Genomic DNA, 43,100 nt, shown 5'->3' with positions numbered 1-43,100 from the left:
CCCGCCTGACCAGCGGGACCCCCTGACGGACGGGAGGCGCGGTGCCAGCCGGCACCGCGCCTCCCGTCCGTCGTCCGGTCCCGCCCACCGCGCGCCGGCTCGTCCCCGGTCCCTCCCCCGTGCCCTGGGTCGCGAAAGCGACAGATCGTGCTGAACCATCAGCGGCGATCTGTCGCTTCCGCGGACAGGACGGGCGCGCGGTCCCGCGATCTGTCGCTTTCGCGGGACGGGCCCGGGCCGGGCCGGGCCCGGCCGGGCCGGGCCCGGCCCGGCCGCGCGCTACCCCAGGTCGGGCGAGTCGAGCAGCTCGGTCACGAGCGCCGCGATCGCCGAGCGCTCCGACCGCGTCAGCGTGACGTGGGCGAACAGCGGGTGTCCCTTCAGCCGCTCGATCACCGAGGCGACGCCGTCGTGCCGGCCCACCCGCAGGTTGTCGCGCTGGGCGACGTCGTGGGTGAGCACGACGCGGGAGTTCTGCCCGATGCGCGACAGCATCGTGAGCAGGACGTTCCGCTCGAGCGACTGCGCCTCGTCGACGATCACGAACGCGTCGTGCAGGGACCGACCGCGGATGTGCGTCAGGGGCAACACCTCGAGCATCCCGCGCTCGACGACCTCCTCGAGCACGTTCTCCGACACCAGCGCACCGAGCGTGTCGTACACGGCCTGTGCCCACGGGTTCATCTTCTCGCCGGCGTCACCGGGCAGGAACCCGAGTTCCTGGCCGCCCACCGCGTACAGCGGGCGGAACACCATGATCTTCTTGTGCTGCTGCCGCTCGAGGACGGCCTCGAGCCCGGCGCACAGCGCGAGCGCCGACTTCCCGGTGCCGGCCGAGCCGCCGAGCGACACGATGCCGATCTCCGGGTCGAGCAGCGCGTCGATGGCGAGCCGCTGCTCGGCCGACCGACCGCGGAGGCCGAAGACCTCGCGGTCGCCGCGCACGAGCGCCACCGACCCGGCGGTGTGCACGCGGCCGAGGGCGGAGCCGCGCTCGGAGTGGATGACGACACCCGTGTTCACGGGCACGTCCGCGAGCTGCGCCGAGGCGATCTCCTCGCGCTCGTACAGGTCGCTCATCTGCTCGCCGGAGACCTGCAGGTCGGTGATGCCGGTGTAGCCCGAGTCGACCGCGAGCTCGGCGCGGTACTCCTCGGCGGCCATGCCGATCGACGACGCCTTGACCCGCAGCGGCAGGTCCTTCGACACGACGACCACGTCGAGCCCGTCGTTCGCCAGGTTCGACGCGACGGCGAGGATCCGGGAGTCGTTGTCGCCGAGCTGGAGTCCCGAGGGCAGCACCGACTGGTTCGAGTGGTTCAGCTCGACCCGGAACGACCCGCCGTCGGCGAGGGCGATCGGGAAGTCGAGGCGTTCGTGCTCGATGCGCATCTCGTCGAGCAGCCGGAGGGCCTGTCGCGCGAAGTACCCGATCTCCGGGTCGTTCCGCTTGGCCTCCAGTTCGCTGACGACCACGACGGGCAGGACCACGGCGTGCTCGGCGAAGCGGAACAAGGCCCGCGGATCGCTGAGGAGCACCGATGTGTCGAGCACGTACGTGCGTTGGGCGACCGAGGTGGACGAGTCCGCGGTGGGGTGCTGCTGGGTTCCGCGCGAGACGTTCTGAGAGGTCACGACCACTCCATCCCCGGGCCGCGAGCAGCCCGGTCCATGTCCTCGACGCGGCCGTGGAGCGGGTCTCGAAGCACCGACCGTGGCCGCCTCGACCGGGCGCTGTGCCCGATGTGGCGACCGTACGTCCGGCCCGTGGCGTCCGACCCGCGACACGCTGCGCCCCAGGTTACGGTCGCGTGAACGGGACGGTGCGGGGTGCTACTGCATCGTGGCGTAGGACAGGCAGGCGTCCCGGAACATGTCGAGCGTCTCGTCCGTGGTGGACGCGAACACCGACACCCGGGCGACCCCGAGCCGCGTCGTCGCGGTCACGCCGTGGTTGTGGAACGCGGCGGACAGCGCGGTGAGCCGGCCCTGCGGCGGGCGGAGCGTGACGATCCCGGCACGCTCGCGCGGGTCGCGGCTCGACTCGATGACCAGGCCGAACTCGTCGGCGATGTCGAAGACACGCTCGACACGGTCGGCGACGACCCGCTCCACCTCGGCGACCCCGACGGCGACGAGCCGCTCGAGCGACACCGCGAGGCGCGCCTGCGCCACCGGGTCGACGCGGGTCATCTGGTAGCCGGCGGCGCCCGGCTTCACCGCGGGCACCTCGGTCGGCCACCCGGTGGTGCCGTGCGGGCCGGACAGCGCCGGACGCAGCCGGTTCAGGGCGCGGTCGCTGAAGGACACGAACCCGGTGCCCCACCCGGCGTGCAGCCACTTCTGTCCACCGGTCGCGACGACGTCGGCGGCCTCGTAGGGCGCGTCCACGACGCCGAAGCCCTGGATGGCGTCGACGACGAGCAGGCGGTCGCCGATGACCTCGCGGATGCCGGCGAGGTCGGCCAGGTACCCGGTCTGCCAGTCGACGAGCGAGACGGCCACGGCGGTGACGTCGTCGGTCAGGCGCGAGGCGATCAGCTCGGGTGTCATCCAGCCGGCGCCGGCCTCGACGACGACGGGCTGCACGCGGCCGCCCGTGGCCGACGCGGCGCTCGCGAGGGCGAGGGGCAGCGACGGGTACTCGTCCGCGGCCACGAGCACGCCGCCGGTCATGCCGAACGCGGCGTGCAGCAGGCCCGGGGTGGTCGCGGTCTGCGACACGACCTGGTCCTCGCGGCGGCCGACGAGCCGTGCGGCGACGGTGCGGACACGGGCGTCCTGCTCGTCGAGCGTCTCCATGGCGCCGAAGCGCATGTGCTCCTGGATGGTGCCGAGCACGCGCTGTTCCTCGAGGACGGCTGTCTGCACGGGACCGAACGCGGCGTGGTCGAGGTAGCCGGGCTCCTCGGCGAAGCCGGCCGCGTACTCGGTGGTGTTCACAGGGGCAACCTTCCGTGGGACGAAAACCCTGTGAGTCTACTGGGATGGACCGGTCCGACCGAACGCAGGCCACCAGGCGCACATCGGTCGCGCCGGGGCGGGTGCCCGCCGGCAGCCCGAGCACCGCCGGGCAACCGCCCGCCGGCCGCCCGAGCACCGCCGGGCAACCGCCCGCCGGCCGCCCGAGCACCGCCCGGCAACCGCTCGTCAGCCGCCGAAGCGCCGCGACCGCCGTCCGAAGTCGCGGACCGCGCGGAGGAAGTCGACCTGCCGCAGGTCGGGGTAGAACGCCTCGACGAAGTAGAACTCGCTGTGCGCGCTCTGCCACAGCATGAAGTCGGAGAGCCGCTGCTCGCCCGAGGTCCGGATCACCAGGTCGGGGTCGGGCTGCCCCTGCGTGTAGAGGTGGTCGCCGATGAGCTCGGGGGTGAGGACCTCGGCCAGGGTGTCGAGCGTGCCGCCGCCCTCGCCGTGGGCCCGGACGATGCTCCGCATGGCGTCGGCGATCTCCCGCCGTCCGCCGTAGCCGACCGCGAGGTTGACGTGCAGCCCGGTGTGGTCCTTCGTGCGTTCCTCGGCGGACTCGAGCGCGGCGACGAGGTTCTCCGGCAGGCCCTCGTTCGCACCGACGTGCTGCACCCGCCAGTCGCGGTGCTCGGCGAGCGTGCCCGCGAGGTCGGCGATGATGCCGACGAGCTCCTCGAGCTCCGCGCCGCCGCGCCCGGTCAGGTTGTCGGCGGACAGCAGGTAGAGCGTCACGACCTGCACGTCGACGTCGTCGCACCAGTCGAGGAACTCGGGGATCTTCGCGGCGCCGGCCCGGTGGCCGTGGGCCGCGGACTCCAGCCCGAGCTGCTTCGCCCAGCGCCGGTTGCCGTCGACGATCATGCCCACGTGCTTCGGCATCGCCTGGCCGTCGATCTGGCGGCGGATGCGTCGCTGGTAGGCGCGGTAGAGGATCCCGCTGCCTGCCCACTGCACCTTGCCCGCCACGGCACGACTGTAGTGCACCGTCGTGCCCTCCGTGCGATGCTCGGCTGCCGTTCGGCCAGCGCCCCTACTGTGTCGTCCCATGCAGGACGAGACCGCGACCCTCCCCCACGTCCCGTTCACCGAGGAGGCCTCCGCCGCGCAGGAGGCACCCCGGCCGGCCTGGCGTGGGTGGATCCACCTCGGCACGTTCCCCGTCGCGGTCGCGATGGGCGTCGTGCTCGTCACCCTGGCCGACAGCGCGGCGGCGAAGGCCGGCAGCGCCGTGTTCATGGCGACGTCCCTGCTGATGTTCGGCGTCTCCGCGACCTACCACCGGTTCCCCTGGGGACCGCGGGTGAAGGCCGTCCTCAAGCGGATCGACCACACGAACATCCTGCTGCTCATCGCGGGCACCTACACGCCGATCGCGATCTGCGCCCTGCCCCACCAGCTCATGGTGGTCGTGCTCTGGGTGATGTGGACGGGGGCCGCGCTCGGCATCGCGTTCCGGGTCCTGTGGATCGGTGCCCCGCGCTGGCTCTACGTGCCGATCTACCTGGTCCTCGGGTGCGCGGCGCTCGGGCTCCTGCCGCAGTTCTTCGCCGCGAGCGTCCCGATGACCGTGCTCGTGCTGTCCGGCGGCCTCGCGTACGTCGTCGGTGCGCTCGTGTACGGCTTCAAGCGTCCCGACCCGGCGCCGACCGTGTTCGGGTTCCACGAGGTCTTCCACGCGCTGACCGTGGTCGCGTTCGCCGCCCAGTGGGTCGGCGTGCTCATCGTGGCGCTGCACCCGGTGCGCTGACCCGGACCACCGTTCCGACGGTCCTCACGGACCGGGCCGTCCCCGGGGCGCCACCGGTCACGACCGCTCGGGACCACGTGACGGACGGGAGGCGCGTGGCGGGCCCGCCACGCGCCTCCCGTCCGTCACCGGGTCGCGACTAGCCGCGTTCGGTGTCGTCGCCGACGTCGGCCCGGCCGTCCTCGGCCGCACGCCGCTCCGGCTCGTCCGTCACGGCACCGGTGTCGCCGGCCTCGAGCCGCTCGCGCACCTCGGCGCGGTAGCGGGTGCGACGGATGCGTCGCGTCATGTCGACGACGAGGAAGATCGTCACGACGGCGACCACCGCGATCGCGATGAAGCCGACGACCCCGGGGGTGACGTCGACGTCGGGGACGACCGACGGGCTCGGGCTCGGTGCGGCGGCGGCGAGGGCCGTCAGGATGGTGCTCACGCGGCGTGCTCCTGGTCTGCCGGGATCCCGGCGAAGAGGTCGGACTCGGGCAACTCGGTGGGCACGCGGGCCTCGACGAGCTGGTAGTCCTCGGTCGGCCAGACGGTCGCGAGGAGGTCGTTCGGCCAGTAGAAGAACGCGCTGTCCGGCGGCACCTGGCTCGCGTGCGCGCGCAGGGCGGCGTCACGGGCGTCGAAGTACTCGTGCACGTCGACGTGGGTCGTCGCGAGGTCGGGCCGGTCGGCGAACCGCTCCACCCACTCGCGAAGTTCACCGAGCGCCGGGCTGTCGGGCTCGCGTTCCTGCAGGGCCTCGAAGATCGTGCGGAAGCGGCGGGGGTTCATCGTGCGCTCGTAGTAGAGCTTCGCGACCTCCCACGGCTCCCCCGCGTCCGGGTACTTCGCCGGGTCGGCGGCGTCGCGCCAGGCGGCCACGGAGACCTCGTGCGTGCGGATGTGGTCGGGGTGCGGGTACCCGCCGTTCTCGTCGTACGTGACGAGCACGTGCGGACGGAATCGACGGACCACGCGGACGAGCGCCTCGGTCGAGTACTCGAGCGGGACGGTCGAGAAGGTCCCGGGTCGCACCGTCTCACCCTTCTCGGCGTCGGGCAGCCCGGAGTCGTGGTAGCCGAGCCAGAGGTGGTCGATGCCGAGCGCGGCCTGCGCGGCGGCCATCTCGGTCCGCCGGTAGCCCGCCATGTCGCGGTGCGCGCGCGTGGTCGCCGGCTCGCCGAGCCGCTCGTTGAGGACGTCGCCGGCCTCGCCGCCGGTGCACGACACGACGAGGACCTGGTGGCCCTCGGCGACGTACCGGGCCGCGGTCGCCGCCCCCTTGCTCGACTCGTCGTCGGGGTGGGCGTGGACGGCCAGCAGGCGGTACGGCACGGTGATCCTCACGGGTGGCGAGCGGGACGGTGGTGGGGTGTCGGGCGGCGTCGTACGGGCGGCACCACCGGGACGTGACGCACACCGACGGTGTCCGGGGACCCGGGCGGCACACAGCGGGGCGTGAACTACCCTGGGATCAGGATAATCACCCCAGGAGCCCCGAACTGTCCGAACCGCTTGCACCCGACGCATCCACGACCGCGCGTCCCACCGGCACCGCCGCACTGGACGACCGGTACGGACGCACCCCGGACCGCCGCAAGCGCTCCCGACTGTTCGGCGTGGTCGCGGCGGCCGCCATCGTCGTCGTGTTCGCCGCATGGGTGATCTGGGCCGGTCTCGACCAGAGCTCGCACGGCCTCGACAACACCGAGGTCGGGTACACCGTCGTCTCCGAGCACCAGACCGTCGTGCACTCGCAGGTCTCGGTCGACCCCGGGACCGAGGCGAAGTGCGCCGTGCAGGTGCTCGACAAGGGGTACGCGATCGTCGGGTGGAAGGTCATCACCCTGCCGCCGTCGGACCAGCGCACCCGCACCGTCACGACCGAGGTCAACACGGCGACTCGCGGCGTGACCGGCTTGATCCACGACTGCTGGGTTCCCTAGACTCGTCTGATTCGCGAGCGAGACCGGCCACACCGGCCGGTCTCGTTCTCTGTCGAAGGGAACCCACATGAGCAACGACCCCCAGGTCACCTGGCTGACCCAGGAGGCGCACGACCGTCTGACGGCCGAGCTCGAGCAGCTCTCCGGCCCGGCCCGCAAGGAGATCGCGGACCGCATCGAGGCGGCTCGCGAGGAGGGCGACCTCAAGGAGAACGGCGGCTACCACGCCGCCAAGGACGAGCAGGGCAAGATCGAGGCGCGCATCCGCCAGCTCACCGAACTCCTCAAGCACGCGACCGTGGGCGAGGCCGACTTCGACGGCACCGTCGAGCCGGGCACCGTCGTCACCGCGGTGATCGCCGGCGACGAGTCGACCTTCCTCGTCGGCAACCGCGAGATCGTGGCCGACGGCTCGGACCTCACGGTGTACAGCCCGGTCAGCCCGGTCGGCGCCGCGATCGTCGGCCTGCGCGCCGGCGAGAAGACGACGTACACGGCACCGAACGGCAAGGAGATCGCCGTCGAGGTGACGAAGGTCGAGCGCTACGAGCCGTAGGCTCCGCCGCAGCACCTGACGACGCGCTCCGCTCCGGCGGGGCGCGTCGTCGTTCGTGGGCGGGGCGCGTCGTCGTTGGTGGGCGGGGCGCGTCGATCTCGGGCGGCACGCGTCAGTGCTCCTCCGGCGGGGCGCGTCGATCTCGGGCGGCACGGGTCAGTGTTGCTCGGGCGGCACGCGTCAGTGCTCCCCGGGCGGCACGCGTCAGTGCTCGAGCAGCTCCGGCTGGAACCCGACCTCGTGCAGGCGCTGCATGACCTCCTGCGCGTGCTCGGGACCGCGGGCCTCGATCGACAGGTCGAGGGCGACCTCGTTGATGACGAGCCCCTGGCCGTGCCGGGTGTGCAGGACCTCGACCACGTTCGCCCCCGCGTCGGAGATGACCTGGGCGACGCGGGCGAGCTGGCCCGGACGGTCCGGCAGCATGATCCGGATGCCGATGTAGCGCGACGCGGCGACGAGTCCGCGCGTGATCACACGCTCCATCATCAGCGGGTCGATGTTGCCGCCGCTGAGGAGCACCACGGTGCGCCCGGTGTCGCGGACCGCGCCCGACATGATCGCGGCGACGCCGACCGCACCAGCGGCCTCGACGACGAGCTTCGCCCGTTCGAGCAGGACCAGGAGCGCCCGTGCGGTGTCGTCGTCGGAGACGGTGACGATCTCGTCGACGTGGTCGCGGATGATCGGGAAGTTCATGTCACCCGGTCGGGCGACCGCGATGCCGTCGGCGATGGTCGGTCGGGTGGTCACGGTGACCGGCTCGCCCGCGCTGATCGAGGACGGGTAGGCCGCGGCGTTCTCGGCCTGGACCCCGATCACCCGGATCTCGCGACCGAGGCGCTCGGCGGTGCCCTTGACCGCGAGCGCGATCCCGGAGATGACCCCGCCGCCACCGATCGGCACGACGACCGTGTCGACGTCCGGCACCTGGTCGAGGATCTCGAGCCCGAGGGTGCCCTGCCCTGCGATCACCGCGGGGTGGTCGAACGGCGGGATGAAGACCGCGCCGGTGCGGTTCGAGAACTCCTTGGCGGCGCTCAGGGCTTCCTCGACGGAGTGGCCGCGCAGGACGACCTCGGCACCGTAGTGGCGGGTGGCCTGGAGCTTCGGCAGGGCGACGCCGACCGGGGTGAAGATCGTTGCGGGGATGCCGAGCTCGCGAGCCGCGAGGGCGACGCCCTGGGCGTGGTTGCCGGCGCTCGCGGCCACCACGCCCGCGGCACGCTCCGCGGGGCTGAGCGCCGCGAGCCGGTTGTACGCACCGCGGAGCTTGTACGCCCCGGTCCGCTGCAGGTTCTCGCACTTCAGGTGCACCGGGGACCCGAGCAGTCCCGCGAGGAACTCCGAGGTCTCCATCGGTGTCACCCGGGCGACCCCGGCGATGGTGCGGCGGGCGGCCTCGATGTCCGCGAGCGTCGGGAACGCGGCGGTCTGCTGCTGGGGCACGCTGGTGTCGGTCACGGACCCATCATCGTCGTTCGGGGCCGGTGCGGCGAACTCGTGACACGGATCTGTGGACGGACTCAGCCGTCCACAGCGGGTCGTGCCGGAGGTCAGCCGGCCGTGCCCTTCGTGGCCGTCGGCTGCTCGTCGCTGCCCGGAGCGGGCACGCCGTCGGGGTGCCGCTTCCGCCACTTCCGCTTCCGCTTCGCCTCGACGCTCGCGTGGTGGTCGCGCTGCTTCGCCTCGAGCACGTGGTCGGAGTCGAGGCCCTTCCACCGGCCGCTCGCGATCGTCGTGACCATCGAGTTGACGGTGGCGATGAGGGGCACGGCGAAGAACGCCCCGGCGATGCCGGCGAGCCCGGACGCGGCCGTGACGCCGAGGACCACGGCGAGCGGGTGCACCTTGACCGCGCTGCCCATGACGAGCGGCTGCAGGATGTGCCCCTCGACCTGCTGCACGACGAGGATCACGCCGAGCATGATGACCGCGGCCACCCACCCGTTGAAGATGAGGGCGATGAAGACGGCCAGGAAGCCGGTCACGATCGCACCGACGACCGGGATGAACGCGCCGAGGAAGACGAACACCGCGATCGGGATGACGAGCGGCAGCTGCAGGGCGGCGGCGCCGATGCCGATGCCGACGGCGTCGACGAAGGCCACGAAGATCTGCACGCGGATGAAGCTCGTCAGGGTGGTCCACCCGGCGACCCCGGCGCCGTCGATGGCCGAGCGCGCGTTCTTCGGGAAGAGGCGCACGGTCCAACGCCAGACGTTCTTGCCGTCGATGAGCAGGAAGATCGTGGTGAAGATCACGACGAACAGCCCGGCGAGCAGGTGCGTGAGCGACGAGCCGGCGCTCGCGACGCCGGACAGGATCGAGCCGGAGTTGCTCGAGAGCCAGTCGGTGGCCTGGTTGAGGTACCGGTTGACGTCGTCCTGGCTGATCCCGAGGCCCGAGTTCATCACGAAGTCGCGGATGGTGTCGTACTGCGACAGGGTCCGTTCGCGCAGCGAGGGGTAGGACGCGGCGATCTGGTCGACGACGAGCCAGACGAGGCCGGTGACGGCGGCGAGGCCGCCGACCAGGCTCACGACCACGGCGACCCACTTCGGCACGTGGTGGCGCTGCATCCAGTTCGACAGCGGCACGAGCAGCGCCGCGACGACGATCCCGATCAGGAACGGGATGAGGACCTCGCTGAACAGGGTCACCAGGTAGATGACCACCGCGACGACGCCGATCACGACGAGGACGCGCCACGACCACGCCCCCGCGATGCGCATGCCCGCGGGCACCGTCTCGTCGACTACGGGATCGGGCTGTGTCTTCTTTCCCCAGGCCATGCCCGCCACTGTACCGACGCGACAGATCGGACGTTCCATATGCGGCATACACCGCGGTCACCCCGTGTCGGCGGGGATCGGTAGCGTCGGGCGCATGGTCAGGACGACGCTCTCCGCCGCCGAGGCACGCCGCATCGCGCTCGGTGCCCAGGGCTTCGCCGCCCCGCGACCGGCGACCGTCGGGACGCGGTCGCTGAACACCGTCGTGCACCGACTCGGGCTCCTGCAGATCGACTCCGTGAACGTGTTCGAGCGGTCGCACTACCTGCCGCTCTTCGCCCGGCTCGGTGCCTACGACCGGTCGACCCTCGACCGCCTGACGATGACGAGTCGCGGCCCCTACGTCGAGTACTGGGCGCACGAGGCGGCGTTCGTCCCCCGCGCCGACCTGCCGCTGTACCGCTGGCGGATGGACGCGTACCGCGAACGGGACGCCGGGCCCACCCGCGCCACGGGTGTCGAACGGACGGCATCGGTGCGACGGGAACTCCTGGCGCTGCTCCGGGCCGAGGGGCCGATGCCGGCGAGCGCGGTCGAGCACGAGTCGAACGTCCGCCGCGGGCCATGGTGGGGGTGGAGCGACGTGAAGACCGGGCTCGAACAGCTCTTCCGCTGGGGCGACGTGGTGAGCGCCGGACGGGCGGGCTTCGAGCGCGTGTACGCCCTGCCCGAGCAGGTCCTGCCGCCCGGGTTCCTCGAGACCGCCCCGGACCGGCCCACCGCGATCACCGAGCTCGTCCGACGCGCCGCGCGAGCGGTCGGCGTCGGGACCCGGGCGGACATCGCCGACCACCACCGGCTGCGCGCCGACGACACGGCAGCGGCGATCGCCGAACTCGTCGACCGCGGCGAGCTCGTGCCGGTCGAGGTGGCGGGCTGGCGGGACCGCGCCTGGATGCACGTCGACGCCCGGCTGCCGCGTCGCATCGACGCCGACGCGCTGCTCAGCCCGTTCGACCCCGTCGTGTGGTTCCGGCGCCGGGCGGAGCGGATGTTCGGGTTCCACTACCGCATCGAGATCTACACGCCCGCGCCGCGCCGGGTGTTCGGCTACTACGTCCTGCCCGTGCTGCAGGACGACCGCCTGGCCGGTCGGGTCGACCTGAAGAGCGACCGGCAGCGCGGGGTGCTCCGCGTCCGGACCGCCTGGCAGGAGCCCGGCGGACAGCTCGACGCCGAGCGCCTGGCCGAGACGCTCCGGCGTGCCGCCGCGTGGCAGGGGCTCGACGGGATCGAGGTCACCGACCGCGGGACGGCAGCGTCCGCGGTGGCCGGGGCGCTCGGCGTCCCCCTCGTGCCGCACGTGTCGGCCGACGACACCGACGCCGCGGAGCCCGCACCCGAACCGACGGCGGACTGACCGGCCGCGGTCCGCGACGGACGGATCAGCTCCGACGGCCGCCCGTCAGAACTGGACGCGCGGCGGTTCCGCGATCGCCGCGGGCTCCGCGGTCTCGAAGAACCGCGCCTCGGTCACGCCCTTGCTCCTGGCGAAGGCCGAGTTCGGGAACGAGCGGATCTTCGTGTTCAGTTCGCGCACGCCGCCGTTGTAGGCGCGGCGGGCAGCCTGGATGCCGTCCTCGGTCGCGACGAGCTCCGACTGCAGCTGCAGGAAGGTCTGGCTCGACTGCAGCTGCGGGTACCCCTCGGCCACCGAGAACACGCTCTTCAGTGCCTTCTGCATGTGTCCCTCGGCGGTGGACGCGCTCGTGGCGTCGGTCGCACGGAGGGTCTCCGCCCGCGCCGCAGCGACGTCGTCGAAGACCGCCTTCTCGTGGGTCGCGTACCCCTGCACCGTCTCGACGATCGTGGGGACGAGTTCCGCGCGACGCTCGAGCTGGGCCGCGATGTCCGACCACGCGCCGTCGACGCGGGCCTGGAGCGACACCATGGACCGGTAGCTCACCCAGAGGGCGATCCCGACCACGACGAGCAGGACCACCACCACTCCGACGACGATCAACGTCGTGACGAGACCGGTGTCCATCGCGTGTACTCCTCTGCGCGTCGGGTCCCGCGGGGTGCAGCGCGGGTGCGAGGCCGTCTGACGGCCGTTGTCGATCCTACCGAGCAGCACCCTGACCGCCGGACGGGAGCCTCGGTTCACGGGGGATTCCCGAGTGGCGTCCACCTCGCGTGCGGCAGTCGCCCTGGCCGACCGGCCGACGTGGGTGTCATCCGTGTGGTGGATTGACCCGAGCGCCGCGATCACGTGTGATGGAAACGGTGAACACGCTCGGGGACAACGTGGACGAACGGGCCGTCGGGGACGACGGCCCAGCCGAGCGACCCCTCCCGCCCCAGGGCGGGCCGGCCCGGCACCACACGGGCCCACGACGTCGACGAGCCCGTGCGGGTGCCCTCGGCGCCGCCCTCGTCGCCGCGGTCGCCGGTCTGCTCGTGATCGCCCCCGCGGCGCTGGCCGACACCGACGTGCCCGACGCGACGACACCTGCGGTGACCACGGCCGGTGCCGAGGCCCCCGCCGCCGCCGAGGCCCCGACCCCTGCCCCGGAGTCGTCGACCGCGACGCCCGACCGCACACCACTGCTCGGCACCCTGCCGCCCGCGACCGGGCGCCCGGGGACACCCACCCCGACACCCACCGACCCGCCGGTGACCCGTCCCACGATCGCCGACCCGGGCGACGTCACGACGGCGACGGTCCGGTTCAGCGGCAGCGGCACGGCCGGGCACGCGGTGCAGGTCTCCGGCCCGGAGGGCACGGGTTGCGGGACGACCGTCGCCGCCGATGGCTCCTGGGCGTGCCTCGCGACGGTGCGCTCGGGACCGCAGCAGGTCTTCACCGTGACCGACCGCACCGACCCCGCCCTCGGCTCGGCCGCCGCGCCGGCGTCGGACGTCGTCGTCCCGCCCGTCGTCACGACCGCCGGCGCCACCGTCGGCCCGGTGAGCGGCACCGGCCTCGCCGGCGCCCGCGTCGCCGTCGCCGTGGCCGGTTCGACCGGTGAGGCCTCGGCGATCGTCGGGCCCGACGGTCGCTGGACCGTGCCCCTCGCGGCGACCGGCGCCCAGGACGGTCAGCTCACCGTCACCGCCACCCAGACCGCGAGCACCGCGGCCGGCTACAGGTCGGACCTCCGCAGCGCGGCGTCCGCACCGCAGCGCGTGGTCCTGGACCGCTCCGCGCCGGCCGCCCCCGTCGTCACGGCGCCGGTGTCGGGCGACCGGCTGACCGAGGCCACCACCGCGGTCAGCGGCACCGGCGAACCGGCTGCCGTCCTGACGGTGTACCTCGACCGCGCACCCGTCTGCCGCACGACGGTCGGCGGTGACGGCACGTGGCGGTGCACCACGTCCGGCCCCGCTGCGACGGCCGGCACGCACGACCTCACCGTGACCCAGCAGGACGCCGCGGGCAACGCCTCACCGTCCTCGTCCGTCGTCCGCGTGGTCGTCGCCGGTGACGCCGTCGCGGGCGCCACGGCCAGCGCCGGCGCGGGCACGTCCACCCCGGGCCGTGGCACGACACCGACACGCGCGGGTGCCGCTCCGGGCGCGGCGACCGGGCCGGGATCGTCGTCCCCGGGCGCCGCGGGAACCGGGACGGGTACCGGCGCGCCGTCCGACGGTGACGGCGGCGCGGGGACGGCGGGCGGTGCCGCCGGCGGTGGTCACGGCGGCCCCGGCTCGGGCGGGTCCCGCGACTGGACCGGGCCCGCGGGCGACTGGACCGCGTCGACCTCGTTCGACCGGGGCGTCCCGACCGTCCAGGCGTCCTGGTCGTGGCCCACCGCGGGCACCGCTGCCGCCGTCGCCGTCGGCTTCCTGGTGCTCGTCGCGGCACCGTTGGCGCTCGTGGGTGCGGCCGCGCGGGGACGACTCCGGAACCCGTTCGTCGGGCTGCTCGGACGGAACCGACCGCGGTCCGAGCGTCGGGCCGGCGACGAGGTCCTCCCGACCTGGGCCGCGGTCACCTTCGGCGTCGGGGTCGTCGCCGTCACAACGCTCCTCGGCGTCGGTGTCTCCCTCGAGGCCCGCTACGTCCGCCTCGCCCTGGCCGTCCTGCTCGGGTCGGCCCTGCTCGCCGCGGCCGTGGTCCTCGCCACGCGCTGGGCGGCCGGCGCGGACCGGGCCCTCGTCGGCTTCCGCGTCTCGCCGTGGCTCGTGGCCGTCGCACTCGTGGCCTGCGCGGTGACCCGGGCGGCCGACTGCTCCCCCGCACTCGTGCTCGGGGTCGTCCTCGTCCCCGTCGGGCGCCCGGGCGACGGCACCGGGTCGCTCCGCCTCGCGTCGGCGACGGCGAACGGCGTGCGCGTCGCGACGGCTCGGACGACCGCCGTGCTCGTGCTGGCGGTCGCCGGGTGGGTACTGCACTCGCTCACGCCGGAGACCGGCTTCCTGCCGGCGCTGACCGCCGAGGTCGCGACCACCCTGTGCGTCGGCGGCGTCGGTGCGCTCGTCGCGTCGCTCGTCCCCGTCCCCGGCACCGCGGGCGCGGTGCTGCTGGCGCACGCTCGAACGCGGTACGTCGCCCTCGCCGCGGTCTCGCTCGCGCTCGGCACGGCGGTGCTGTCGGGGCCCGGTACCGCCGGTCCGGCCGGGATCGCGGCCACGGCGGTCGCCGTGACCTGTGCGCTCGGGGCGCTCGCGACGTGGTGGGTCCTGCGGCGGACGGCCCCGGTCGCCACGCGCTGATCGACACGGGCGCCACGGCGCCGGGCCGGCAGGCGCGAGGCGTCTCCTCGACGTCAGCCCGGCCCGACCCGTGGACGGCCGGGAGGCGCGGCTCCCCCGTCCACGCCGGTCCGGCCCGACCCCTGGACGGCCGGGAGGCGCGGCTCCCCCGTCCACGCCGGTCCGCCCGACCCGTGGGCGGCCTCGGTGCGGGTCGCGCCGTCCACGCCGGGACGGCTCCGGTCGCGGGCAGCACGGGGCGGACGGACCGCACGGAACGCATCCGGTCCCGGTGGGAACCGGCCTGCGTCGTCAGGCAGGCGCGGTCATGGTGACGACTCGTCCACCGGGATCGTCGGGACCGAGCGCGTGTGCGGTGCGGCGCGTCGGAACAGACCGGGCAGCAGGCCGCCGAGCTTCGTGCCGATGCACAGGCTCACGAACGTGGCGATGGGCGTCCCGAGCGCCACGGGGTCGGACGTGGCGACGGCGACCAGCCCGACCGTGCCCGGGACGAGCAGCAGGAACGCCGGCAGGAACGACACGGTGGCCGGGATCGCGGGGACGAGCCGTTCGAGCAGCCGGGTCGCGACGAACAGGACGGCAGCCGTTACGCCGGTCGCGACGACGCTGCCCGCGAGGGGCGTCACGCCGGACACGAGTGCGTAGGCCGCGGTCATCACGACGACGGACGCCACGGTGAGCTTCCACCCGGCGACGAACACCAGGCTGATGCCGACCGCGAGCAGGGCGACGGCGACCCAGGACACCCAGTAAGGCGGGACGGCCTCCCACCCGGCGCGGTCCGTGCCGACCCCGGCGACCTCGCCGACGAGCGCGGCGGAGGCCGGGTCGACCCGCAGGCCCGTCAGCGCGCTCCCCGCGGCGATCCCGGCGGCCATGAAGCCGAGCATGATGAGGCCCTGCACGAGCCGCGACGCCCCGGTGACGATGTCCGCCGCGGTGAGCTCGAGCAGGGCGTTCGTGATGAGCGCGCCGGGCACGAACACCGCCACGGGTGCGCACACCGCGTAGAGCGGCACGTGGTCGAACCCGGTGCCGGCGGCGACGAGCCCGACGATGGAGGTCGACCCGAACGCGGCGAGGAACGGCACGATCGCGACGGCCTCGCGGAACCGCCGGAGCACCAGGCTGAGGACGCCGACGAGCGCGCCCACGCCGAGGGCCACGAGCACCGCCCACCACGGGCAGCGGAAGACGACCGCGAGCCCGGCCGAGGTCAGGGCGTTCCCGAGCACCCACGGCAGCCCGGGCGGCGGGACGGTCACGGCGCGGATCGCGCGGACCCGGGCGGGGATCTCCGCGAGGGCGATCGACCCGCTCTCGAGGCCGAGCACCAGTCGGTTCGCGCGGGCGACCTGGCGGAACGAGAGCTCGACGCCCTCGGCGTTCACGATCGTGGCGGCGCCCGTCGAGGTCTCGCTCACCATGACGAGTGCGGGGAGCACCCCGATCGCGAGCGACGGTCCGACCCCGGCCGTGTCGCGGGCCTTCTCGAGCGCGGACCGCACGTCGGTGACCGAGCTGCCGGCGTCGAGCAGGAGCGCGCCGAGCGTGCCGAGCAGCATGCCGGTCGGGACCGTCTCGCCGTCGACGACCTCGACGTGGGCCTCGGGGCGACCGAGGGCGTTGCGCAGGTTCGCGAGGGCGCTTCCGAGTCCGACCACGGAGACGATGCTAGGTCCTCGCGCCCGGTCGCCGGACCCGGCCACGGGACGGACGCGGGCCGGGCGCCCGAGGCGGGTCGCGCCTCCAGGCCGTCCCGTACCCCCGGTGGGACTCGAACCCACAACTCGGCGATTTTAAGTCGCATGCCTCTGCCAGTTGGGCCACGGGGGCGGGCCGCAACAGCCTACCGACGCCGCAGGGCGGCCACCCCGTCCGGGGTGACCGCCCTGCGTGTCGAGCTGGTGCTACTTGGCGTCGGCCGTGGCCTCGACGGGCGCGGCGTCCTTCGAGACGTCCTCGGCCGGGGTGGCGTACGCCGGGCCAGCGGCGTCGGCGGGCTTGCCCTCCTCCGGAGCCGGCGCGGCGGCGGGCGCCTCGACGGCGGCCTTCGGACGCGACGCGAACGTCTCGAACGCGGTGCGCGGGGTCTCGCGGTCGTCGAGCGACGCGATGTCGCGGCCGAGGAAGAAGCCACCCACCCAGTCGCCGATGACGCGCCACTTGCGCTCCCACGACGGCATCGCCAGGCCGTGGTAGCCGCGGTGGGCGCCCCAGGCGAGGAAGCCCTTCATCGCGAACTTGCCGGACTGGAACACGCCGGTCCCGAGGCCGAGGCCCGCGACCGCACCGAGGTTCGCGTGCTTGTAGTCGACCGTCGCCTCGCCGCGGATGACCGCGACCAGGTTCTTGGCCAGCTGCTTCGCCTGACGGACCGCGTGCTGGGCGTTCGGGACGCAGAAGCCGCCCACGCCGCCGCCAGTGAGGTCCGGCACGGCCGCGACGTCGCCGCAGGCCCACGCGTCGGCGACCACACCGTTGTCGTCCACGACCCGGAGGTCCGGCTGGACGCGGATGCGACCACGCTGCTCGAGCGGGAAGTCGGTGCCCTTGACCATCGGGTTCGCCATGACGCCCGCGGTCCAGATGATGAGGTCGGACTCGATGGTCTCGATCGAGTCGTCCTTGGCCTTGAGCTGGCAGACGCCGCCCTCGGCCGAGGCGAGCTGCGTGTCGAGGTGCACGACGGCACCGCGCGACGCGAGGTTCTCGAGCACCCAGTGCGACGTCTCGAGCGAGACCTCGGGCATGATGCGGCCCATCGCCTCGACGAGGTGGAAGTGCGTGTCGTCGAAGGACAGCTCGGGGTAGCTCTTCAGCAGGTCCGAGGCGAACGAGCGGAGCTCGGCGAACACCTCGATGCCGGCGAAGCCACCGCCGACGACGACGACCGTGAGCAGACGGTCGCGCTCGGGACCGGCCGGCAGGGTCGCTGCCTTGTGGAAGTTCGTGAGGATCTTGTCGCGGATGGCCGCGGCCTCCTCGATGGTCTTCAGACCGATGGCCTCGTCCGCGACGCCCGGGATCGGGAAGGTGCGCGAGACGGCACCGGCGGTCATGACGATCTGGTCGTACGACTCCTGCCACGGCTCACCGACGGCGGGCGTGATGGTCGCGGTCTTGGTGGCGTGGTCGACCGCGGTGACCTTCGCCGTGACGACGCGGGTCTTCTTGAGGTGACGGCGGTGCGAGACGATCGCGTGGCGCGGCTCGATGGAACCGGCGGCGACCTCGGGCAGGAACGGCTGGTACGTCATGTACGGCAGCGGGTCCACCATGACGACCTCGGCTTCGCCCTGGCGAAGGTGCTTCTCGAGCTTCCAGGCGGTGTAGAAACCGGCGTAACCGCCGCCGACGACGAGGATCTTGGGCACGGGGGATGATCTCCTTGGATGGGGGTTTGCCGAGAGTCAGGTCAGACTTCGCCGCCACCCGCCCCGACTCCAGCGTCTGCCAGGCCATCATACGCCCGGCACTCACACCGGGAGGGCGACCAGGCGACTCGTTCGAGTGCGCGGTCGCCGATGGGGTTGACGCCGGGTCCGGCGGCGAGTGCGTGTCCGACGAGCGCGTGCAGGCACTTCACGCGGGTGGGCATGCCACCTGCGCTGATGCCGTCGATCTCGTCGACGTGCTCGATGGACTCACGGTCGGCCAGGTAGGACTCGTGCGCGGCCCGGTACTGCGCCGCCACGGTCTCGTCCTCGAGCAGGGCAGCCAGTTCGGGCATCACCTGGTTCGCCTCGAGGGTGCTGACCGCGGCGGTGGCCGCGGGGTGGCACAGGTAGTACAGGGTCGGGAACGGGGTGCCGTTGCCGAGCCGGGGCTTCGTCGACACGACGGTCGGGTTGCCGCAGACGCAGCGTGCCGCGATGCCGATGACGTCACGCGCCGGTCGTCCGAGCTGCGCCGAGACGACCTGGATGTCGCGTTCGGAGGGCGGGTCGAAGGGAGGTGTCGTCACGGGCACGTGAGCCTAGCGGAGTCCCGGCCGGGGGCCTACTCGGTGACGGCGCACCCCTTCCGGCGGTCGAGCCCGGTTCCCTGCTCGGGTCGGGCCCAGCTCACTTCCCGGTGGAGGACCCCGTCGGCTCGCCGGTCCCCGAGACGTCGGGCGCCACGAGCTGCTCGGTGGTCTTCTTGGTCAGGCCGGACTCGAGCACCGACGACAGCATCGCCTGCACCCAGTCGACCTTCGGCGTCTGCACCTTCGCGCTCACCGGGCTGCCGGAGTCGGTGGTCGTCCGGTCGTCACCGCGACCCTGGTCGGCGCCCATGACGAGGTAGCTCTCCTCGCCCGGGTAGACGTAGAGCAGCCGGTCGCGCGCCTGCGCCTCGATGTACGCGGGGTCGTCCCACCGCGCGACGTCCTGCTTCTTCTGCGCGACGTCGGCCTTCTGCGCGGCGACCTCGCGCTGCTGCTGGGCGATCTGCTCCTGCTGCTGCACGAGCGTCCGCAGCGAGGGTGCGAGCACCACGACGAACAGCACGATGATCGCGAGCATGAGCAGGCTGAACCCGGAGAACCGGATCGAGCGGTACCAGGGCTGCTCGCCCGTGCCGGTCGCCGGCATGGCCACGGGGACGCGGCGGACGCGGGGCTTCTGACTGGGCACGGTCCGACGATAACCCGGGCCGGTCGGTCCCGTGGCCCGGCACGCGGACCGTCGTGCGTCGCTCGGCACCCTCCCAGCGGCCGGGAGGCGCGGCCCACCTCCGCCGCGAGGGGCGCGTCACCACACGGCTGGCCGGGGCCCCGAGCGGGCAGGACGTGCCGCTCACGTCCGCCACGCGGGCCGGATCGGTCGGGCGGCGGCGCCCGTCGTGACGGGTCGGGCCCGCTCGGCGACGGTGACGGGCGCGCCGCCGAGCGGGCCGGACGTGCCGGGAACGGCGAGACGCCGCCCTCCCGGAGGAGGACGGCATCCGACGTGTGGCGCTGTGACCGACTACAGGGCAGCGGCGCGCGGGAACGCGGTGCGGCCGGCGTAGACCGCGGCGTCGCCGAGCTCCTCCTCGATGCGGAGCAGCTGGTTGTACTTCGCGACGCGGTCCGAGCGGGCCGGGGCGCCGGTCTTGATCTGGCCGCCGTCGACCGCCACCGCGATGTCGGCGATGGTGGTGTCCTCGGTCTCACCGGAGCGGTGCGACAGGATCGCGGTCATGCCGTGGCGCTGCGCGAGGGAGACGGCGTCGAGGGTCTCGGTCAGGGTGCCGATCTGGTTCACCTTGACGAGGATCGAGTTGCCGGCCTGCTCGTCGATGCCCCGCTGCAGACGCTTCGGGTTCGTGACGTACAGGTCGTCGCCGACGAGCTGGAGCTTCGAGCCGAGCTCGGAGGTGAGGTGCTTCCAGCCCTCCCAGTCGTCCTCGGCGAGGGCGTCCTCGATGGTGACGAGCGGGTAGTTCGCGACGAGGTCCGAGAAGTACCCGGTGAACTCCTCGCTCGAGAGCTGCTTGCCCTCGAACGTGTACTTGCCGTCGTGGAAGAACTCGGTGGCGGCGACGTCGAGGCCGAGCGCGATGTCCTTGCCGGGCGTGAAGCCGGCCTTCTCGATCGCGGCGAGCAGGAAGTCGAGCGCGGCACGGTTCGACGCGAGCTCCGGCGCGAAGCCGCCCTCGTCGCCGAGGCCGGTGGCCAGGCCCTGCTTCTTCAGCTCGCCCTTGAGGGCGTGGTACGTCTCGACACCCCAGCGGAGCGCCTCGGAGAAGCTCTCGGCGCCGTAGGGCACGAGGAAGAACTCCTGGATGTCGACGTTGGTGTCGGCGTGCGCGCCACCGTTGACGACGTTCATCAGCGGGACGGGCAGCGTGTGCGCGTTCGGGCCACCGAGGTAGCGGAACAGCGGCAGGTCGGCCGAGTCGGCGGCGGCGCGGGCCACGGCGAGCGAGGCGCCGAGGATCGCGTTCGCACCGAGGCGCGACTTGTTCTCGGTGCCGTCGAGCTCGATGAGCGCGGCGTCGACGAGGCGCTGGTCGGTGGCGTCGAAGCCCTCGAGCGCCGGGCCGATCTCGTCGAGGACGGCGTCGACGGCCTTCAGGACGCCCTTGCCGCCGTAGCGGTTCGCGTCGCCGTCGCGGAGCTCGTACGCCTCGAAGGCGCCGGTGGATGCACCGGACGGCACGAGTGCGCGCGAGACCACGCCGTCGTCGAGGAGGACCTCGACCTCGACCGTCGGGTTGCCTCGGGAATCGAGGACTTCGCGTGCTCCTACGGCATCGATCACGGCCACGGGGTACTCCCTACACGTTCGGTTGGTGATTGCGGGGTCGATCCTAGCGACGCCGGGTGGACGGCAGTCGCCCGTGACGTCCCGCGGACGGACTCAGGCGAGCGGTCGGAACTCCACGCCCTCGAGCGTCTCCGTGTCGGCGCGGACGCTCGCGAAGGCGTCGAACCCCTGCTCGGCCAGTCCCGCGAGCAGGTTCTTCGTGTTCTTCGTCCGTCGCTCGAGTCGGACGCGTCGGTGTGTCGCGAGCGCCTCGGACTTCAGCGCCGCGAGCCGGACCGGGTCGACGTCCTTGTCGTACACGAGCACGACGGCGTCGGACTCGGCCGACTCGGGCAGCGTCACGAGGTCGACGAGCCGCTCGAACCCGAGCGAGAACCCGACGGCCGGGACGTCCTGCCCGAGGAACCGCCCGATCATGCCGTCGTAGCGTCCGCCCCCACCCAGGCTGTAGCCGAAGTCGGGGTGCGCGACCTCGAAGATCGTCCCCGTGTAGTAGCCCATGCCGCGCACGAGCGTGGGGTCGAAGCGCAGGTCGACACCGGGCAGCGCCGAGCGCAGGCGCTCCAGGTCGGCGAACGCCTCGGCGTCGAGCCAGTCGGCACCGCGGGCGGTGTCCCAGTCGGCGGCCTCGAGCGCGCGGATGGTGTCCTCGAGCCCGGGCAGGTCCGCGCCGATGACGTCACGGAGCTCGGCGGCCACGCCGTCCGCGCCGATCTTGTCGAGCTTGTCGACGGTGATGAGCGCGCGGTCCGCCGTCGCCGGCTCGGCGATGCCCCACGAGGCGAGCAGGGCCAGCAGGATGCGGCGGTCGTTGATGCGGATCGTCGTGCCGGCGATGGCGAGGGCGTCGAGCGCCGCGGTCGTCGCGCGGATGAGCTCGATCTCCGCCAGCTGGCCGGGCTCGCCGAGCACGTCGATGTCGCACTGCACGAACTGGCGGTAGCGCCCCTTCTGCGGGCGCTCCGCACGCCACACGGGAGCGATCTGCACCGATCGGAACACCGACGGCAGCTCTGCCCGGTGCGAGGCGTAGAAGCGGGCCAGCGGGACGGTGAGGTCGAACCGGAGCCCGAGGTCGGCGAGGTCGAGCGGCGCCTCGGCCCGCTGCAGGTCTTCGACGCCCAGCCCGCGCTTCATCACGGCGAACGCGAGCTTCTCGTTGTCGCCGCCCAGGCCGGAGTGCAGGCGGGCGGCGTCCTCGACCACGGGGGTCTCGATCTCGTCGAACCCGTGGCGGGCGTACACGTCGCGGACGACGCCGAGCACGTGCTCGCGCCGGGCCTTGTCCGCGGGGAGGAAGTCACGCATGCCACGGGGTGCCGTCACGGTCGTCGCCATGCCTCGATCCTGCCAGAACGGGTACCGCCGGTTGCGCACCCGACTGGCCGGTGATACGCTACATCCAGAACCTCGGTTCGGTGACTGCCTGATCCGGTCACCGGGCCGTTCGCGGGGACGAAGTGCTGCAACGTCGCCCCGCGGTTCGAGCGGGTGTCCCTGGTGATGCGTTCCCTGGCGCGTCGCGACCCGCTCGCGGGCGTCCTCCTTTTTCGGGTTGGGAGGGCGCCCGCTTCTCGTTGTCCGGCGGTCGGCCACACCGGTCAGCCGCATCGGTCGGCCACACCGGCGGTGCACGCCGGCCAGCCCCACCGGCCAGCCGCAGCGGTCGGCCTCGCCGGTCGCCCTCGCCGGTCGGCCACGCCGACCAGCCCCGCCGGTCAGCCGCGTCCCACCTCCGCCTCGTCTGCGTCACGCCCCCGGGCCTCGAGCATCCCGACCGCCGCCCGGAGCCCGGCGACCGGGTCGATCCCGGCCGCCCGTGCCGCGGCCACCTGCTCGAGCACGGCGATCCCCCACCGGGCGTCCGCACCGGGGTCGCTCGACCCGTCGGCCTGCGACTCGTCCGCACGCCCCGCACCTGCCGACGCCACTCCGTGTCCCGCGCCGGACGCACCGGCACCGGCACCGGGTGCGGCAGCGGTACCGGCACCGGCACCGGGTGCGGCAGCAGTGCCGGATCCGGCACCGGTCACCGCCGCCAGCACCGCGTCCGCGTCGCCCCGCTCCTCGAGCCGCTCGAGCAGCTTCACGGCCCGCTCCAGCGGCGGCATCGCCCGCGGCACCCCGTCGAACACGCTCCGCCGCCCGGCCTTCTCCGCCGCCTTCGCCGCGCGCCACACGCGGACGACCTCGTCCTCGGTGTCGGCGCGCTCGTCCCCGAACACGTGCGGGTGCCGGCGGACCATCTTGTCCCGGACGCCGGCGACGACGTCCTCGAGGTCGAACCCACCCGCGGCCGCGGAGACCCCCGCGTGCAGCACCACCTGGTAGAGCACGTCGCCGAGTTCCTCACGGAGGTCGTCGTCGTCCCCGTCGTCGATCGCGTCGACGAGTTCGTACGCCTCCTCGACCGCGTAGTGCGCGAGTGAGGCGTGGGTCTGCGCACGGTTCCAGACGCACCCGCCCTCGGGAGCGAGCAGGCGGTCGACGACGGCGACGAGGTCCGGGACGGCGGTCATGCGGCCATGCTCGCACGCGGGGCCCGGTACGATGGGCCCAGGTGTGTCGGGAAGTCTGGTCGACGGTCCGTTGCCCGACCCCACACCCCGGAGGACCATGTCGGCACTCGTCCGCTCCCCCCGCTTCAGCGCGATCGCGCTCCTCACCGCCGCCGTCCTCGGACTCGTCGTGGCGAACTCGCCGCTCGGCCCAAGCCTCGAAGGCGCCCTCGACGCCCACTCGCCGTGGGGTGCGGTCGGCCTCGACCTGTCGGTGTCGCACTGGATCAGCGACGGGCTGCTCGCGGTGTTCTTCCTGCTCGTCGCGATCGAGCTCAAGCAGGAGCTCGTCGACGGGGAGCTGTCGAACCCGAAGACCGCGGTGGTCCCCGCCATCGCAGCGGTCGGCGGCGTGGTCGTCCCCGCGGGCATCTACCTCGCCGTCACCACGGGCACGGCGTACCAGCACGGCTGGCCGATCCCGACCGCGACGGACATCGCCTTCGCGCTCGGCGTCCTCGCGGTGTTCGGCCGCGGACTGCCCTCGACCCTGCGCGTGTTCCTGCTCGCACTCGCGGTGCTCGACGACCTCATCGCGATCGTCATCATCGCGGTGGTGTTCGCGCACGGGACGGACTTCCTCGCCCTCGGCGGTGCCGTCGTCGCGCTGCTCGTCTTCGCGGTGCTCGGTCGACTGCTCCGTCCCGGCCGCAGCGCGCAGACGTGGATCGTCGTCGCGATGGTCCTCGTCGGGCTCGTGACCTGGTGGCTCGTGTACCACTCGGGGGTCCACGCCACGATCGCGGGCGTCGCGCTCGGGCTCGTGCTCCCGCGCCGGCCCGCACACACGCTGCACGAGCACGTCGAGCCGTGGTCGAACGCGGTCGTGCTGCCGGTGTTCGCCTTCGCCTCGGCTGCGGTCGTCGTCCCCGCGGTGGGCATCGGGGAACTCTCCCCGACGTTCTGGGCGGTGGTGCTCGCGCTCCCCGTCGGCAAGGTGCTCGGCATCACGCTGTTCGGCGTCGTCGCGACGAGGGTGTTCCGCGCCCCGGGCCGGTCGCGCCTGTCCTTCGGCTCGATCGTCACCGTCGGCGTGCTCGGTGGCATCGGCTTCACGGTGTCCCTGCTCATGAACGAGCTCGCGTTCGCCCGGAACGAGGAGATCCTCGACGAGGGCGTCCTCGCCGTCCTCGTCGGCTCCGGCATCGCGATCGTCGCCTCGGCGGTCGTGGTCAGCGCGAAGGCGCGGCACCACCGCGCCCGCCGGGCGCTGTCCGAGGCCGAGGTGACCGAGTAGGTCGACGCGCTGCGGCAACACCGCCGTCGGACGACAGCGGCGTCGTCGCGCCGATGCGGCATCCGCGACGGGGCGCGACGAGCGGTCTGCCGCGACCACCGCCCGGACAGGAGGCGCGGTGCGGGCCCGCCACGCGCCTCCCGTCGGACCACGGGCCGGACGGGAGGCGCGGTACCGGCCCGCCACGTGCCTCCCGTCCGACGACGGGACGGGCCGGAGGCGCGCTGCCGGCCGGCCACGCCGCCTCCGGTCCGAGAGGACGACCCGACGGGCCGAGCCGGTCAGGCGACGCGCGTCAGGCGGCGGTCGTCTCCGCGGGCGTCTTCGACGCCCCGTAGACCGCCGTCAGGATGCCCTCCACCCAGTCGATGAGCGCGTCGTCGGGCAGGGTCTCGCCGTGCGGCTTCGGCAGCGGGATGCTCGACGCGTCCTGCTGCGGGAACCAGCGCGCCCCGGGGTACATCCGCGCGAGCCGGACCTGCGCCGAGTCGGGCAGCTCCTTGCCCGCGACCCGCAGGTTCGAGCCCATCACGACGACGTCGGACAGGCCGACCTGCTGCGCCATCCGCCGGAGTCGGGAGACCTCGACGAGCGTGCGCACCGCCTGCGGGGGCTGGCCGTAGCGGTCGGTGAGCTCGTCGAGCACCATGTCGATCGCCTCGGGCTGCGCCGCCGGGGCGGACGCCGCCGAGAGCTTCTGGTACGCCTCGAGGCGCAGGCGCTCCGACTCGACGTAGTCCTCGGGGATGTGCGCGTCGACCGGGATCTCGAGCCGGAGCTCGGTCTGCCCCTCGGCGACGTCACCGCGGAACTGCGACACCGCCTCGCCGATCATCCGGAGGTACAGGTCGAAGCCGACCCCTGCGATGTGGCCGGACTGCTCGCCGCCGAGCAGGTTGCCCGCACCGCGGATCTCGAGGTCCTTCATGGCGACCTGCATGCCCGCGCCGAGCTCGTTGTTCGCCGCGATGGTCTCGAGGCGGTCCTGCGCGGTCTCGGACAGCGGCTTGTCCGGGTCGTACAGGAAGTACGCGTAGCCGCGCTCCCGGCCACGGCCGACGCGACCGCGCAACTGGTGCAGCTGCGAGAGTCCGTACTTGTCGGCCTTGTCGATGATGAGCGTGTTCGCGTTCGCGATGTCGAGGCCGGTCTCGATGATGGTCGTCGAGACGAGCACGTCGAACTTCCGCTCCCAGAAGTCGACCATGACCTGCTCGAGGGCACCCTCGGACATCTGGCCGTGCGCGACCTGGATCCGGGCGTCGGGGACGATCTCGGCGAGGTGCGACGCGACCGACTGGATGTCCTTGACGCGGTTGTGCACGTAGAACACCTGGCCTTCGCGGAGCAGCTCGCGCCGGATCGCCGCGGCAACCTGCAGGTCGGACTGCGGTCCGACGAACGTGAGGATCGGGTGGCGGTCCTCGGGCGGGGTGGCGAGCGTCGACATCTCGCGGATGCCGGTGACCGCCATCTCGAGCGACCGCGGGATCGGGGTCGCCGACATCGCGAGCACGTCGACGTTGGTCTTGAGCTTCTTGAGCTGGTCCTTGTGCTCGACGCCGAACCGCTGCTCCTCGTCGATGATGACGAGTCCGACGTCCTTGAACTGGATGTTCTGCGACAGGATCCGGTGCGTGCCGATGACGATGTCGACGGTGCCGTCCGCGAGGCCCGCGATCGTCTCCTTCGACTCCTTCTCGGACTGGAAGCGGCTCAACGCGCGCAGGTGCACCGGGAAGCCGGCGAACCGCTCCTGGAACGTCTCCATGTGCTGGCGGACGAGCAGCGTGGTCGGCACGAGGACCGCGACCTGCTTGCCGTCCTGCACGGCCTTGAACGCGGCACGGATCGCGACCTCGGTCTTGCCGTAGCCGACGTCACCGGACAGCAGCCGGTCCATCGGGATCGGGCTCTCCATGTCGCGCTTGATCTCGTCGATCGTGGTGAGCTGGTCGGCGGTCTCGGCGAACGGGAAGGCTTCCTCGAGCTCTCGCTGCCACGGGGTGTCCGGGCCGAACGCGTGGCCCTTCGACGCCATGCGCGCCGAGTAGAGCTTCACGAGGTCGACCGCGATGTCACGGACCGCCTTGCGCGCCTTCGACTTGGCGGCCGACCAGTCCGAGCCGCCCATCTTCGACAGCGTCGGGTTCTCGCCGCCGACGTAGCGGGACAGCTGGTCGAGCTGGTCGGTCGGGACGAAGAGCTTGTCACCGGGGTAGTTCCGCTTCGACGGTGCGTACTCGAGCACGAGGTACTCGCGCTGCGTCTTCACGGCGTTCCGGCCGCCGGAGCTCACCTCGCGCGAGACGAGCTCGACGAACCGGGCGATGCCGTGCGTCGCGTGCACGACGACGTCGCCCGGCTTGAGCTGCAGCGGGTCGACGACGTTCTTGCGACGACCCGCGAGCTTCTTGACGGTCCGGGCGCCCTGCTGGACGCTGCGGCCGTAGAACTCGGCCTCGCTCAGGACGGCGATGCGCGGGTCGGGGGTGGCGAAGCCCGCCTCGACCGACGCGGTGGTCACGACCGCGACGCCGGGCTCCGGCGGTGCGGTGAGGTCGCCGGCGCGGGCGGCGACGCCGGCGTCGGCGAGCACCTGGACGGCGCGCTCGACGAGGCCCTTGCCCTGCGCCGTCACGACGACCGCCCACCCGTCGTCGACGAGCTGCTTGACGTGCCCGACGGCACCGTCCGCGCTGCCGGCGAAGCTCGGGATCGACTCGGCCCGGACGCGGATGTACTCGCCGGCCTCGCTCGCGGCCTCGGCGTCGGTGAGCACGCGGTCGCGGTCGCCCTCGTCGAGCCCGGAGTCGAACGGCGTCACGGTCCACCAGGTGCGCTGCCCACGGCCGTTCTTGAGCTGCTGCACGGTCAGGAAGTTGCCGGCGTCGAGGTCGATCGGCGCCTGCGCACCGGCGACGGCGGCGCTCCACGCGGCCTGCAGGAACTCGGTGTTCGTCTCGGCCAGGCTGTGCGCACGGCCACTCACCCGCTCCGGGGACAGCACGGCGATCGTCGCGGCCTCGGGCAGGTACGAGGTGATCGGCACGAGGTCCTGCACGAGCGCGGGGGCGAGGGACTCCATGCCCTCGACCGGGATGCCCTCGGCGATCTTGGCGAGCATCTGCGACAGGTTCGGGAACTCGTGCAGCATCTCGCGCGCCCGCTGCCGGACGTCGTCGCTCAGCAGCAGTTCACGCGAGGCGGTGAGCTCGACCACGCCGAGGTCGTCCTCGGTGGTGCGCTGGTCGGCGACCGAGAACGCCTTGATGGCCTCGATCTCGTCGCCGAAGAAGTCGACGCGCACCGGGTGGTCGGCGCCCGGCGGGAAGACGTCGAGGATGCCACCGCGGACGGCGAACTCACCACGACGCGTGACGAGGTCGACACGGGCGTACGCGAGGTCGACCAGCTGCGCCGCGATCCCCGCGAGGTCGTTGCCGCGCGAGTCGGTGCGGAGGACGACCGGCGCGAGCGAGGTCAGGTTGCCCGCGATCGGCTGCAGCGCCGCCCGGACGCTCGCCACGACGACGACGGGACGGCGATCGGCCGGGTCGGCGTCCTGCCACGCGGCGAGCGTGCGGAGCGTCGCGATGCGGGTGCCGACCGTCTGCGCGCTCGGGCTCAGGCGCTCGTGCGGCAGGGTCTCCCACGCGGGGAACTCGAGGACCTCGGCATCGGGCACCGTGCACGTGAAGGCGCTGCGGACCGCCTCGGCCTCGCGCCCGGTGGCGGTCACCACGAAGAGGCACTGCGGGCCGGAGCGCTCAGCCAGGAGGGCGGCGAGCAACGGCACGCGCAGGCCGTCGACGACGGAGAAGTCAGCGTCACGCCCGGCGGCGCGGAGGACGCGATCGAACGCGGAGGCGCGCGAGAGCGCAGGGATGATGCCCGAGATCGTCACTCAGGAGATGGTACCGGCGCCCTCCGACAGCGGGCGCGGCGTGCGCGACGGGCGAACACACCGCCCCGTGCTGCTCCGGTGTCAGGCCCGACGTCGTCGGGCGACGATCCCCGCCGTCCCGAGCAGCACGAGGGACCCGGCGAGCACGAGGACGGGGACGACCGGCCCGCTGCCGGTCCAGGCGAGGTCGCGCGCGTGGTGCGGACCGTCGGCCGGTCCCGACGCCACCGGGCCACGGCCGGGAGGCACGGTGCCGGTCGTGCCGCTCGCTGCGGTCGGCAGGGCGGTCGCCGGGGCGGTCGAATCGGCGGCGCGGGTCGCCGACGGGCCCGGCGACGCCGCGGCGGTCGGGGCGGTCGTCGGGTCGGCGCTGGGCGTTGCGGACGGGACCGGCACCGGCCGCCCGGAGGACGTCGCCGTGACGATGCGCTGCCGGTTGTAGTCCGCGACCGCGAGGGAGCGGTCCGCGCCGACGGACACGCCCGTGGGGTTCACCAGCGCCGTCCCGTCGGGCGCGGTGGAGAACGCCACCGACCAGGAACCGCCCGTCCGCGCCCAGACCCGGCCCGCGCCGTTGTCCACGACGAAGACGTCGCCGCCGTCGACGGCCACGCCCCGCAGCACGCTGCCCGCGTGCCGGGGGAACCCGAGGGACACGACCGCCCCCGTCGCGCGGTCGAGCCGCCAGACGTCGTCCGTCCCGGCATCGGTGACCGTGAGGACCGTCCCGTCGGCGGAGCGTGCGACGCCGGCCGGGTCCTGCCAGGGGCCGGCGACCGTCGTCCAGGTGTCGGAGCCGAGCTGCGTCGTCCAGAGGCGTCCGCTGCCCGGCACCGCGGCGAACACGGTCGTGCCGTCCACCGCGAGTCCGGCGACCTGACCCTGCACCGGCGGGGCGGCCTGTCGCGTCACGGCCCCCGATCCCGGGTCGACCGTCGCGAGGGCCGGGCGACCCGCCTCGGCGACCAGGACCCGGCCGTCCGGAGTGGTGGTCACGGCGGACGGGTTCCACATGTCCCGTTGTCCGGTGCCGAACGGGGCGACGACGCTCCACACCCCGGTGGTGCTCCGTCGGAGCACGCCGTTCCCGGCGAGGTCGGCGACGAGCACCGACCCGTCGGCGTCGACGTGGACGTCGTTCGGCGCCGTGAAGGACGAGGCGACGGGCGGAGCGGACACGTCCGCACGCGTCGGCGTCCACGTCTCGCTCGTCGAGGAACCGGCCCCGTCGGCCAGCGCGGCACCCGCTCCGGCCAGGACGACCGCGAGCACCGCTGCGCCGACGGCCAGGACGGTGCGGGACACCGCCCGCCCGACGCTCGGACCGCTCCGGCCCGGTGTCGTCGGTCGTCCGGTCGCGACGTGTCGCGGCGTCCGGGCGCTTCGCCCCATGGTGGTCCCCCTCGTGGAGGACGCTCCTCCGCCGCAGACCGTACTGACGGGCGGGGGACGACGTGGTCCCCCCGTTCGGGGACCACGGACGCGTCCTCCGGTCAGCAGGGCACCCGTGCCGTGTGCCCTGCGGTGCCGGTGGAGCGCCGGACCGCAGCCGGCGGGACGGACCCCGGGCGCGCCTCGGCACCGGCCACCGCTGCCGGACCGCAGCCGGCGGGACGGACGCGGGGTGCGCCTCCCGGCCGGTCCGACGCGCGTGCGGAGCCCGGTCCGCCGACGCCGATCAGGAGGGGGCGTGGACGCGCTGCTGCGCGGCGAGGAGCCCGAGCTCCGCGATCGCCTCGACCGCGTCCGCGCCGTCGGCGATGAGGTTCGGCAGCGTCTTCTTCTCGGTCGGCGAGAAGTCGCGGAGGACGTAGTCTGCGGGGTCCTGTCGACCCGGGGGACGGCCGATGCCGATCCGCACCCGGGAGAACTCGTTCGTGCCGGTCGCCTTGATGATGTCGCGCAGGCCGTTGTGCCCGCCGTGACCGCCGCTGCCCTTGAGACGGACGGTGTCGAACGGCAGGTCGAGCTCGTCGTGCACGACCACGAGCTCGGCGGGGGTGGCGCTGTAGAACCCGAGGACGCTCGAGACGGGTCCGCCGGAGGTGTTCATGAACGACCCCGGCTTCGCGAGGACGATCCTGGTGCCGCCGGGGACCAGACGCCCCTCGGCGACCTGGTTCGGCGTCTTGTGCTTCTTGAACGTCGCACCCATGCGGGCGGCGAGTTCGTCGAGGACCATCTGGCCGACGTTGTGGCGGTTGCCCGCGTAGCCGGGCCCGGGGTTCCCGAGCCCGACCACGACGAGCGTGTCCACTGCCATCAGCGTCGGCCAGACGTCCGCGAGGGTGTGCTTACTCGGAGTCGACCGGGGCGGAGCCGCCCTCGGCACCCGCCTCGGCGCCGGCCTCGGCAGCTGCCTCGTCGGCGGCGTCGTCGTCGGCGGTGCCACGCGGGGTGACGATCTGGACGACGAGCGCCTCGCCGTCGGTCTCGAGCTCGGCGCCGGCGGGCAGCTCGAGCTGCGACGCCAGGACCTGCGTGCCGTCCTCGAGGCCCTCGACGTCGACCGTCACGTGCTCGGGGATGTTGGTCGCCTCGACCAGGAGCGAGACCGAGGAGAGGTCCTGCACGTGGATGGTGCCGGAGAAGGACTCACCGGTCACGACGACGGGCACGTCGACCGTGACCTTCTCGCCACGACGCACGACGACGAGGTCGATGTGCTCGATGATCTGGCGCACCGGGTCACGCTGGACGTCCTTGACGAGGGCGAGCTGCGAGGTGCCCTCGATGTCGAGGTCCACGACCGCGTTCGCGGTGCGGACGAGGAGCATCGTCTCGTGGCCCGGCAGCGACACGTGCTGCGGCTCGGTGCCGTGGCCGTAGATGACGGCGGGGATCTTGTCGGCGGCGCGGAGCTTGCGGGCCGCACCCTTGCCGAACTTGGTGCGGATCTCGACTGCGAGCGTGGTGTAGTCGGCCATGGTGCCTCCTGGTCTCGTGGGCGACACCGGGGTGCCGGCATCGTGGGGTCTGTGGTGTTGCAACTCGAACGCGTGCACGCGTGAGGAACGTTCCCAGAGCTTGCCGGGCATCCGCCGCGTCGATCACGGCCGCGCGAACGCGACCCTCGCCGAAGTCGTGCGCCACTCTACCAGTACCGTCCCGGGCGTGTCGTACCGCGGGGGCGGTGGTGCTGGTGCTGGTGCTGGTGCTGGTGCTGGTGCTGGTGCTGGTGCTGGTGCTGGTGCTGCGTGGTACTCCGTCAGCGTCCGACGTCGCGTCGGTGGTGCTGGGCGGCGCGCAGGAGGTCGCGGGCGCGGTCGCTCGCCTCGGCCGCGGCGTCCCGGGCCCGCTCGGCGCGCTCGACCGCGGCGGCCGCGTCGGCGAGCCGGCGTTCGAGGTCGGCCCGGCGTTCCTCCGCGCGCTCGAGGTCGGACTCCGCGGCGTCGAGGGCGGCGTCGGCGGTGCGGGACTCGGCACGGGCGGTGGCCTCCGCCTCGCGGGCGGCGTGCTCCTGCTGTGCCCGCTCGTGCTCCTGCTGCTCGCGCTCGCGCTGGTGGTGCTGTTGCCGGCGCTCGTCCTGGTGGTGCTGCGGCTGCTGGTGCGTCGTGGTGGCGGCGCGACCCGCTTGCCGGGACCGGCGCGCGCTCTCGATCGGGATGGGTTCCGCGTCCGAGCCGGACCACGCCTCCGGCACGGCGTCGGGGTCGGCGAGCGCACCGTCGAGGTCGACCGCATCGAACCCGGCGCTCTCCAGGGCACGGACGAGCAGCCCCGAGCGGACGGCGGCACCGGCGTGCGGGTCGACCATCGCGGCCTCGACGGTCGCGCGGACCTGGTCGAGGACCGCCGAGGTCACCGGGTGCCCGGCGTCGGCCGCGCGGTCGGCCCCGGCGCGCACGACGGCGTCGACGACCACGGACCGCTGCCGTCGGAGCTGCCGGATGGCGTCCGGGTCGGCGTCCGCCTGGGCCTGCCGGATCGACGGCCCGAGACCCACGGCCTCGTCGAGCGCGCCGTCGTGCGCGAGCAGGTCGACGACCCAGGCCGCGGGTGCGGGTTTCCGGAGCCCGCCGATCCGGGTCGCGAGGGGACGGTCGTCCGCGCGGACGGCCCGCTGCCGGGCGGTGCGCTCACGGACGAAGTCGGCGGGCGCGACGAGGAGCAGTTCCCTCGCCACGTCCGCGAACTCCATCGCCCCAGCATGCCCCGGGTGCCACGGTGCGCTACCAGTCGTGGACGGTGCCGTCGGCCAGGCGGTTGAACGGCAGGTACGCCTGCTCGTAGGGGTACTTCCCCGCCTCGTCGACGTCGAGGGACACCCCCAGGCCGGGCTCGTCGCCGGGGTGCAGGTAGCCGTCGGTGAAGGTGGACGTCTGCCGGAACACCTGGTTCGTGCGCGGCCCGTGCTGCATGTACTCCTGGATGCCGAAGTTGTGGATCGCGAGCCCGAGGTGCATCTGCGCCGCGAGCCCCACCGGTGAGATGTCGGTCGGGCCGTGGAACCCGGACTTCACCTGGTACAACGCCGCGTAGTCCATCGTCTTGCGGAGCGGCGTCACCCCGCCCATGTGCGTCACGGCACCGCGGACGTAGTCGATGAGCTGGTCGCGGATGACGTCCTTGAAGTCCCAGATCGTGTTGAACACCTCGCCGATCGCGAGCGGCGTCGTGGTGTGCTGCCGGACGAGCTTGAGTGCCTCCTGGTTCTCGGCCGGAGTGCAGTCCTCGAGCCAGAACAGGTCGTAGGGCTCGAGGGACTTGCCGAGCTTCGCGGCCTGCAACGGGGTCATCCGGTGGTGACCGTCGTGCAGCAGGGGCAGTTCGGGGCCGAACTCGTTGCGGACCGCCTCGAACACGGTCGGCACGTGCCGGAGGTAGGCGCGGGTGTCCCAGTCCTCCATCGCCGGGTACGCCCCGCGCTGCGCCGGCTCGAAGTCGTACCGGACACCCGCGTTGCCCTCGGTCGTGCGGTTCGACGCGATGCCGTAGATGCTCTCGAGCCCGGGGACGCCGGTCTGGACGCGGATGGACCGGTAGCCCTCAGCCTGGTGCTCCCGGATCGAGTCGAACAGCTCCGGGAGCTCCTTGCCCGAGGCGTGCCCGTACGCCATGAGGCCGGTCCGCGACGCCCCGCCGAGCAGCTGGTACAGCGGCATCCCCGCGACCTTGGCCTTGACGTCCCAGAGCGCCATGTCGACGGCGGCGATCGCGGCCATCGTGACCGGGCCGCGGCGCCAGTACGACGAGCGGTACAGGAACTGCCAGGCGTCCTCGATCCGGCTGGCGTCGCGCCCGACGAGCAGGGGGACGACGTGCTCGGCCAGGTACGCCGCCACGGCGAGCTCGCGACCGTTCAGCGTCGCGTCGCCGAGTCCGGTGACCCCGTCGACGGTGGTGATCTTCAGCGTCACGAAGTTGCGGTCGGGGCTCGTGACGACGACCTCGGCGCGGTCGATGAGCTGCCCGCGGTCGGTCGACGCCCAGGTGTCGGGCCGCCCGGCCGTCGGGTCGGTCGCGGCACCGCCGTCGGTCGCGCCGGGGACCGGTGCTGCGGGGTTCGTGGTGCCGGTCGTGCTCGCGTCGGTCATGCGTGGACTCCTTCGTCGGTGCGTGGGCTGCCGGCGGCGCTGCCGGTGTCGTGCGCCGCGGCTCGGATGCGGTCGGCGGCCGCCGTCACGGCGGCGACCACGGGCGTGGTGTCGAGGTCGGGTGCGATCACGGCGAGCACGGCGTGCAGGTCCGAGTCTGGCCCGGGCGCACCGGGGTCGGTCACGAGCGCGGGCTGCTCGGTGCAGTGCAGCCACCAGGCGGCGATCGCGGTCGCGGCACCCGGGCCGATGCCCGCGTCCGGGTCGCGGTCGCGTCGTCGGCGCACGACGTCGACGACCCGGACGGGCAGCTTCTCGGAACCCCCGGCGGCGATCTGGCGGAGGGTGTGCCGGATGCGCGGGTTCGCGAACCGTCCGAGGAGCGCTGCCCGGGCCGCGGTGGTCTCGTCGGCCGGCAGCGTGAGCTCCGCCGAGGCCTCGTCCCACAGCTGGTCGACGGCGGCACGGCAGCGCGGATCGCCCACCGCCTCGGCCACCGTCTCGTGCCCGAGGAACATCCCGAGGTACGCGAGCACCGAGTGCGCGCCGTTGAGCAGCCAGAGCTTGCGCTGCTCGAAGGGCGTGACGTCACCGACGAGTCGGACCCCGGCGGTCTCCCACGCCGGTCGGTCGACCCCGGTGAAGGCGTCCTCGAGCACCCACTCGGCGAACGGCTCGGTGACCACGGGCACCCGGTCGCCGGGCAGCGCCCCCGGCAGGTCGGCGAGGCCCGCGACGTCCGCGTCGGTCGTCGCCGGGGTGATCCGGTCGACCATCGACGACGGGAACGCCACGTGCTCGTCGACCCAGGTGCGCAGCGCCGCGTCGTCGACAGCCGATGCCACCGCCCGCCGGAGCACCTCGCCGTTGTGCGTCAGGTTGTCGAGGCTGACGAGCGCGATCCGCCCACCGCCGGCGTCCCGTCGCGCCGCGAGCCCGTCGACCAGGCGGGCCGGGACGTCGGAGTCCGCGCGGTAGCCGGCCTCGGTGACCGTCAGCGTCACGATGCTCGTGTCGGCGGACGCGACCGCGCGCCTCCAGGCCTCGTCGTCGCTGCCGGGGTGCGCGGCGACGATCGCGTCGACGACCTCGGCGGTGTCCCCGGCCGCGGCCCGGGTGACGAGCGTGTACCGGCAGTCCTGCGCGGCGAGCGCCTCGGCCGCGTGCGCCGAACGTCCGGTGAACGCGGTGATGCCCCACGGCACGCCCGCCGCCCGCTGCGTGTACCAGGCGAGGTGCGCGCGGGCGAAGGCACCCACGCCGAGGTGCACGATGCCCGGCCGTCGGGTGGTCACGCCGTCACCGGGACCAGGGACCGGAGGTACGCGAGGTTGTCCGCGGTGCGCTCGGCGAGCGGCAGGGCGGTGGAGAAGTCCTCGACCGTGACCCAGCCGTCGTAACCCACCTGGCGGAGGGCGTCGAGGTACTCCCCCACCGACGCCTGGCCGTCGCGCAGCGGTGCCCACTCGTGTTGCCAGACGCGACTGCCGTCGGCACGGGTGTCGCCGGTGTCCACCCACCGGGCGTTCTTGACGTGGGCGTGGGCGAGGTACGGACCGAGGAGCTCGAAGGCCGCCAGGTGGTCCTCCTGCCCCTCGATGACGAGGTTGCCGAGGTCGTGGACGACGCCGACGTGCGCGGGATCGAGGCCGTCGAGGAGCCGCAGGGCCGCGGAGGCCGAGGGGGTGATCGTCGTGTGGTGCAGCTCGACGAGGGCCTTCACCCCGAGGTCCGCTGCGCGACCCGCCGCCCACTCGAGGTCGGCCCGCGTGCGGTCGAACAGTTGCCCGTAGGTCGCGCCCGTCCGCTCGCGCTCACGCCGGTACATCGGCATGGTGACCCGGACCTGGCGGGCACCGAGCTCGGCCGTCACGCGGAGCATCGTCTCGACGCCCTCGTGGTCGGCGACCGGCTGGTAGCCGCCGATGCCCGAGTACCCGAGCCCGGCGGCGTCGGTGGTGCGCGCGATCTCGCCGACCTGGTCGACGATGCCGGTGAACTGCCAGGTCGACCGGTTGCCGACCCAGAACGCACGGTCCGCCGGCACCGGCTGCCCGTCGGCCGGACGGTCGTCGACGACGCGCCACTCGATGCCGTCCCAGCCCTGCCCGGCGAGGGTCTCGGCAGCCTGCGACGGCGTCCAGTCGGGGGTGGAGGCGGTGAACACGGAGAACTTCATCGGGTTGCTCCTTCGCGGGTGGTGACCGGGACGGTCGGGACGACGTCGTCGTACTTCCCGTGGATGACGTCGTCGATGCGCACGGGCTGCCCGAGCGTCGCGCTGACGTAGAGCCCGCGGACGGTCGCGAGCGAGACGAGTGCGGCGTCGACGGTGACGCCCGGATCGCGGCCCTCGCGGATCGCCGCCACGACGTCGGTGTACTGGCGTGCGTGCCCGGCGGCGAAGTGGTCCGGTTCGCCCGGTCCGCCGACGACGTGCTCGGGCGGGACGACGGCGTCCTTCTGGTCGGCGGCGTCCGCGACCGCCGTGGTGTTCGCGGTGGTCGACGCCGACTCGAGGGTGGCTGTGTCCGGGGCGACGTGGAAGTACGCGAGCCGGTCGTCGTCGACGATCGCGGAACCGTGCGTGCCGTACACGGCGTAGCGCGCCGAGAGGCCGGGGTAGGCGGCGGTCGTGCAGTGGATGACGCCGAGCGCACCACCTCGGAACCGGACGGTCGCGACCGCGGTGTCCTCGACCTCGATCCGGTCGTGCGCGAGGAGCCCGACCTGGGCGGAGATCTCCTCCGGACGACCGAGCGCCCAGACGAGCAGGTCGACCGTGTGGACGCCCTGGTTCATGACCGCGCCGCCGCCGTCGAGCGCCCAGGTGCCGCGCCAGTCACCCGAGTCGTAGTAGCCCTGCGACCGGTACCACGCGACGCTCGCGACGCCGGAGGTCACGGTCCCGAAGGCGCCGCTGTGCGCCGCCCCGGCGACGGCGACCGATGCCGGGTCGAACCGGTGCTGGCTGATGACGCTCGTGACGAGCCCGCGCGTGCGGGCCTCGGCTGCCAGCCGGGCGATCTCGCGTGCCCGCGGCATCGTCGTGTCGAGGGGCTTCTCGATGACGACGTGCTTGCCCGCGGCGAGCGCTGCCTCGGCCAGCTGCACGTGCATGCCGGACGGCGAGCAGATCGCGACGACGTCGATGTCGGTCGCGGCGATGGCCTGCTCGATGGTCGCGGTCGTGACGGGGCGGGGCACGCCGAGGGCCTGGAGTTCGTCGGCGGCGCTCGTGGCCGCCGCAGGGACGGCGTCGACGAGCGCGACGACCTGCAGGTCGGGGTGCTGGACGGCGACGCGGGCGTGGTGGCGGCCGATGACGCCGGCGCCGACGACTGCCAACTTGAGTGGTGAGGTCATCGCAGGGTGACTCCGATCTGGTCGGTGAGGGCGCGGAAGGCACGACCGGCGCGACCGAAGGCCGCGGGGCCGGAGAACCCGCCGAGATGGGTGAAGTCGCTGAGGTGCGGTTCGAGCGAGGCGTACCCGGAGTACCCGGCGTCACGCAGCGCGGTGAGGGTGTCGAGCAGTTCGCCGTCGCCCTCGCCCGCGGGGACGACGGACGAGTCCGCCGCGAGGGCGTCCTTGACCTGCAGGTAGTCGACGTACGGGGCGAGCTGCGCCCATCCGTCGGTGAACGGGCGGACCCCGCACTGGACGTAGTTCGCGTTGTCCCAGGCGAGTCGGAGCGCGGGCGACCCGACGCTCTCGACGATGTCGAGCACGCGGCCGGGGACGTCGCCGTAGATGTCCTTCTCGTTCTCGTGCAGCAGGGTGACCCCCGCGCGCTCCGCGCGGTCGGCGAGCGCCCGCATCCGGACGAGGACGTCGTCGCGGACGTCCTCCGGCGCGCGGCCCGGGGAGAAGAACGAGAAGATCCGGATGTTCGTGGTGCCGAGCGCGCGCGCCGCGGCGATCGCCCGGCCGAGCCGCCCCACCTCGTGCTCGACGGGCTCGTCGACGGGCACCTTGCCGATCGGCGACGCGATCGCGGACACGGTCTGGCCGCGATCCCGGAGGACACGGTGCAGGCCGGCGAGCTGGTCGTCGTCGAGGTCGACGACGTTCACCCCCCAGGCGCTCCGCACCTCGATCGCGGAGGCACCGAGCGCCTGCAGCACGGCGACCTGGACCGCCGGATCGGCGTCGATCTCGTCGCCGAAACCGGAGAGTTCCCAACTGGGCTGGGTCATGACGTTCCCTTCGTGGTGACCGGGGTACCAGCCTGGAGGCGCGGGGCGGGCCCGCACCGCGCCTCCAGGCTGTCCGTGGAGGAGTGCACGCTGTGCACAGCGGCCTACTTGACGGAGCCGGCCGTGAGGCCGCCGACCAGGTAGCGCTGGAAGACCAGGTAGAGCGCGACCACCGGGACGGCGCACACGATCGAGGCGGCCATCATCTGGCCGTAGATCGGGACGGCGCCGCCCTCCTGGGCGGTGCCGAGCACCTGCAGGACGACCGCGACGGTGCGGGTGTTCGGGGTCGTCATGATCGTGCTGAACAGCACGTCGTTCCAGCCCAGCAGGAAGGCGAAGATCGCCGAGACGACGATGCCGGGCCAGGACAGCGGCAGGACGATGCTCCGCAGGATGCGCCCGCTCGAGGCGCCGTCGATGCGTGCGGCCTCCTCGAGTTCCTTCGGCAGACCGCGCAGGTACGTGACCATGACCCACGTGGAGAACGGCAGGGCGAAGGTCAGGTAGGTGACGAAGAGGCCCCACCGGGTACCGATCACCTGCACGCCCGTCGCACTCGCGATGTTCGCGAACACCACGAAGACCGGCAGGAGCAGGAGCGTCCCGGGGACGGACTGCAGGGCGAGGAGCCCCCGCAGCATCGTGAGGCGGCCGAGGAAGCGGAACCGGACGAGGACGTAGGCGGTGGACACGGCGAGCGTGGCGCTCGCGACCGCGACGGCCCCGGCGGTGAGGAGCGAGTTCACCAGCCCCTGGCCGAGGGCGACGGTGTCCCAGATCGCGACGTAGTTCGCGAGCGTGAACTCGGACGGGAAGTACTCGCCCCGGGCGACCGCGACGTCGGAGTTGACCGAGCCGAACAGGATGTAGAGCACCGGGGCCGCGATGAAGGCGGTGATCACCGCGATCACGAGGACGAGCAGCCACCGCGGCAGGAGCCGGGTGACGTCGGTGTCGTACGGGCGTCTGCCGGGTCGTCGTCCCGGCGCGGTGATGCTCTCGGTGAGCGTCGCGGTCGGAGGGGTCCGGGTGGTCCCGGCGAACGGCGTGCCGTGGGCGCTCATGCGCGGGCTCCCTCGATGTCGGCCGCCACGGGGGCGGCGAGCGTCGCGAGGTCGGCGCGGCGCTGCTTCCGGGTGGGTCCGGCGTCGTCGCCGGTGTCGAGCTTGACGGCCCGCAGGTACACGAACAGCGGGATCGCGACGATCACGAGCGAGCAGATCGCCATCGCCGCGGACAGCCCGAAGCGGAACGACTGGAAGCTCGCGATGTACGTCAGGACGGGCATGACCTCGACGCTCGAGGGCAGTGGGATGCCGAACAGGACGAACGGCAGCGTGAAGTTGTTGATGTTGTGCAGGATCGAGATGATCACCGCGAGGCTCAGCGGGCCACGGAGGTACGGGAAGACGATGTACCGGAGCTTCGCCCACCAGGTGACGCCGTCGAGTGCCGCGGCCTCGTGCACCTCGCCGTCGACGGCCTGCAGCCCGGCGAGCGAGAGCAGGTAGACGAACGGCCAGCTCGTCCAGACCATGACGCCGGCGAGCGCCCAGTACGACGCCGAGCCGTTCAGCCAGAGGACGTCCGTGCCGAACACCGTGTTCACCACGCCCTGCGGCTGGAGCATCGTCCGGAAGAACGTGCCGACGACGAAGGCCGGGAGCACGTACGGGATGAGGTAGACCGAGCGGACGAGTCCGCGCCCGGGGAACCGGTTCTGCGTCGAGATCGCCGCGGCGACACCGATCGGCACGGTCGCGGCGGTGACGAGCACCGACAGCGACACCGAGATCCACACCGAGTGCAGGAGCGGTGAGTCGGTGAACGCCTCGACGAAGTTGGCGAGTCCGACGAACGGGGCGCTGAACCACTGGCGGAGCGTGTACTGGTCGAGGTCGAGCATCGCGATGTACACGCCCACCAGGAGCGGCACGACGATGACGACGAGCATGAGCACGCCACCGGGCAGGAGCATCCACAGCGGACGTTCGCGCCGGTACAGCGGTGTGCGGCCGTGCGGACGGACCTCGCGCGGCGGGCGCTCGGCGTCGCGTGGTGCCCGGGTCTGGACCTGCGTCATCACAGGCCTCCGTTCTTCTGTCGGTCCAGGGTCGCCTGGGCGTCCCGTTGGGCGGCGGCGAGCCGCTTCCGGAGCTGGTCGTCCGTCACCTCGCCGCTCTTCAGCGAGGGGATGGACTGCACGACGACGTCGACGAGCGAGAGCTGGATGTCGGACCACGCACCGGTGAAGGCGGTCGGCTTCGAGAGCTTGCCGGCCTGGACGATCGGGGCGAGGTCCGGGTTCTCCCGCGCGATCGTCTGCGCGGCCTCGGTGTTCGTCGGTAGCTGCCCGAAGAGCTCGAAGTAGCGCTCCTGGGCCGCGGGCGACGAGACCTGCTGCACGAAGTCGAACGACAGGTCCTGCTTGGTGCCGTAGTCGGCGACGACGAGGTTGTCGCCGGACAGGATGCTCGCCGCCTCGATGCCGTCGGCGGGACGCTCGGTCGCCCCCGGGGGCACGGTCGGCAGCAGCGCGTACTGGTACTTCCCGTCGACCGCCGACCCCTTCAGCGTGTTGAGCGAGGTCGTCGTCGTCATCGGGAAGAACGCGGCCTTGCCGTCGGCGAACTGTGCGAGCGCCTGGGCGTTGTTCCACCCGATCGCCGCCGGGTCGACGACGCCGTCCTTGGTCACCCAGTCGAAGTAGGTGCGGTAGGCGTTCTCGACGGCGTCGGCGGAGATCTCGGCCTTCGAGCCGTCGACGATGGTGTTGCCGGCGTTCTCGGCCATGCCCCAGACGAACTTCCACGGGTCGAAGCCGTCGGCGTAGGCGACCGCCATCCCGAAGTGGCCGTCACGCGTCGTCGCCTCCGCGTCCGCGGTGAGCGCGTCCCAGGTCGTCGGCAGCTCGGTGATCCCGGCCTGTGCGAGGAGTTCCGTGTTCACCGCCATCACGAACGGGCGGCTGGCGAACGGGATCCCGATCTGCTTCGACGCGCTCGGCCCGGAGATGCCGAGCGACGCGGCGTCGAACTGGTCCTTCCCGCCGACGGCGCGCCACTGGTCGCTGCCCATCTCGACGAAGGCCCCGGTGGCGTAGGCGGTGGGGGTGAACGTCGTCCCGATCGCGTAGACGTCCGGCCCCTGCCCGGAGATGACGCTCGTCTGGATGGCGGTCAGCTCCTCCTGGGGCGAGGAGTACGTCTCCCACTGGATGTCCGCGCCCGTGGTGCGCTTGAACTCGGCAGCCGTCTCCTGCTGCCACTGCTTGCGTTCCTTCGGGTAGGTCGTGTCCGCGGCCATCATCACACGGAGGGTGTCCGGGTCGTCACCGCTGCCGTCCACGACCGCGCAGCCCTGGAGCGTGAGGGCGGCGACCGCGACGACGGCGGCACCGACGAGTGCGCGGGTCCTGCGTCTTCCTGTGCTCATGCGGGGGTTTCCTCCTCGAGACCTCCACCGGGCGGCGCTGCCCGGTCCCCGGCGGCGCTGCCGGTTGCGCACCACTGTCCCGCCGCTGGCAACAACCGGCAACCGGTTGCCAGTTGTTGCCAGCCCGTCCTACCGTCGGTCCACCGGCGCGACGAGGCGGCGGTGCCGACCCGTCGTCGCGACGGTGCGGATCCGCTCTCGCGACGGTGCGAGGCAGGACCTCGCGACGGTGCGAGGCAGGACGGAGGAGCGGTGCGCGAGACCGACACCACCCGGCGGGTGACCATCCGGGACATCGCCGACGCGACCGGCGTCGCCCCCTCGACCGTCTCGCGGGCGCTCGCACTGCCGGACCGCGTGAACCGGGTCACGCAGCAGCGCATCCAGGAGGCAGCGCGGTCACTCGGCTACGTGCCGAACCAGCAGGCGCGCGCCCTGACGTCGGGACGCACCCGGGCGGTCGCGGTGCTCGTGTCCGACATCACGAACCCGTTCTACTTCGACGTCATCCGCGGCACGCAGCACCAGCTGGCCGCCGCCGGGTGGACGCAGCTGCTCGTCGACACCGAGGAGTCCGCCGAGGCCGAGCTCGCCGCCCTCGGCGCGATCGCGACCAAGGCGGACGGCGCGGTGCTCACCGCCTCCCGACTGTCCGACGCGCAGATCGCACGGTTCGCCGAACGGACCCCGCTCGTGGTCGTGAACCGCCGGCCCGCAGGCGTCCCGTCGGTGCTCATCGACACGCCTGGCGGGGTCGAGCAGGCCGTGCAGCACCTCGTCTCCCTCGGCCACCGGGACGTCCTCTACGTCGCCGGACCGGACAGCTCGTGGTCGAACGAACGTCGGTGGCGGGCACTCGTGCGGGTCGGGAGGCGTCTGGGTGTGCGGGTCGCCCGCATCGGCCCGCACGCACCGTTCGTCGACTCGGGCGCAGCAGCCGCCGACGCCGCGGTGCACGCCGGGGCGACCGCGTGCATCGCCTTCAACGACCTCATCGCGATCGGCATGCTCGGACGGTTCCGGGAACGCGGCGTCCGCGTACCCGAGGACGTGTCCGTGGTCGGCTGCGACGACATCTTCGGAGCGGACTTCTGCAACCCGCCCCTCACGACGATGACGTCACCCATCGAGCGGGCCGGGCAGGTCGCGATCCGGATGCTGCTCGGTCGACTCGGGGCGCCCCCGGCGGACGGCGCGGGCGACGAGCACACGGCCTCGGCCGTCGCGCTCCCGACCCACCTGACCGTGCGGGAGTCGACCGGCCCCGCACCGGGTGGCGGACCCTGACCGGTCCCCCGACCGCCCCGTCCCGTCCGCTCGCCTCGCC

Annotated in this window: 35 protein-coding genes and 1 tRNA gene; 7 read left to right on the top strand and 29 right to left on the bottom strand. The window is 73.0% G+C overall.

The window, feature by feature from the left end; translation table 11 throughout:
* Positions 1-279 precede the first annotated feature (279 nt).
* From BEP24_RS07210 to BEP24_RS07200, 3 genes are all read right to left on the bottom strand, one after another.
* Entirely contained in the window at positions 280-1,641 is a 1,362-nt protein-coding gene (locus BEP24_RS07210) for a PhoH family protein (RefSeq protein ID WP_171898748.1), read from the bottom strand.
* A gap of 192 nt (positions 1,642-1,833) precedes the next feature.
* Positions 1,834-2,943 carry an aminotransferase class V-fold PLP-dependent enzyme gene (locus BEP24_RS07205; protein WP_065961824.1) on the bottom strand — a complete coding sequence of 370 codons (1,110 nt, stop codon included), beginning with the start codon at positions 2,941-2,943 and terminating at the stop codon, positions 1,834-1,836.
* 207 nt (positions 2,944-3,150) lie between these two features.
* Complete coding sequence (locus tag BEP24_RS07200) at positions 3,151-3,936, bottom strand: isoprenyl transferase (RefSeq protein ID WP_065961821.1); 786 nt, start codon at positions 3,934-3,936, stop codon at positions 3,151-3,153.
* 79 nt (positions 3,937-4,015) lie between these two features.
* On the opposite strand from BEP24_RS07200, the gene BEP24_RS07195 reads away from it, so the two are divergent.
* Positions 4,016-4,717, top strand: a complete 702-nt coding sequence (locus BEP24_RS07195) for a hemolysin III family protein (protein WP_065961817.1) — start codon at positions 4,016-4,018, stop codon at positions 4,715-4,717.
* Between the two features lie 139 nt (positions 4,718-4,856).
* Here the strand turns inward: BEP24_RS07195 and BEP24_RS07190 are convergent, their stop codons facing one another.
* Both BEP24_RS07190 and mca read right to left on the bottom strand, forming a co-directional pair.
* The gene (locus BEP24_RS07190; protein WP_083230175.1) at positions 4,857-5,150 is read right to left on the bottom strand and encodes a hypothetical protein; all 294 of its coding nucleotides are present in this window, start codon (positions 5,148-5,150) and stop codon (positions 4,857-4,859) included.
* Positions 5,147-6,037 carry a mycothiol conjugate amidase Mca gene (gene mca / locus BEP24_RS07185; RefSeq protein ID WP_141693387.1) on the bottom strand — a complete coding sequence of 297 codons (891 nt, stop codon included), beginning with the start codon at positions 6,035-6,037 and terminating at the stop codon, positions 5,147-5,149. Before mca ends, BEP24_RS07190 begins: the two co-directional genes overlap by 4 nt.
* A gap of 284 nt (positions 6,038-6,321) precedes the next feature.
* On the opposite strand from mca, the gene BEP24_RS17495 reads away from it, so the two are divergent.
* Positions 6,322-6,648: a DUF4307 domain-containing protein gene (locus BEP24_RS17495; RefSeq protein ID WP_171898747.1), complete on the top strand. Its 327-nt coding sequence runs from the start codon at positions 6,322-6,324 to the stop codon at positions 6,646-6,648.
* A 67-nt stretch (positions 6,649-6,715) separates the two neighbouring features.
* Positions 6,716-7,204: a transcription elongation factor GreA gene (gene greA / locus BEP24_RS07175; protein WP_065961813.1), complete on the top strand. Its 489-nt coding sequence runs from the start codon at positions 6,716-6,718 to the stop codon at positions 7,202-7,204.
* A 204-nt stretch (positions 7,205-7,408) separates the two neighbouring features.
* On the opposite strand, the gene ilvA is transcribed toward greA, so the two are convergent.
* Positions 7,409-8,668 carry a threonine ammonia-lyase gene (gene ilvA / locus BEP24_RS07170; protein ID WP_083230173.1) on the bottom strand — a complete coding sequence of 420 codons (1,260 nt, stop codon included), beginning with the start codon at positions 8,666-8,668 and terminating at the stop codon, positions 7,409-7,411.
* Positions 8,669-8,760: 92 nt separating this feature from the next.
* A complete protein-coding gene (locus tag BEP24_RS07165; protein ID WP_065961812.1) occupies positions 8,761-9,999 on the bottom strand; it encodes an AI-2E family transporter in 1,239 nt (412 codons plus the stop codon).
* Positions 10,000-10,093: 94 nt separating this feature from the next.
* On the opposite strand from BEP24_RS07165, the gene BEP24_RS07160 reads away from it, so the two are divergent.
* The gene (locus BEP24_RS07160; protein ID WP_065961809.1) at positions 10,094-11,359 is read left to right on the top strand and encodes a crosslink repair DNA glycosylase YcaQ family protein; all 1,266 of its coding nucleotides are present in this window, start codon (positions 10,094-10,096) and stop codon (positions 11,357-11,359) included.
* Positions 11,360-11,404: 45 nt separating this feature from the next.
* Here the strand turns inward: BEP24_RS07160 and BEP24_RS07155 are convergent, their stop codons facing one another.
* Positions 11,405-11,986 (bottom strand): LemA family protein, encoded by a 582-nt coding sequence (locus tag BEP24_RS07155; protein WP_065961803.1) that lies wholly within the window; start codon positions 11,984-11,986, stop codon positions 11,405-11,407.
* Between the two features lie 230 nt (positions 11,987-12,216).
* Here BEP24_RS07155 and BEP24_RS07150 point away from each other — a divergent pair, with 230 nt between their 5' ends.
* Positions 12,217-14,658: an Ig-like domain-containing protein gene (locus BEP24_RS07150; RefSeq protein WP_216093117.1), complete on the top strand. Its 2,442-nt coding sequence runs from the start codon at positions 12,217-12,219 to the stop codon at positions 14,656-14,658.
* A gap of 305 nt (positions 14,659-14,963) precedes the next feature.
* On the opposite strand, the gene BEP24_RS07145 is transcribed toward BEP24_RS07150, so the two are convergent.
* The 8 genes from BEP24_RS07145 to BEP24_RS07110 form a co-directional block, all read right to left on the bottom strand.
* Positions 14,964-16,325 carry a threonine/serine exporter family protein gene (locus tag BEP24_RS07145; protein WP_065961798.1) on the bottom strand — a complete coding sequence of 454 codons (1,362 nt, stop codon included), beginning with the start codon at positions 16,323-16,325 and terminating at the stop codon, positions 14,964-14,966.
* Positions 16,326-16,423: 98 nt separating this feature from the next.
* A tRNA-Leu gene (locus BEP24_RS07140) sits at positions 16,424-16,497 on the bottom strand.
* A gap of 74 nt (positions 16,498-16,571) precedes the next feature.
* On the bottom strand, positions 16,572-18,038 hold the full coding sequence (locus tag BEP24_RS07135) for an FAD-dependent oxidoreductase (RefSeq protein WP_065961794.1): 1,467 nt from the start codon (positions 18,036-18,038) through the stop codon (positions 16,572-16,574).
* Positions 18,039-18,079: 41 nt separating this feature from the next.
* Positions 18,080-18,628, bottom strand: coding sequence for a DUF501 domain-containing protein (locus BEP24_RS07130; RefSeq protein ID WP_065961837.1), 549 nt, complete (start codon positions 18,626-18,628; stop codon positions 18,080-18,082).
* A gap of 100 nt (positions 18,629-18,728) precedes the next feature.
* Positions 18,729-19,280, bottom strand: coding sequence for a septum formation initiator family protein (locus BEP24_RS07125; RefSeq protein WP_083230170.1), 552 nt, complete (start codon positions 19,278-19,280; stop codon positions 18,729-18,731).
* A gap of 333 nt (positions 19,281-19,613) precedes the next feature.
* Complete coding sequence (gene eno / locus BEP24_RS07120; protein WP_065961793.1) at positions 19,614-20,897, bottom strand: phosphopyruvate hydratase; 1,284 nt, start codon at positions 20,895-20,897, stop codon at positions 19,614-19,616.
* Between the two features lie 93 nt (positions 20,898-20,990).
* Positions 20,991-22,235, bottom strand: a complete 1,245-nt coding sequence (hisS, locus tag BEP24_RS07115; protein ID WP_065961791.1) for a histidine--tRNA ligase — start codon at positions 22,233-22,235, stop codon at positions 20,991-20,993.
* Positions 22,236-22,615: 380 nt separating this feature from the next.
* Positions 22,616-23,416 carry a MazG family protein gene (locus BEP24_RS07110; RefSeq protein WP_065961789.1) on the bottom strand — a complete coding sequence of 267 codons (801 nt, stop codon included), beginning with the start codon at positions 23,414-23,416 and terminating at the stop codon, positions 22,616-22,618.
* A 97-nt stretch (positions 23,417-23,513) separates the two neighbouring features.
* Here BEP24_RS07110 and nhaA point away from each other — a divergent pair, with 97 nt between their 5' ends.
* Positions 23,514-24,692, top strand: coding sequence for a Na+/H+ antiporter NhaA (gene nhaA, locus BEP24_RS07105; RefSeq protein ID WP_065961787.1), 1,179 nt, complete (start codon positions 23,514-23,516; stop codon positions 24,690-24,692).
* Between the two features lie 295 nt (positions 24,693-24,987).
* Here nhaA and mfd read toward each other — a convergent pair whose 3' ends face one another.
* From mfd to BEP24_RS07040, 13 genes are all read right to left on the bottom strand, one after another.
* Positions 24,988-28,599 carry a transcription-repair coupling factor gene (gene mfd, locus BEP24_RS07100; RefSeq protein WP_065961785.1) on the bottom strand — a complete coding sequence of 1,204 codons (3,612 nt, stop codon included), beginning with the start codon at positions 28,597-28,599 and terminating at the stop codon, positions 24,988-24,990.
* An 81-nt stretch (positions 28,600-28,680) separates the two neighbouring features.
* Positions 28,681-29,904: a hypothetical protein gene (locus BEP24_RS07095; protein WP_065961782.1), complete on the bottom strand. Its 1,224-nt coding sequence runs from the start codon at positions 29,902-29,904 to the stop codon at positions 28,681-28,683.
* A gap of 373 nt (positions 29,905-30,277) precedes the next feature.
* A complete protein-coding gene (gene pth, locus BEP24_RS07090) occupies positions 30,278-30,862 on the bottom strand; it encodes an aminoacyl-tRNA hydrolase (protein ID WP_065961781.1) in 585 nt (194 codons plus the stop codon).
* Between the two features lie 31 nt (positions 30,863-30,893).
* Positions 30,894-31,526, bottom strand: coding sequence for a 50S ribosomal protein L25/general stress protein Ctc (locus BEP24_RS07085; protein WP_065961779.1), 633 nt, complete (start codon positions 31,524-31,526; stop codon positions 30,894-30,896).
* A 281-nt stretch (positions 31,527-31,807) separates the two neighbouring features.
* Entirely contained in the window at positions 31,808-32,740 is a 933-nt protein-coding gene (locus tag BEP24_RS07080) for a hypothetical protein (RefSeq protein WP_065961777.1), read from the bottom strand.
* 31 nt (positions 32,741-32,771) lie between these two features.
* Positions 32,772-34,136, bottom strand: a complete 1,365-nt coding sequence (gene manD, locus BEP24_RS07075) for a D-mannonate dehydratase ManD (protein WP_253181620.1) — start codon at positions 34,134-34,136, stop codon at positions 32,772-32,774.
* A complete protein-coding gene (locus tag BEP24_RS07070) occupies positions 34,133-35,431 on the bottom strand; it encodes a mannitol dehydrogenase family protein (protein ID WP_065961775.1) in 1,299 nt (432 codons plus the stop codon). The genes manD and BEP24_RS07070 overlap by 4 nt, the downstream gene beginning before the upstream one ends.
* Complete coding sequence (locus BEP24_RS07065) at positions 35,428-36,315, bottom strand: sugar phosphate isomerase/epimerase family protein (protein WP_065961774.1); 888 nt, start codon at positions 36,313-36,315, stop codon at positions 35,428-35,430. The genes BEP24_RS07070 and BEP24_RS07065 overlap by 4 nt, the downstream gene beginning before the upstream one ends.
* Positions 36,312-37,502, bottom strand: coding sequence for a Gfo/Idh/MocA family oxidoreductase (locus BEP24_RS07060; RefSeq protein WP_065961770.1), 1,191 nt, complete (start codon positions 37,500-37,502; stop codon positions 36,312-36,314). Before BEP24_RS07060 ends, BEP24_RS07065 begins: the two co-directional genes overlap by 4 nt.
* Positions 37,499-38,335, bottom strand: a complete 837-nt coding sequence (locus BEP24_RS07055; RefSeq protein ID WP_065961769.1) for a sugar phosphate isomerase/epimerase family protein — start codon at positions 38,333-38,335, stop codon at positions 37,499-37,501. The genes BEP24_RS07060 and BEP24_RS07055 overlap by 4 nt, the downstream gene beginning before the upstream one ends.
* Positions 38,336-38,439: 104 nt before the next feature.
* The gene (locus BEP24_RS07050; protein ID WP_083230169.1) at positions 38,440-39,402 is read right to left on the bottom strand and encodes a carbohydrate ABC transporter permease; all 963 of its coding nucleotides are present in this window, start codon (positions 39,400-39,402) and stop codon (positions 38,440-38,442) included.
* Entirely contained in the window at positions 39,399-40,421 is a 1,023-nt protein-coding gene (locus BEP24_RS07045) for a sugar ABC transporter permease (protein WP_065961767.1), read from the bottom strand. Before BEP24_RS07045 ends, BEP24_RS07050 begins: the two co-directional genes overlap by 4 nt.
* On the bottom strand, positions 40,421-41,773 hold the full coding sequence (locus tag BEP24_RS07040) for an extracellular solute-binding protein (protein WP_083230168.1): 1,353 nt from the start codon (positions 41,771-41,773) through the stop codon (positions 40,421-40,423). Before BEP24_RS07040 ends, BEP24_RS07045 begins: the two co-directional genes overlap by 1 nt.
* Before the next feature lie 252 nt (positions 41,774-42,025).
* On the opposite strand from BEP24_RS07040, the gene BEP24_RS07035 reads away from it, so the two are divergent.
* Positions 42,026-43,060, top strand: a complete 1,035-nt coding sequence (locus tag BEP24_RS07035) for a LacI family DNA-binding transcriptional regulator (RefSeq protein WP_065961764.1) — start codon at positions 42,026-42,028, stop codon at positions 43,058-43,060.
* Positions 43,061-43,100 lie beyond the last annotated feature (40 nt).

The organism is Curtobacterium sp. UCD-KPL2560 (assembly GCF_001705035.1).
In the GTDB taxonomy this organism is placed as follows: domain Bacteria; phylum Actinomycetota; class Actinomycetes; order Actinomycetales; family Microbacteriaceae; genus Curtobacterium.
Note: the sequence above shows the minus strand (reverse complement) of the source record. Positions and strands in the feature narration are given on the sequence as shown.

Coding starts and splice junctions, on each gene's coding strand:
- BEP24_RS07195 (WP_065961817.1), top strand. CDS start 4,016: ATGCAGGACGAGACCGCGACCCTCCCCCACGTCCCGTTCACCGAGGAG.
- greA (WP_065961813.1), top strand. CDS start 6,716: ATGAGCAACGACCCCCAGGTCACCTGGCTGACCCAGGAGGCGCACGAC.
- BEP24_RS07165 (WP_065961812.1), bottom strand. CDS start 9,999: ATGGCCTGGGGAAAGAAGACACAGCCCGATCCCGTAGTCGACGAGACG.
- BEP24_RS07160 (WP_065961809.1), top strand. CDS start 10,094: ATGGTCAGGACGACGCTCTCCGCCGCCGAGGCACGCCGCATCGCGCTC.
- BEP24_RS07155 (WP_065961803.1), bottom strand. CDS start 11,986: ATGGACACCGGTCTCGTCACGACGTTGATCGTCGTCGGAGTGGTGGTG.
- BEP24_RS07150 (WP_216093117.1), top strand. CDS start 12,217: ATGGAAACGGTGAACACGCTCGGGGACAACGTGGACGAACGGGCCGTC.
- hisS (WP_065961791.1), bottom strand. CDS start 22,235: ATGGCGACGACCGTGACGGCACCCCGTGGCATGCGTGACTTCCTCCCC.
- BEP24_RS07110 (WP_065961789.1), bottom strand. CDS start 23,416: ATGACCGCCGTCCCGGACCTCGTCGCCGTCGTCGACCGCCTGCTCGCT.
- nhaA (WP_065961787.1), top strand. CDS start 23,514: ATGTCGGCACTCGTCCGCTCCCCCCGCTTCAGCGCGATCGCGCTCCTC.
- pth (WP_065961781.1), bottom strand. CDS start 30,862: ATGGCAGTGGACACGCTCGTCGTGGTCGGGCTCGGGAACCCCGGGCCC.
- BEP24_RS07085 (WP_065961779.1), bottom strand. CDS start 31,526: ATGGCCGACTACACCACGCTCGCAGTCGAGATCCGCACCAAGTTCGGC.
- BEP24_RS07080 (WP_065961777.1), bottom strand. CDS start 32,740: ATGGAGTTCGCGGACGTGGCGAGGGAACTGCTCCTCGTCGCGCCCGCC.
- manD (WP_253181620.1), bottom strand. CDS start 34,136: ATGACCGACGCGAGCACGACCGGCACCACGAACCCCGCAGCACCGGTC.
- BEP24_RS07065 (WP_065961774.1), bottom strand. CDS start 36,315: ATGAAGTTCTCCGTGTTCACCGCCTCCACCCCCGACTGGACGCCGTCG.
- BEP24_RS07060 (WP_065961770.1), bottom strand. CDS start 37,502: ATGACCTCACCACTCAAGTTGGCAGTCGTCGGCGCCGGCGTCATCGGC.
- BEP24_RS07055 (WP_065961769.1), bottom strand. CDS start 38,335: ATGACCCAGCCCAGTTGGGAACTCTCCGGTTTCGGCGACGAGATCGAC.
- BEP24_RS07050 (WP_083230169.1), bottom strand. CDS start 39,402: ATGAGCGCCCACGGCACGCCGTTCGCCGGGACCACCCGGACCCCTCCG.
- BEP24_RS07045 (WP_065961767.1), bottom strand. CDS start 40,421: ATGACGCAGGTCCAGACCCGGGCACCACGCGACGCCGAGCGCCCGCCG.
- BEP24_RS07040 (WP_083230168.1), bottom strand. CDS start 41,773: ATGAGCACAGGAAGACGCAGGACCCGCGCACTCGTCGGTGCCGCCGTC.